Here is a 57,671-nt window from a genome sequence, read left to right as displayed (position 1 = left end):
ACACGGGCCCAACCAACATGTTGAACACGATCACATACACCGCGAACCACGGCGAGTGAGGCGTTTGCCAAAACAACAACGCACCCATCAACGGAATCGCCAGCAAGATGCTGATCTGGATCACCAGCCTCAGCATCAACGTGCCTTGGCTGAAGATCTCGCCGTGGATCTCTTTGTCATAAACCGGGTTGGCACCATCGGCCATCAGCGTTTCGCGACGAGGTGGCGCGAACAATCGGTCCGGGAATTGATCGGGCTGGATCACCAACCCAACCGCCTCGGCGGCCTCTTGTTCCAAGTCAACAACCTCTTTGCCTTCGCTGCCCACATCGGGCGGATACAACATTCGCGAAGCCGCCGCGGCGCACATCAGCGTGACCGCCGCCAGCGCGAACGCGGGCACAACCAACACCACCACTTTCAGACGGAGCAAACCGTCACCGGCCAACATTTGCCACATCAACACGCCACCGATCACCAACGGCAAGATCAACAAGTAACTGACAACGAGTGAGTTGCTGGTCCGCGAAAAATAGCTGCTGCAAAAAACACCGATCGCACCGAACAACACCACCGAGATGAACAGCCCGAGATACGCGGCCGCGACTTCGTAAACGCTGACTCCACCAAGCGGCAAGAACAAGACGATGATCGGCAACGATGCGACGATCAGCAGTGCCAAGTGAGTCAGCGCAGCGACCAGTTTCCCCAGCACAATCGCGCCGGGTTTCAACGGACTGGCGAGCAACATCTCATAGGTCTGCCGCTCCTTTTCGCCAGAGATTGTCCCGGCGGCGAAACTGGGAGCCATCAACGACGCGATCACGTATTGGCCGAGGAAAAACAAATCGACCAACCGACGTGCGGACGGCGGGTCTTGGCTCAAATCCAATCGCTCATCGCTTGGCCAAGCCACCAACGTGACCGCCGCCAACACCAATTGGTAGATCAGCAACAACAGGAACGATCGATTCGTTCGCAAGTTGACCAGCAATTCACGCTGCAGCACCGGGTTGTTGCGAAACGCCGCGATGGGATTGATTCGCAACGTGTTGACGACCGACGCCAGCATCGATCGCAACCACGTCGCAACCGGATTGTCGGCTGTTCCGGCAGAAGTCGCGAGTGACGAGATCGGCGGGTCAGCGATCGGCTTGTTCAATGCAATTCTCGTTGAGTGGCGATCGACCAAGAAACGCGAACTTGACGCAATGAAACTGCCGCCGCGGGCGCGACAAAATCAGAGGCGTGTCTTGGATGCTTGGCCCGCTTGTTCGCAAACAAATCGCGGAACGGCAAAACCGGGCAGACGCGATTCTAACTGACTGATCAGCGCGCGACCACGTTCCTGGTCGACTTCGAAGTGGGCCGCTCCGCGAACTCGATCCAATTGATGCAAGTAATACGGCATCACTCGCAGATCAATCAGCCGTCGGCACAACGATTCCAATACATCCACGTCGTCGTTGATTTCTCGCAACAAGACGGCTTGGTTCAGCACCGGGATTCCCGCATCGACCAACCGCATCAGCGCCGCACCGGTCTCGTCGTCCAGTTCCGCCGGATGATTGCAGTGCACGACCACCCACGACGTCAATCGAGACGCTCGCATGTTTTCGATCCATGAATCCGTCACGCGAGACGGAATGACGATCGGCATGCGCGTGTGCCATCGAAGACGACGCACATGAGGAATGGCCTCGATTTGTTGCATCAACTTTGCCACCGAATCATCTGTCAACGTCAGCGGATCACCACCACTGAGCAGCACTTCCTCGATCGAATCATTTTCTCGCAGATACTTCAGCGCCAAATCGAGGTGATTGCCTCGGCTGCTGTTTTCGCTGTAAGGAAATTCGCGACGGAAACAGTATCGACAATGAATCCCACACGCGCCCGTTGTGATCGCGAGCGCACGACCGTGGTATTTGTGAAGCAAACCGGGTGCGACCGCCGCGTTCAAATCGCCCACCGGATCGCTGCTGAATCCTTCGGGCGATTCCGCTTCCTCGGGCAATGGCAGTACTTGCCGAAGCAGCGGATCGTTCGGATCGCCCGGCTTCATCCGCGCGGCAAACTCCAGCGGCACGAAAACGGGAAAACCATGATCGTCGGCCAGCGAACCGCCGGAATCGCCTTCTAGAGAAGGCAAATTCAGGTGTCGACGCAGTACTCCCACCGAACGAATGGCCCGCTTCATCGAGCCCCGCCAATCCGCGGTTTCGGGTTGTGTTTTGGTTTGCAAGGACTCTTGTTTCAACTCATCGTGTTTCTGGACAAAAACATCGTCTGAACCTTCGTTTCTGAGCGGTTCCCCCACCGGGACAAACTCCGTTTTGGCCGTTAAACTGCCTCCTCGAACGTTTCCTTCCAGGACTCGGTTCACTGATTTCTTTCCGTTTGGCTTTTCCGATTGATAGTGGAGCCCACCGTGGCAACGTACAACACCAGCGATTTTCGCAAAGGACTGAAGGTTCAAATCGACGGCGAACCTTATTTGATAACCGAAATGAACTTCGTCAAACCCGGCAAGGGCAACGCGATGTACAAGTGCAAGATGAAAAACTTGATTCGCGGCACCACGCTGGACCGGACATACAAGGGCGGCGACTCATTGGAAGCCGCTGATGTGGAAACCACTTCGGTGCAATTCTTGTATCGCCAAGGGCAAGACTACGTGTTCATGGACGGCACCACGTTCGAGCAGTACGAAGTTCCCAACGAAGTCGCCGGCGAGATTTGGAAGTACCTCAAGGACGGCACCGAGTGCTCGATGACGCTTTACAACGGCGCCGCGATCATCGTCGAACCGCCACAACACGTTCAACTGGAAGTCACCGAGTGTGGCCCCGGCACCAAGGGCGACACAGCAACCAACGTTACCAAACCAGCGATGGTGGAAACCGGTGCCGAGTTCAACGTGCCTGGATTCATCAAGGAAGGCAACGTGATCAAGATCAACACGATCAACAACGAGTACGTCGAACGCGTCAACAACTGATCCCACAACCCTCGGCAACGTTGTTGCTCCACTGGAAAAGCTGGCGTTCCAACGTGAACCCGGTCACCTGAGGTCCCCATGGTCAACACGCTCTTCCTGCCCGAACTTCGCGAAATGCTGCAACTCGGTCAGGAGACTGACCTGCGGGAATTTTCCGTGACGTTGAATCCCGGTCGAACCGCGGAGTTCATGGAAGGGTTGGAAGACGCCGAAGTGTGGGCGGTGTTGCAATACGCTGAGCCCTACCGGCGAGCGGAGATTTTCGGCTACTTCGAAGAAGACCGAAAGCTGCACATGCTGACTCGGGAACCGGCGGAACAAGCCGCCGAGTTGATCGAGGAAATCCCGCCCGATGACCGGGTCGACTTGATCCAAGCTTTGTCTGCGGAAACGGTCGCGAAAATTTTGCCGCTGTTGCCGGCAATTGATCGTCGCGACATCGAGCGATTGCGTTCGTATGTTGAAGGCACCGCCGGGTCGTTGATGACGAGCGACGTCGCGAAGTTGGCCGAACGCTTCACCGCTCGGGAAGCACTCGAAGAACTGGGGCGCCGGGCCAGCGACTTGGAAACGATTTATTACCTGTACGTGGTCGACGACAACAACCTGTTGCGTGGCATCGTGTCGGCGCGGCAATTGGTCTCCGCCATCAGCAACACGACGAAGACGCTGGGCGACTTGATGGAAACCGATGTCGTCGTCGCGCTCGTCGGCGAAGACCAAGAGTCCGTCGCGGCAAAGGTCGAACGGTTCAACCTGCTTGCGATTCCCGTGGTCGATTCAGGCCGCCAGTTGCTGGGCATCATTACGCATGATGATGTCATCGACGTCGTCCGAGAAGAACTGACCGAAGACGCACAACGGATTGCCGCGGTTGCGCCGCTCGAAGACGACTTCTTGCGAATCGGCTTGTTCAAACTTTCGTACAAACGTGGCATTTGGCTGACGATTCTGTTCTTCGCCGCGTTGCTGACCGCGTTTGCGCTGCGTGCCTACGAAGATGAGCTGGAAACGTTCGCGTGGTTGGTTTGGTTCATTCCTTTGATCATCAGCGCCGGCGGCAACTCGGGCAGCCAATCGGCAACCCTGGTCATCACCGCAATGACGGGCGGCGAAGTCAAAAACAGCGATCTGCCGCGAGTTCTTTCGCGGGAATTCGTTGTCTCGTTGCTGCTGGGCGGTTTTTTATCGCTGATCGGTTTTTTGGTCGCCCTCGCGATCGCTCCGACGGCATGGGCCGCCTTGGTGATTCCGTGCACGTTGTTGTCCGTGATTTTCTGCGGCTGCATGTGCGGCGTGACCTTGCCCATCCTGTTTAAACGGATGGGTTTGGACCCGGCTTTGATGAGCAACCCCTTTGTGGCCGGAATTGTTGATATCTTAGGCATCGTGATTTACATCAACGTCGCCCGCGTCTTGCTCGGCTGATTCTGCCCCATCGGTCGAAACACCGGTTTGATGACCCGCGTGCCTCGTCGCTTGTCACCGTCTATCAACTCATCAAGCAACTCTTTCTAAGGACCGATTTATGTCGTCTTGGCCCATTGGTGTATTCGCTTCCATCGACGCGGGCCTGGGAGTTGCTTGGCCGGTCATTCGCGAACTCGGATTGCCCACGATTCAGTTACACGCACCGCATGCTAACAATCGCACTCCGGAAGCCGCTCAGAAGTTCAAGTCGCAACTTGATGAATACGGCATCCAGTGCACCGCCGTCTTTGGTGGCTTCGATGGCGAAAGCTATGCGGACATTCCAACCGTCGTCGAAACCGTGGGGCTGGTACCGCCAGCAACCCGGCAGGCTCGGCTGAAAGAGATGATGGAGATCAGCGACTTCGCACGCCTGTTAGGTGTTGACTGCGTGGCGCTGCACATCGGCTTTGTTCCGCACGATTCGGCGGACGCGGACTACGAGAGCATCGTGGAAGTCACCCAGCAATTGTGCGACCACTGCCGAGTCAACGAACAATTCCTGCATCTCGAAACCGGACAAGAAACCGCCGAAGGATTGCTGACGTTCATCGACTCGGTGCAACGAGACAATCTGAAGATCAACTTCGATCCCGCCAACATGATCCTGTACGGTTCAGGTGACCCGATCGAGGCGCTTCGCAAAGTAGGATCGCACGTTCGCAGCGTTCACTGCAAAGACGGCACCTGGAGCGATCAACCGGGCGTCACCTTCGGACGCGAAGTCCCACTCGGACAAGGCGACGTCGGCATGGAGACGTATCTGAAGACGCTACGTGAGATCGGCTACGCGGGAGCGCTGACCATCGAACGAGAAATCCCCGAAGACCCGGCACGTCAGAAAGCCGAGATCGGCGAAGCAATCGAACTGCTCACCAAGATACGGAGCAGTGTCCTCGCTTGAGCGGTCTTCGAAGGTCTACGGCTGGATAGCAAATGCTGGCGTTGCAAAGGCCAGCATTGCGTTCCTATAAGATTGCAACCAATCGAGTGATGCTTAGCAAGCGGGTGAAACTACACGACGACGTCGCCAGAAGACTCCTCCTAAACTTGCCGCGCTGAGGATGGCCAGCGAGGATGGCTCGGGAACAGCAGAAGCTTGTAGACTTGCTCCAGTCATCCCAACCAACACGTTGCCATCAATAGCGCCAACCGCAGGGACTCCCACGTTGTTCAGCTGCAAATTGATCGCGTTAGTTTCCAATGATGAACTTGAAATGCCGTCCCCGACTATATCTTGCTCATTCAAGGTCAAAGTCGCCCCACCCAAAAATGTTGACAAACCAAAGTCGAAATCTGCGGCAATGTCACCATTTAATAACGCACCAACCTGCGCACCATTAACAAAAACCCGAAAATTGGTGACGTTCATTGTTCCAACTGGACTGAGTGCTCCGAAGTCTCCATCAACCACCGAAGAAACCGTAATGGCGTCCGCCGTGATCGAGAGGACATCGGCCAACGCCGGAAGTTCACCAATCGAAAGGTCAAAGTCTACAATTTGCTGATTACCAGTCGCATTTCTGGATCCCAGACCACCATCGACCGTGGACGAGGCCAGGACGTCTACTGAACTGGATCCGACACCGATCGCCGTAATTAGAGGATTGATGCCAGCTGATGCTGAGACGTTTAGGACTTCTTGGTCAAATGAATACGCCGTGGGTGCGGTGCCTGCAACAGATGGACCGACGGTCAAATCGCCGTCGACTGCAGCGCCACCACCAAGCAAACTTACCTCAAGGTCAGCAGTCAAAAAGCTCGACGAGCTTGTGCCTCCTATCACCGCTGAATGTGCAACGTTGGGTAGTGTCATGAGCATGCCGACTACCACGAATATAAGTTTCTGTCTCATGGGCCAAACCTGAATGGTGGGGTGGGGAATGATAGCCGTCGCAGAATCAACAGCCTTCCCATTTTACGAGTGCCCAAAGCCTGAAAACCCATTCATATTGAATGTGAGGGGTATCCCCTTTGAGCAAAACTTCACTTGTAGGCATTTGAACATCGGTGATGTCGCGCAGAACGCAGTCAAATTGAACTCGTGCTTTTCAGCCTGACATCCCAACACCAACTCAAGTTGAGTTTTCTAATTGTCGCTAACAGCTGCCACCCCTCGGTTAGAAAGTGATGGTTCAACTAACGTAAATCACGGGATCTACAGTGCATCGATTGGATAAAAGCAATCGTCAATTCCACCTCGATAGAATCATTCTTTGATGTTTGCGTTCCAAGCGACCCCTCACAATGGTGCCACACTCCCGACCACACCACCCGCATAAGCGATGCGTCCCCCATCCCCATGAGATTTCAATGAGACACTTTTGCATTATCGGCATCGCCTTCGCTTTCTTGGCTGGTTCGGCGGTTGGTCAGGTCAACGCTCAACCGAAGCAACCCAATGTGTTGATGGTGGCGGTTGATGACCTCAATCATTGGTTGACGTTCATGGGGCGGAATCCTCAAGCTCAAACGCCTAACTTTGATCGCTTGGCTAAGATGGGTTTGGCGTTCACCAACGCCTACTGCGCGGTACCCGCTTGTGAACCATCTCGATGCGCGTTGATGGGTGGGCGTCGACCTTGGACCACCGGATGCTACAAGAACGGTGACCAGTGGAAGAAGTACCAACCGGCCGGTGATGGGTTGTCGGCTCAGTTCTTGAAAGCGGGATACAACGTCTTCGGTGCCGGCAAGATCTACCACTCGATGGACAACCATCCCTCCGAATGGACAGACTACATGTCCAAGAAGGGCTTTTCAGCCAACGGTCCGGGCGTGCAAAAGATGGATGGATTTCACAACGACAAAGTTCATCCCGACCTGAAGGACAAAGACCTGATCGATTGGCACACGACCGACTACTGCATCGAACGGATGAACGCGGATTCCGACCAACCGTTCTTCATCGCCTGTGGACTCTACAAACCGCACCTGCCATTCGTTGCACCAAGGAAATACTACGACGCCTTTCCGCTGGATTCGATTCAACTTCCGCCCCACCGCGAAAATGATTTGGATGACTTGCCACCGGCTGGTCTGCGGATGGCGGGTGCCGACAAAGACCACAAGAAGTTCTTGAAATCTGGTCGTTGGAAGGCGGCCATCCAGTCTTACTTGGCGACGTGTGCCTACACCGACATGAACCTGGGCCGGTTGCTGGACGCGTATGAAAGCAGCCCACAAAAGAACAACACGATCTTAGTTCTTTGGACCGACCACGGTTGGTCACTCGGCGAAAAGCAACACTGGCGCAAGTTCGCCTTGTGGGAAGAACCGACGAGAACGCCGATGATCTGGGTCGTGCCCGGCATGACCACGCCAGGAACACTTTGTGAACGGACCGTGGATTTGATGTCGGTCTATCCCACGCTTTGCAAATTGGCTGGGGTGCCGGTTCCTGAGCACGTGGAAGGTCACGAGATCACTTCGTTGCTCGAGGACGCAGATGCCGAGTGGAACATCCCCGCGATCACGACTCACGGTTACGAGAACCACGCCGTTCGTAGCGAACAGTATCGCTACATCCGGTACGCGAACGGCGATGAGGAGTTGTACGACAGCCGCAACGATCCGTATGAGTACGACAACTTGGCCGGCAAGCCGGAGTTGCAAATCGTCAAAGATGAGCTGGCAAAATGGTTGCCGAAAGATGCGGTGAAGCCTAAGCGATAACGGAACCGGCGTTCGTTCGGATGAAGTCGGTGGCTTGGCTGGGAAATCCTTGAGCAGCTTTCGCCTTTTGGAGGTCGTGCAGTTTTTAGATGCTGTATTGCCGGGCGTTTGTCATCACCCTCCCTCTGGGAGGGTCGAGCGAAGCGAGGGGAGGGCTGAGCATTGGATCCAGCGCGTAACCCTCCCCGGCCCGAAGCGGGCCGACCCTCCCAAAGGGAGGGTGAAATAAAACTGCACGACCTCTTTGCTCGAGGGGGGGCGACGGACTTGGAAGTCCATCGTACGGGGGTGGGTTCACGATGGGGACCATCGTGCTACAGGTTGTTGGATTTTGGGGGAAAGCACGAAAAAACCCAGTTGGGAGTTCCAACTGGGTTTCGTTTTTTTAATTGAGGCGACGTTGTATCAACCGTCGGTCTTTTCGGCTTTCTTTTTGAAGCCCTTGCTGAACGCTTTGTCGCTGAAGACCAATTCAGCTTGCTTCTTTTCCTCGGTGCCTTCGACCTTGCCCTTGCAATTGTTGCAGCAGAAAGCGACTTTCGCACCATCGACTGTGATCAACGTTTCGGGGTTCAGTTTGCCGCCAGTCAGTGGGCACGCTTTCTGTTCGTACTGTTTGGTTTGAACCAGTTGGCGGTTGGCCTGAGTCGCGAACTTCTCAGGTGCCTTGGTGAATTTGCCTTCGCAGCCGTTGCAGCAGAAGAACACCTTGCCTTCTTTGTATTCGGCTGACTTGCTCGCTTGAGCATCGCGTGGAGCGACGACGCACTTCACGTCTTTCAAGTCCACGGTTTTTTCCACGGCGTCCGCGGCAACCACGGTGGTGGTGGCGACCAACAGGACCGCCAGGGCTGAGATCCAACGTTTAGCCATCGTTTGACTCTTTCCAATGAAAGGAAGGGACCGCCGCAAAAAAGTGCAAAGCGGTGAATTGACGCAGTTTGACAGCGTTCAAGCTAATTCGTGGAGGGCTACGATGTCAAATCCGGATCACTCGGATTCCCCTTTGGATTTCGCATTTAGACGGGCTCGCGCTGCCTCCCAGGGACTCAGCGCAGCCGCGGGAGATGCTTCCGGCTGTGGAGCCTCCTCCGGTGATTCAGGTTCGGGCTCAGGCGTTTCGGCAACCGGCTCTGGTTCCGCAACCGGCTCTGGTTCTGCGACAGACTCGGGCTCCGAAATGGGCTCAGGATCGGCAACCACAGCTTCGACGACCGGCGATTCTGGCTCCGGTTCCACCGGGATTGGCTCGGCCGCAACGGGCTCTGGCTCGCTTTTGACCGGCTCCTCCACAGCTTCCGGCAGCGCAGCTTCCGCGGCTGGTTCGGCATTGGTTTCGCCCGCAGCTGAAGACTCAGCTTCGACTGTTTCTGGGACAGCGGCTTCGGATTCCGCCCCAGGCCACACTGATTCGGACGAGTCGTCTTCGCCCGCTTCGGACGCTAAACGCTCTAGTTTTGCTTGTTTTTTCGCCAACCGCCGCGCCACGTGCTGAGCCGCCAAGTCCTCCATCGAGAAGACCGTTTCAGGTTGTTCTCGCCCGGTTTGCTTCAGATACAGTTCCGCGATGAATTCTTTCAGCGGTTTTTTCCAGGGCTGGTCTTTGATATTTGCGTAACTGGGAAATCGCCGCGGCTCCAAACCCAATTCGCGGGCCATTTGGACTTCGGCGTGAGTCAGGTTGTATTGTTTTCGGATCGCGATCCAAGGCAGGAATTTGTGTGGGATTCTGGCTTTTTTGTTCTTCGCCATGTGGCTTTCGTGAAATTGTGGGGAGGATCTCGGGGTGCGTCTTCGCTGGTTCGGTCTTGACGTTTTAGTGTGACGCCTCGTATTGAAGCAGAAGTGTTTGAACGCGTCAGTGCGTCGACACCGTCGAAAATGGACTTTCGACTATCCCGCATTTATTTCACGGATGAGTCTCGCCATGACTGCTAGCAACCCCGGCGTCCCTCTATTGGATGTCAATCGCGATAACGCCCCGCACCGCGACGAATTCCTCGAAGCACTCACCGAAGTGCTCGACAGCGGCCGTTTTCTGTTTGGTCCCGACGTGACCGAATTGGAAAATGAAGTCGCCGCCTACACCCAAACGCCCAACGCCGTCGGTTGTGCCTCCGGAAGTGACGCATTGTTGCTGGCGTTGATGGCATTGGAAATCAAACCGGGCGACGAAGTCATCGTGCCGAGCTTCACGTTCTTCGCCTCCGTCAGCTGCATCACCCGGTTGGGTGCGACGCCAGTTTTCGCGGACATTCTGCCTGACACCTACAACATAGACCCTGAATCGATCGCGACGCTGATCACCGAGAAAACTGCCGCGATTATTCCGGTTCACTTGTTCGGTCAGTGCGCCCAAATCGATCGAATCTGCGAAATCGCTGCTGAACACGACATTCCTGTCGTCGAAGATGCTGCCCAAGCCATCGGTGCCGCTTACAAAGACCGCCCGGCTGGCAGCTGGGGAACAGCCGGTTGCTTTAGCTTCTATCCCACCAAGAACCTCGGTGGCATGGGCGACGGCGGAATCTTGACCGCGACCGACGCTGGCTTTGCCGATCGTTTGCGATTGTTCGCGGGACACGGAATGCGTCCGCGTTACTACCACCAAGTCGTCGGGATCAACAGCCGCTTGGACACGTTCCAGGCCGCCATTCTTCGCGTCAAACTGCGTCACCTCGATGCCGCCGTGGAAGCTCGCACAATCAATGCCAATCGATACACCCGACTGCTGACCGAAGCTGGTTTGGTGGGCGACGATCAACTGGGCACGCCATACCACGACGCCGACGCTCGTCATGTTTGGAATCAATACACGCTGCGAGTTCACGGTGGTCGCCGCGACGCATTGCGAGCCCACTTGGCCGAACGCAAGGTTGGATCGGAGATCTACTATCCGGTTCCGATGCACAAACAAGAATGCTTCGCAGACGTTCCCTTCCGTGACAACGGTTTGGAACACACCGAGACAGCCAGTGCGGAAGTGCTGAACCTGCCGATCTTCCCTTCGCTCACTGAAGCCGAACAGATCCAAGTTGTCGAATCGGTGGCTTCGTTCTTCCAACAAGCCAACCGCGTCGCGGCTTGATCCACTTCAAAATTTCGAACGGGCGAGTCTCCAAGGTCAACCGACTTTCGGGCACTCGCCCGCTCTGCATGATACACGGCTTTCTGAATCCCTTCTCTCGACTTTCTGATTCAGCCATGACTGTGACTCACACTCAGTCGAACACTTCGCTTCCACAACGAACGATCCAGTGGTTCCCCACTGGGTTGGCTTTGATCGTGTTCACGTTGTCGATGCCGACACTCGCCAAGGCGGACGAGTCCGACCTCGCTGCGGCGACGGGTCAGCTTCTGCAACAAACGCATGGTGCCCAATGGGACGATGCGATCGCGACGGCACGCACGATCGCCGCCAACGACAGCTCTTCCATTCGATCCATCGCAGCGTTGGTTCAATTGGCTCGCCGTTTGGACACGAGCGGCAACCAAACTGAAAACGCAGCCGATGTGCATGACATGGCGGCCTATGCGGTGATGCGATTGAGGGACAACGATCCTGATTCGCTGAACGCTGAGCAAACTGCCAATCTACTGCTCAGTGCCGCCAATGGATTGACACGATCGGGCCGGCACACGGACGCACATCGCTGGTTAAACGAAGTCAAACAGCTCGGAATAACTAGCCCCGAGTGGGCAGCCACTTGCATGACCGTTGCATCGGGATTGCTCGATGGCGGCCACCTCGAACTCGCGCAGTCGACCTACCAGATGGTGATCGCAAACGGCGACAGTCCTCAACTTGCGACCGCGAGATTGGGACTGGCTTGGTGCACCGCGATGTCCGGCAAGGACGATCAAGCCGCTCTGACTGCGATCGATCAATTCCTACAGCATCACTCGGATCACGCCGACGTTCCATCCGCGTTGTTGATGCGGATGTCATGCCAGTTTCGAACGGGACAATCGGATTCGGCCGACCAAACGCTTCAACAATTGCTGGAACAACACTCCGCTTCCGGTGCGTGTTTGCAAGCGATCGTGTCACATTGCGGCAACCATCCTTTGGAACCCTGCGATGGACCGCTGGCTGATCATTTGATTCAGCATGCCAAGAAGCTGACCGCCTCGCCACAGTTCACATCGACGTTGAAGCCATCTGCCATCGGTTTGTTGGTTTCCGCCCAACGAGGCGACGCGGGTGCTGAATCGATCTACGCAAATGCCATCGCCACCCGAGACAAAACCGGCGACACGACCGCGGCGATCCTGGAACAACTCACACGAAACGATCTCGACGCCGACGCACAACGAATCGCTCTGCGATGGATCTCACCCGTTGCCGCGGTTGATTCCAAGTCGGGCGAGGACACCGAAGCGATCATCACCGCGGGTGTTCGTGAATCGGCATGTCGCTGGGCAGGCCGAACGTCGAACTGGTCCATTTTGGCCATGGCAGCCAAAGACGAAGAAGCATTCTTCGACGGAAGCGACCAAACCGCTGAACGGCGTGGACGCAACCTGCATGTCGAACGCTTGTTCGCGGAAGCTTTGCTGCAAACGGGTGATGCCAACTCATCGCTCAAGTGGTGGCAACGCATCGTTGACGAAGGTGGCGCGGACGACTTCCCCACGTTGCTTCGTCTTGCCGAGACCGCTTCGTCATCCGGGTCGATCACGGAAGCTGCTCAGCGAATTGCCGCGGCACGTGCTGCGATCTCGACCACATCGCCTCAATCGGCATTGGTGAACTTGCTTGCCGCCGACGTCGAAATTCGCCAATTGAACTTTGATCGCGGACGGTCGCTGCTCGAGAGCGTTGTGCGACTCGGGTCGGCTGACGAAGACGCTCGAGGTCGAGCCCAATGGATGATCGGCGAAACCTACTACATGCAAGAACGATTCGGCGAAGCGATTGACGCCTACCGATTGGTCGAAGGCATCAGCGGCGAAGGCCAATGGACCGCCGCGGCATTGGTGCAAGCCGGCAAATCGTTTGAACAATTGGGGCGGACACGCGAAGCCGCCGTCTGCTATTCCACCTTGGTGCGTCGCTTTGCGAACAGCCAACATGCGACCGGAGCCCGCCGCCGATTGGCCGCGTTGTCACCGGACGCCTCCTCTGAATCCCCACTTCGACGATGAATTCACATCGAAACGAGACTCGTCCCAACGCCAACCGCTTGCGTCCAACGCTCGCGGTCGCGTCGCGATTTTTACCGGTCGTCGTGCTGACGGTCGGGTTGTCGATTTGGTCGAACTGGCACGCCTCCGCCATCGCTCAGAACTTCGGCAACCAAGGCTACAGCCAACCGCGTGCGAACAACGGCTTTGGCAACACCTACAACGATCCCTACAGCTCGGGCAACAATCAAAATTCCTTTGGTGGTGGTCAATACGGAGCCTCCGAACCTGTCGCCCAGATCGCGACTCGCAACACTGCCGGCAACGCCGGTGGAATGTCGATCCCGGAAGCCCCCGCGACCGATCAACTCGCGGGCGAAGGCGAAGCCACCGAAGCATCGGAAGCCTCTTGGGAACCGCCGGCATTCGTCACCAAGATTGCCGAAGGCGGAATGTTGATGATCCCGTTGGCGGTTTGCTCGTTGATCGTCTTGGGACTTTCGATGGAACGCATGATCGCGCTGCGTCGCAGTCGTGTGATCCCGAAACCGTTTGTCCGTCGATTCACCGAATGTGTCGAAGACGGCCAACTCAGCTACGAAGAAGCCACCTCGATCTGCGACGAATTTGATTGCCCGGTCGCGGAAGTCTTCCACGCCGCGGTTCGTCGCTGGGGCCGGCCGATGCTGGAAATCGAACAAGCCGTGATTGACGCGGGCGACCGTGTCGGTGATTCATTGCGACGATTCCTACGCGTCTTTCACGCGATCAGCAACGTGACACCGCTGATTGGATTGTTGGGCACCGTTCTGGGAATGATCCAAGCCTTTGAAACGATCGCTGATCCCAGCGCCGGCGAAAGCGACCTGCTCGCATCGGGAATCAGCACCGCTCTGATGACAACGGCCGGCGGACTCAGCGTCGCAATTCCGGCTTACCTGGCATACATGTACTTCGGTGCCAAATCAGACGGGTACCTCGGCGAGATCGACAAACTCTGCCAACGGGTGATCGATTGCATCTCCGCCGAAGGACTGGAAAACGCTGGCACAGCCAAGGCTCCTCGTAAACGACGGGCAGCCTGATGAAACGCAATCGCGGAACCGAAGACGCGACGATCAACTTGACGCCCATGATCGATGTGGTGTTCCTGCTGGTGATCTTTTTCATGGTCAGCAGCAAGATGGATTCCAGCGACAGCGGCGTGCAAGTCAATGTGGCTTCGGCCGACATGCAATCGATGGCCCGAACGCCCGATCAACGCATCGTCGAAGTTCGCAACGACGGATCGCTGTTGTTGGACGGCACACCGATGTCGTCCGAACAACTGACTAAAACACTCAAACAACAACGTTCGGTGTATCCCGGACTGCAAGTCTCCGTGCGTGGCGACAGCGACAGTTCGCTTCATCATGTCGTGAAAGTCATGCGCCAAATCGAACTCGCCGGTGTGCAAAAGATGGGCGTCAGCGAACGACGCTAACCCTTTTTCTTTCCGCTTATGACCACCGTTTCCAAACCGCCGATGATCCCGGTAGCAGGCGTCGCCGACGCACCGCCGATCGCTTCGTGGGACAACTTGGAAACTCTCTGGGCCGACCCCAACATCGTTCGCGGTGTCGCCTTTGTCGCGGTGACATTTTTGGTCATCACGATCGTTTTGTTTCGCCGTCGCAAAGCCAGCGGTCGCGGTGCAGCGATTGTGTGCTTGATCTTGTCGGTCGGTTTGCACGGCGTGTTGATTCTGTACGTGCCCAAGCTGTCCGTGTTCTGGTCCGGTGGCGGCCCAGTGTCCGATTCAGCCGCCGATGCCGGTGCAGCTGACATCGCGGTCTCGATGTTTGATCCGGAGATGCTAGAAACCCTGCAAGATTCCGCCGACGCGCCCGCGGAACCGTCGCCGCTAGCAGCACTTAAGCTGCCCGAACCGTTGATCCCCGAACGCGAAATGGAATCGGAAACGGCCGAGCAACTGGCGTCGGACGATACGACGCCCGAGCCGGAATCTGACCCAACGCCTCCGCCCGCGGAGATCCCATTGCCATCGATGCCAGCCGTGCTAGCTTCCTCCGCGATGCCGACACAGCCCGCTCTAACTGAGACGAACGATACCGAAGCCGTCGCGACGGACGCTCTCGATTCCAGCATCGACGATTGGTTGCAAACCGCGTTGACGGAACCCATCGCCGAGTCCGATCCGGAAACCATCGAACAATCTTCGCCGGAGATGACAACGCCGCCATCGAACGTTGGCCAATCAAATACAGTTCGCTCGACCGATGAAGCCGCGATCGCAAAAATCGCCTCGGTTCGTTCAGCAGCATCGCTTCCCAAGGAACCATCCGCAGGAACGATCGACGAGGACTTCGCATCACGAGCCGGAGCGGCCAAAGCACAGGCCTTGATTCAAAACGGCGGCGACGCGGACACAGAAGCCGCTGTCGAAGCAGCACTCCGATACCTGGCATCGCAACAACGCAGCGATGGAGCCTGGGATCCCAAAACCACCGGCGCGGGTCAAGAACGAGCTCCCTTGGGTCTGCATCGTGGTGGCGCCGGTCGCAATGCTGAAACCGCAATCACGGGGCTGGCGTTGCTATCGATGCTCGGTTCCGGACACACGCACCAAGAAGGCGAACACCGCGACACCGTTTACCGCGGTCTCGCGTTCCTGCTGTCGCGGCAACGAACCGACGGATCCCTCGCCAGCAACGCGTCAGTCTACGCGGCGCACTACAGCCACGCGATGGCGGGATTGGCTCTCGCCGAAACCGCCGCGATGACCTCCGACCCATCCGCGATGGAGGCCACCAAACGAGCGATCGCCTACACCCGTTCGATGCAACATCCCGTCACCGGCGGCTGGCGTTACAACCGTGGCGACACCGGTGACCTCAGCCAACTGGGATGGCAAGCCTTGCTGATCGACTCGGCCGATCGATCCGACGCGGTGCCCAAGAATCGACGCATGTCTGACGGAATCGCTCGCTTCCTAGATTCAGTCCGGCGAGGCCGTTCAGGCGGACAAGCTTGCTATCGTCCCGGTGAACCGACATCACCGACCATGACCGCCGAAGCGCTCGCGACACGATTGTTGATCGGTCAGAAGTTGCCCGACGCAACCATCCGCGAAGCCGAATCGGTATTGCTGGCCAACTTGCCCGGCCAAGGCAACGGGCCCGACAATTATTACTACTGGTACTACGCCACGATGGCCCTTCATCAGCTGCAGGACGACGCCTGGGATACCTGGAACGCGGCACTGAAACAACGGCTGCTCTCGACGCAGCAACCCGATGGTTCGTGGTCGGATCAATCGCTGTGGGGCGGCTATGGCGGGACGGTTTACACCACTTCGATGGCCACGCTGTGCTTGGAAAGCTACTACCGTCACTCAAGACGTCCTGAATAGCGACGACGTCGCGAGTGACATGCTCGACCAGTTTTCAATCCGCCGGTTCACTCCACCAAGTAGACATCCTGAGCCGCCGGAAATAGACTCTTCGGCGAAATTCGCGTCGTGCCCAATGTCACCACGCGAGCGGTCCCGGCCGCGATCTTCAAGTCGTATTCGGCGGTCGCACCCACCAATTGCACGTGGCCCCACTTAGCATAGATCGGTCGCCGCCAAATTGCACGACAACAAATTCGAGTCGCTCACCGATGCCGTTGGAATGACGGCCTGCTTCAACGCATACAAGACAGCGAAGTGTTCTGGTTGGATTTGATTGAGAACCAAGAAGACGAGACGTTCACCGGCGAACGGATCCACGGTGGTCTCACTTCCAGGCTCAAGTTCCACCAAACGTTCGGGTGGACAATCCAATCCGAGTTCACGAATTCTCTTGCGAAGAGAATTCGCCTTCTCGTTGCTCTCGTGAAGGATCCAGGTTTCCATGTTGTCACTATTCATCCAAGACGCGCTGAAGTCCCTTCAAACGCATCACTCGTGGGTAGGCGTAGTTGTCTTCAATTCCTTTTCGTGGGCTAACAACCCTAGAACCTTCCACCCTCAGATGTCGTGATTTGCGGCTCACTTTGACCATAGGGAAACCCCCTGGTAGATTCCCCTATGCGAATGAGCGGAGTCATTGAAAGCGTTTAGCGGGCGATTAGTCCCCGCTGCCTGACGTGCCGATCATGCGTCGTCTATCTCGATGCCATGCGACGACAAAACTTCTGCGGTTGCACGCGGAGTTCATCTGTCTCGCGCACATTACCCCGACTTCGCCGCACTCGGTGGCATGCGTTCAACGGAGATCGGCGGTCGCGTAGAAGACTTGGACGAGAGAGTCGATTGCACTTCGCAGCATGGCGCCTTTTCATCTGCCGATCTCAGCGCACATCACGCTCACCAGTTAGAGGCAACGATTGCCCGCAAGCAATTCCATCGCAAGACCAGAGGGAACGTAACACCCCCTGGTCAACGTCGTGATTTGCGGTGAATACATGCGAAACAACGCAGTCCAAGAATTTGTCGCTTCAATCGGAACCACCTCTCACATGCGAAATTTGAAGCACTTCAAGCGGTGTTTTTTCAATCAAGAATTAGTTTTTCCTCGCTTCTCCCCCGAGTGGTGACGATAGACCCAACGCTGCATCGTCGCTCTCAACGGACAACTCCGTTTTGAGCAACGTTTTCAAGTGACTGCCCCCACTGAAACAGCAAAGGCGTATTCAATCACTTCGGTGCGATTCCTTTGGTTCGCACTTCCATCGATGAGGGGCACTCACGTGAACGAATCCACGGTATTTCTGATTGAGGAATCATTTGCAGACGGAGAATCCGTTTCGCGATTCTTGCAGTCGTATGATTTGAGGGTCGAGCGTTTCGATCACCCGAGCCAATTCTATGAATCACACGATCCGGGAACTCCCGGGTGTCTCGTTCTGGACCTGAATGTCTCGTTGGTCGCCGGAATCACGCTCGCGGAACAAATTTCGCAACAGGGCTACTGCCCTCCCTACATCATCTTGGGCGGCGAGCCTCGGACTTGCGACCTTGCTCGCGCAATGCGGAGCGGTGCTCGGGACTTCTTCGAGAAACCGCTCGATGTTTCGTTGTTTGTCGAACGTGTGCGAGAGGCGATTGCACACGACGAACAGCAGCGACGACAGTGGGAAGCGGACCAAAGCGTCCAGAAACGCATCAATTCGCTGAGCCCACGCGAACGCCAGATTCTGACATTGGTGATGGACGGGAAGTTGTCGAAACAGATCGCTTCCAAACTCGACATTTCCATCAAAACGGTGGAGGCTCACCGTGCAAACATCTTGCGAAAGATGCACGTCGATTCGTTCATCCAAGTCGTTTGCCTGATCGCCAACAAACGGGAACTGCTGGATACGCAGGTTCGCTCAGTCGCGTAGCGACCATCCCACGCCAAACCAGGATCCATTCGTCGCGAGCGGACGCGAGCGAATGAGGATCTACACACCGGTACCACGGCTTTCCGTGCAAGTACTGCCCTTACACGGGATCATCTCTTTCTGGCAATCTTCCTTTGCCCCGCCCAAAACCCAATCGAATGACTGATTGATGCGAGTGGCGATTTCTTCTCGATTGCACGACTGGTTGGACGTTTTTGACGCGGGTGCTTCAATGGTGACGGCACGATTGTGAATTGCGGTGTCTCCCGCCGTGACAATGCCTTGCCTGACCACGATGATGCCCCGAGCGATTCCACTGGCAACAACGCGAAAAACCGTCTGTTTTCTCGGCCAATCCAGCTCCCGCCTTTCGATTCACCTTGTTTGACACGCATGGACTCATCCCAATTTGCTGACGCGGTTTCTCCGGATGACCAGTCGATTTTGCGAGCCCTGACTCGGATCGGGCAAAGCATTGGGCTGCCGATTGATCTGGCCGACGTGCTGTCCAACGAATCCATGCCCGAAGACGAAGACCCGTTGTGGGTGCTGCAAACGAGCGCGATGCAGGGTGGTATCGTGCTGGACGAAACGCGTTTGGATTCCGGTGCCGAGGCATTTGGCTTTCTCGCCGAGGGCAACCCGATCTTGCTGGCCTACAGCGACGGTTCGCTGAGAGTCCTCGAAAAAGCCAATTGGCGATCCGTCGAGATGTTCTCGACCAACGACCAAGTCAACTCGAAGGTGATCAGCCGCTACAAACTCGGCCAACTTTTCGCGACGTCACCTGCTCCACGGATGTTCATCGCTCGGAAAGAGTTCGAATGCGATTCGATCTCGGCCACCTCGCATGGTCACGGAGGCCATCACGAGCATCCCACGCCGATGCGTCGTTTCATCACGCTGCTGAATTTGGACCGCCGCGACATTTGGATGGTAGTCCTGTTTGCACTCGTCGCCGGGGTGCTGAGTTTGGCGACACCGCTCGCGGTCGAGTCGTTGGTCAACGTGGTTAGCTGGGGCACTCAGCTTCAGCCGCTGATCATCTTGGGGCTGATGCTGTTGACGTGTCTCACCATCGCCGGCGTGCTGAACGTATTGCAAACCGTCGTCGTCGAAATAATCCAGCGTCGGCAATTCGTCCGAATCGCCAGCGACCTCGCCCATCGATTTCCCCGAGCCAACCAAGAACACCTTCGCGGCGAGTGCCCGCGAGAACTCGCCAACCGTTTCTTTGACATCATGACGATCCAAAAAGCGACCGCGGTGCTGTTGCTCGATGGTGTCTCGATCGTCCTGACGACTGTCTTGGGGATGATCGTCTTGGCGTTCTACCATCCGTTCCTACTTGGGTTCGACATCGTGTTGGTCATCGCGATGGTTTCGATCATTTGGTTGCTCGGACGCAATGGCATCCGCTCGTCGATCGAAGAGTCCATTGCCAAGTACCGCGTCGCGCATTGGTTGCAGGACGTCATCGCCCAACCCTCCGTGTTCAAATCCAGCGGCGGCGAAGCTCTGGCCATCCAGCGAACCGACCGACTGACAGCGGATTACATTGCCGCGCGTCAAAGACAATTTCGTGTTGTCATCCGCCAGGTCAGTTTCGCGATCGCCGTGCAAACGCTCGCTTCAACCGCGGTCCTCGCACTCGGTGGTTGGTTGGTCATTGGCGGAGCGTTGACGCTGGGTCAGTTGGTCGCCAGCGAACTGATTGTGACCGTCGTCGTTGGGGCGTTCGCCAAAGGCGGCAAGTCGCTCGAGAAGTTTTATGACTTGATGGCTGCCATCGACAAAGTCGGTCACTTGGTCGACGTCCCCGCCGATCAAAAGATTGAAATTGGCCCCACCGAAGATGGCCCGGCCGAAGTGACTTGGTCCGCACTGACGTTTCGGGGCACGGCATGGTCATCCAAGATCCCCGCCGCGACCATTCAACCCGGCGAACGAGTCGCGATCACCGGCGATGACATCAGCGGCCGATCCTGCCTGGCTCGTTCGATCGCGGGATTGATGGACGTCCCCGAAGGTCTGATTCAAATCGCGGGCATCGAAGCCGCCCAGGCCGCCACGTCCGGAATGGGCAAATTGGTCAGCTACGCCGGTCCGCGTGACGTCTTCCACGGAACCGTTCGCGAAAACATTGACTTGGGTCGTCGCGGCATCGGGCAACACCGAGTCCGTGAAGTGACCGGGCAAGTCGGGCTGACTGCGACGATCGAGCAACTCTCTAACGGGCTGCAAACGTCACTGCAAACCGGTGGCTACCCGCTCTCGCAGGAACAAGTCATGCGGCTACTGATCGCGCGAGCGTTGGCCATTCGACCCAAATTGCTGGTCATCGATGGTTTGCTGGACGAACTGGATGCTTCCGTCCGAAATTCGCTGTGGCCACACATCGCACCGTCGAACCCCAGTTGGACATTGCTCGTCTTTACCAATCGAAAAGACATCGCCGAACACTGCGATCACACCTTGTACATCCGCCGCCCGTGACACTGATCGAATCCGCCACCATCGCGTTTCGAACCCATCGGAACCGCCCCGCACGAATTCCCCGACATCAACTGCCTTCCCGACATCAACTGCTAGCGGCCGGGCGCAAGCCCTCCAGTTCCACCGCACCGGACGCCCCGTGTTGCTCGGCTCAAACACAATGTGACTGCCAGACGACTCCGACGACGTTTTGAATCGCTAAACCATTCACCCCGCGCCAACTCATGATTCACGGCCTTCATTCATCCGACGACTTCGCATCGATGCAACTCGTCCGCACCGGGAATTGGATCCGGTTCGTCGGCAAAGTCACCTTTGTCGGCTTGGTGCTGTCGATCATTGCGATGCTGTTCGTCCCATGGCAACAAACCGCGAGAGGCGTCGGAACGGTGGTTGCGATCGATCCTCAAGAACGCCCGCAACCCGTCCGCAGCCCCTCCAAAGGCGTCGTGGATTTTGTGAAGGCGGGTCTGCGAGAAGGCAGCTACGTCGAACAAGACGAACTGCTGCTGCGATTGTCCCCGTTCGCGGTTGATGGCGTCTCGCAAATCGACACGCAAATCATCGCGATGGAATCCAAGGAAGCCGCGGCACTGTCTGGTCTGGAAGTCGCCAAGCAAGCCGTTTTGTTGCAAGAGAACGGCGGAAAGAGTTTGACTGAATCATTGAAACAAGACCTCGAGGCCTCCAAACAAAAATGGGAGCAGGCCAAAAACGAAGTGACATCCATGGAGGCGGAACTGCAAGACAAACGCAATCAATTGCGAATCGCGGAGGACGTCGCCGACAAAGGCTTGGTCTCTCGCGAGGAATTGTTCAGCAAACGACAAGCGGTTGAGTCGCAGAACGCCAAGGTGCAAAAGGCTCAAAACGCGGTTCACGAATTGTCGGCCTCGCTGATTTCGAAGGAAGAAGAGATCGAAGCGAAACTGCAAGACATTGCGATCAAGAACCGAGACGCCGAACAAAAGGTTCTCGACGCGATGCAGAAGATCAACACAATCGAAAAAGAGATCCTGGATCTGCGGAACAAACGTGGCGAACTCGACCGATTGGAAATTCGTGCCCCACGTTCGGGCCGCATCCAACAATGGTTCGGTGTCGAAGGCAGCGACACGATCAAGGAAGGTGACCAGCTATTTGTGATCGTTCCCGACACCGATGAATTGGCGGTCGAGATGAAAGTCAGCGGCAACGACATGCCTTTGGTCCAGGAAGGGGCCCAAGTTCGCTTGCAATTCGAAGGCTGGCCCGCGGTTCAGTTTGTCGGGTGGCCCTCCGTCGCCGTTGGCACCTTTGGCGGCAAAGTCAACCGAGTCTTCCCGACCGACGATGGAAGAGGATATTTTCGCGTGCTGGTGACCCCGGATAATCATTTTGATCGGGAGAATGGTTGGCCAGATGACCGATATCTCCGACAGGGTGTCCGCGCAAATGGCTGGGTGCTCTTGAACCGTGTTCCACTGGGCCGAGAGATATGGCGTCAATTGAATGGATTCCCGCCGGTGGTTGCCGACCAGGAACCCGAGAAGTCAAACGACAAAGCGTCAAAGGTCAAATTGCCCAAAGCGTAAAGTCAGCCTGCGCCGCAAACTCCACGGTTTCCCACCCCAACCGTCTCGGAAGTCGCGCCGCGCACCGCAGCGTGATGAAGGTCCTGGCTTCGCTCGCCTTGCTCACCTCATCGTTCGCGACGCCCCACTTCGCCCGCGCCGACGATCCGACCGCCGACGCGATGATCGAATCCGACTCGCTGTCGTTCAAGCAATTCCTCACGGTTGCGCAAGACGGTGTCGCTGAATCAGCAACACAGCCATCCGCACAGCCCGCTTCGGAACAAACGATGGAACCGTTGGCATTGGATGCCGACGCGGAATCCGGCGTCGCTGCTGAAGCAACCAACGAAGACGCACTCGTCTTGGCCGATGTCATCGCCAGCGTCTATCGGTCGTACCCTGAAATTCTTCAAGCTCGCCAGCAATCTGGATTGACGAATGGCGAACTGCTTTCCGCACACGGTGCCTACGACGTCAAATTCAATGCGTACTCTTTGGCCGAACCCACGGGCTACTACGAAAATTATCGCAACGGTTTGAAACTCGCTCGGCAAACTTGGTGGGGCGGCTATGTCGAAGCTGGCTACCGAATCGGACGCGGTTTCTACCAACCTTGGTACAAGGAACGGCAAACTGATGACGCGGGCGAATTCAAAGCCTCGATCATTCAGCCGCTGCTGCAAGGTCGCGCGATCGATCCGCAACGTGTCGCTGTCTTCCAAGCCTCGTTGGCACGCCAAGCGGTTGGACCGACCGTGCAGCAAGCTTTGTTGGAAGTCTCTCTGGATGCCACCACGAACTACTGGCAATGGGTCGCCGCCGGATCGGCTCTGCAAGCCCAACAGGAACTTCTGAAGTTGGCCGAGGAACGCGGCAAGCAATACGAAGCCGGCGTGGAAGCGGGCAAGTTCGCTGAGATTGATCTGATCCTCAATCAACAACTCATCGCCGAGCGTTCGACCAAGGTTTTGGAAACGGAACGCAAGTATCGCGAGACCGCGTTCAAGCTTGGCCTGTTCCTTCGCGACGATGCGGGTCGACCAATCGTTCCCGACGACGAATGGATCCCGCTAAGATTTCCCGCGATCCAGCCGCCACCGCCTGGTGACTTCCAATCGGATCTCGCCGCCGCCCTATCGAGACGCCCCGAACCGCAGATCCTGCAGTTTCAAATCCGAGGCATCCAACTCGATCGTCAACTCGCCTGCAACGAAATGCTCCCTCGACTGGACTTCATCGCCGAGGCGTCCCAGGACATGGGCGAACCAGCAACCAAGTCCGACGACAAAGGCGAATTCGAATTGCTGATCGGCTTCACCAGCGAAGTCCCGATCCAACGTCGCAAGGCTCGCGGAAAAGTTCAATCGACCACGGCCAAGATCGCACAAACGAACCAGAAACTTCGATTGGTTCGCGACAAGATCGGCGTCGAACTGCAAACCGCCTACAACGCGTTGACGCTGTCCGGCCAAATCGTTGAGCAAGCCGAAGCGTCCCTGCGAGCCAGTATCGACACGCTGGATCGATACCGATTCGCGTTTGAACGGGGCAAGATTGACCTGATCTATTTGAATCTGTTGGAAACGAAAGCCAACGAGACCGAAATCAAACTGATCGAGGCCCAGCAGAACTGGTTTGCCGCGCTCGCTCAGATGCAAATCGCACTTGGCTTGGATCCTCTCGAACAAGCCATGACGGTGTCCGAACTACCTCCCAGCGATTTGCCCACGTCGCTGGACCTGCATGACATCGAAGACGCTCAGTCCAAGGCTCGACTCAAGGATTGGGATCTGCACGAGTCGAACGCTCGTCAAAACGCCGAATGATCTTGATTGCGGTTCCCACCAGCGACCCCGGGTGTAAAACTGTTGGGCAAAGACGCATCTCAAGGGAAGATCATGTTGACTGAATTAGTATATTGCAGCGTGGCGACCCGCATCATGACGATGGAAGATCTCGATGGTCTTTTGAAATTGTCGCGGGAGAAGAATGCCCGACTGAACGTGACTGGCATCCTGCTACACAGCGCCCGAACACGAGAATTCATGCAACTTCTCGAAGGCGAAAAAAAAGACGTCGAAGACCTGATGCGCGTCATCGAGATGGATGAACGACACACATGTGTTGATGTGATGTACCAGGATGAAATCAAAACTAGAAGTTTTGAAGACTGGTCCATGGCGTTCCGTCCGTTGGACGAAATGGACTCAAAGCTGCTGGAAGGCTACACCACGTTCAACGCCGAGTCCTTGCCGCCCGCTCTGCTGAATGGCAGGACCAGCCGAGCTCGATCGATGATGACCACGCTCAGCAAAGATCTCTGAGACCGACGGTGTGGACCGCGTGAACCTCGGATGACTTGGTCGAACGCGTCGTTCATAGAGCTCAAACTATCAGCCGATGTGCCTTCGCACCGGTTTCTGCGAGCAACTGCGCCGTGCTGCCATCAGCGAATCGGTGCTGTTTGCTAGTGTGTTTTGCCCCGCACTCGGATGGGTGGACACAACCAAAACCCTTTGATATTTTGATAACCATGGAAATAAAAGAAGCCGTCGTGGCACTTTCCGCACTCGCTCAGGAATCTCGTTTGGCTGTCTTTCGCTTGCTCGTCAAAGCGGGCGACGATGGGTACGCGGCGGGCGAAATCGCCAAGAAATTGGACATCTCCTCGGCCACGTTGTCGTTTCACCTCAAAGAGCTCGCTCACGCGGGCTTGGTGAATTCGCGAAAAGACGGCCGTTCGATCATTTACTCGCTGAACTCGCAGGGCATCAACTGCCTGATGGGTTTCTTGATCGAGGATTGTTGCCAGGGCCGTCCGGAACTGTGCATCACGACGGAGTGCTGTGACAAACCACCGCCGGCCAAACAGCCACCCAAGTCCTCCAAGAAATAACGAAAGCAAATCGAATGACGATTCGTGTTGGTATCAATGGTTTTGGCCGCATGGGCCGACTCGGGATGCGTGCCGCGTGGGACTTCCCCGAATTCGAAATCGTCCACATCAATGAACTCAAAGGAGACGCGGAAACGTGTGCTCACTTGCTCGAGTTCGACTCCGTTCACGGACGCTGGCATCACGACATCGACTCGGATGCCAAGACAATCACGGTTGACGGCAAGTCCATCTCGGTCAGCTCCGAAGCCAGCCCAGATCAGGTGCCTTGGAAAGAACTCGGCGTCGACATCGTCGTCGAATCCTCTGGCAAGTTCCGCACGCCCGAGACACTGAATCCTTACTTCGAACATGGTGTCCGCAAAGTCGTCGTGGCGGCACCAGTCAAAGACGGGGCACTCAATGTCGTGATGGGATGCAACGATCATCTCTATGATCCGCAAACGAACCACATCGTCACGGCCGCTTCGTGCACAACAAACTGTTTGGCACCGGTCGTCAAAGTCATTCACGAAAACATCGGCATCCAGCACGGCGTGATCACAACGCTGCACGACGTTACCAACACGCAAGTCGTGGTCGACGCCCCGCACAAAGACCTCCGGCGGGCACGCTCTTGCCTGAACTCGTTGATCCCAACCACGACGGGATCCGCGAAAGCGATCACGATGATCTACCCGGAACTGCAAGGCAAACTGAATGGGCTCGCCGTGCGAATTCCGCTGCTCAATGCGTCGCTGACGGACTGCGTGTTTGAGGTCAAAAAGAAAACCAGCGTTGAAGAAGTCAACGAACTACTGAAGTCCGCCGCCGCGAGCTCCTTGAAAGGCATCCTCGGTTTTGAAGAGAAACCGCTCGTCTCAGCCGACTACGTCAACGACATCCGCTCGGGAATCGTCGACGGGCCATCGACCATGGTGGTCAACGACACGCAAGTCAAAATTCTCGCTTGGTATGACAACGAGGTGGGCTACGCGAACCGCATGATGGAATTGGTCAAAAAGGTTGCCACCACACTTCCTACCGCCTAAAGGGCTGTCAATTTCACTAGCCGTTTGGGCGTTAGCCCCGGTTCCACCACACCAGAACCGGGTCAGAGGAGCCAATGATCGAGTCGTCAATGACGTCTCAACGCATGTAGGACGGGCACTCTTGCCCGCCAGAGTTGTGAATGTCGGCCAAGATTGGCCAACCTACAACACAATCAACAAGCTACTGATTCGAGTTGGCGTGTCCAACGCATTTTTCGTGATCTGTCACCACCTTTCATCGCATCCAGAATGAGTTCGATGGACGTTCGCAATTACTCTCTCGTGACCGCCGCGTACTGGGGATTCACGCTCAGCGACGGTGCGCTCCGCATGCTCGTGCTGCTGTACTTTCACCAGCTCGGATACACGCCCGTCAGTCTCGCGTTCCTGTTTTTGCTGTACGAATTCTGCGGCATTCTCACGAACCTGTTCGGTGGCTGGATCGGTTCCCGCATGGGGCTTCGCATCACCCTGTACGCGGGACTGGCGATTCAGGTGATTGCACTGATCATGCTTTCCTTTGTCCAACCCACTTGGGCGACGGGGTTCTCGGTCGCCTACGTGATGGCCAGCCAGGCGTTGTCGGGAATCGCCAAGGACCTCACCAAAATGAGTTCCAAGAGCGCCGTCAAACTGTTGGTCAAAGGCGACAACGAAGCGGAAAACCAAACCGCACTTTTCAAATGGGTCGCGGTCCTGACCGGATCCAAGAACGCACTCAAAGGCCTGGGCTTCCTGCTTGGTGGAGTCTTGCTGAGCGGACTGGGATTCACTGCGTCGTTGTGGGCGATGGCCACGGTGTTGGCCATCATTCTGATCTGCGCCGTCTTCATGTTGGACGCTGACATGGGGCGAACCAAAGCGAAAACCAAATTCACTCAGCTTTTCGCGAAGAGCCGCGAAGTGAACGTGCTGTCGATCGCCCGGTTCTTCCTGTTCAGTTCCCGCGATGTCTGGTTCGTCGTCGGACTGCCGATCTTTCTCGCATCGCAACTGAACTGGGGATTCGCCGGCGTGGGTGCGTTCTTGGCGGCATGGGTGATCGGCTATGGGTTCGTCCAAGCGCTCGCACCTCGGCTGATTCGCAAGAGCGGCGGCGTCGAAACCAAAGCAAGAGCGGCACAAATCTGGGGATTCGCTCTGGCGGTTGTCTCCGCGGCGATGGCTGCCGCCATTCAAGTCGACTTCCATCCAACAGCCACCATCCTGATCGGACTGGCGATGTTCGGAGTCGTCTTCGCGGTCAACTCGTCAATCCATTCCTACCTGATTCTCGCCTACACCGATGCCGATCAAGTCGCTTTGAACGTCGGCTTCTATTACATGGCCAACGCCTGCGGACGACTGGTTGGGACACTGCTGTCGGGCGTCGTGTATTTGTACGCGGGACTGCCCGGCTGTCTGTGGACATCCACCGCGTTGGTCGTCGCCGCCCTCGTTTCCACGTTGTGGCTGCCAACCCAATTGGTCGAGCACGCGACAACCGGTGAAGCCAACGAAGAAGCCACGATCAACATCGCCAACGTCTGAGCGACGGAATTACCGGCTGTCCATCTATTAGCAGTCTTGGCGTTAGCCATGGTTCCACGACGGCTGAAACATCCGGGCTCCCTCGCCCCGCTTCGGGTGTGCAGTTTTCAGGTGCTGTATTGCCAGGCATTTGTCATCACCCTCCCCTTGGGAGGGTCGAGGGGAGGGCTCAGCATTGGATCCAGCGCGTAACCCTCCCCGGACCGAAGCGGTCCGACCCTCCCGAAGGGAGGGTGAAGTAAAACTACACGACCTCCGCGGTGGTGAGGGAAGACGTTTTGTTTTGCCGGCGCTACCCGAGAAATTCCATCACCAATGAACCGGGGCTAATGCCCAAACGGCTAACATGAAGAACTGAAAGTCGCCCCAATTCAACATCCCCTGACTACTCCGGTGCCGCGACCGAAAGCTGTTGCAATGCGGCGATGATGTCGTCGGGCTCGGCCCTCGTTCGGTAGTCGACGTTCACGTATTGCCAGACCACCACGCCATCATTCGACAGGACAAAGGTCGCTGGAATCGGCAGCACACTTCCGTTGCCGTTGTTGATTTTTGTCAGCTCAAGACCTCGGTCTTTGACCATGTGATCTAGCAACACGTCCGGGACTTGCCAGGCCACGCCATATTGCTCGGCAACACGAGCGTCTTGATCCGAAAGGACAACGAATTCGAGTTCGTCTCGTTCGGTTTGCGACAACGATTCATCCGGCACCTGCGGGCTGATGGCGACCAACTCCGCACCAAGGTTCTGAATCTCTGGCAGACGTTGCTGCATCGCTCGGAGCTGCAGATTGCAATACGGGCACCAACTGCCACGATAGAACGTCACCACGACTGGCCCGCGTTCCAGCAGGCTGGCGAGCGACACCGTTTCACCTTTCGCGTTGGGCAATTCGAACTCTGGGGCATCTTCGCCGACGGCCGTTGCTTTGCCACCTTCCTGAAACTCCTTCGCCTTCGCCAAGAGCTCATCGACCGACTGCATGAATTCTGGTTTCGCTTGCCGAGTCTTCTCGATCTGTGCCTCGGTTTGCTGTTTGAGACTGGTCATCAGATATCCTTCGTTTGCGATGGGTGATTGTCGATGCCTCTGTCCCATCAACATCGTCGTGGACGAGGCAACGAGTCTTGTCAAAAGCCCGAACGGGATTGATCGTCTGCCGCATTGATCCGTGCATCGTTCGGTAGCGTTGGATCGGCCGTTGCTTAGAAATGAACGAACAGCAGGTCACACCCGCCAATCTTGGCTTTGACGCAGCACCAGAGCGGGCCACATTCCAATCGCGGCTGAGCAGGAATGATTTGGTCAAATCTCGTTGATTGCCTTGGCACTCACCCCAGTTGTGCGAGGGAACCGTGGCTAGCGGGCTGTTGATTTAGTTGTAGACCAAATGACAACAATTAGCCGATGGGCGTTAGCTCCGGTTGGCATCTGGTTAACCGCCGCTAACGCGGTACGGCTCATTCAATCAACAGGCTGCTAGGCCAAGCCGGCTAATGAGCTGAAACTTCTGCCTACCCGTTTTGGTCAACGACGGCCATTGCGAGTGTTCTCTTCGATCGCCAAAAGAACGGCGATGACCTCCGCGACAGCCCAAAGCAAAACGCCGAACAACAACACGCTCACGGTGGTGACGCCCAACGGGATCAAAGTGGCGATGACGTCGCTGCCGCCGTTGGCCAATCCAAAAAGAAAGACTCCAATGCTGCTGATCAACCAAAGCGCCACGATCAATACCGCGGAGCACTTCAGTATAAAAGCACACGTCTCCAAGGCCCAAAACCTGGACTTCCCGTCTCGTGCAACGGTCGTCGGTCGCACGCGCGATTCGCCATTCATTGAAATCGCCGACTGATAGGCATTGAATGCTTCCGGCGTCGCGGGAGCGTTGGCGACTGACGATGCCAACTCCGCTTGAGCCACCGCGGGCTTCGGCGCCGGAGCCATTGGCTGGGGGACGACCGAAGCGGTCGAAGGATCGACGGGCTGGCCGGGCGACGGATCAAACCGCCGAATCCATTCCGCCGGGATGTCGTGGCCCTTTTCGCAGTTCGGGCAAATCACTCGGTTCCCGACCGCTTCACGACGGATCCGAAACCCGAATCCGCACGGGCATTTCACAGGAGCGGTCTTTTCCATGTCAGTGATTGCTTGCCGTGTTCAGCTCAATGAAGGTCGCGAAACCCAAATTCAAATGCATCGGCCACCACCACGGCGGCTCATCCCCACACAGGGTAATCCAAACGCACCACCTAGTGACCACCGAGCACCAAGTCAGCCCAAAACTATCGCAGGCCGTATCCAGGATCGAAGCGACGCGGAGACGGCAACCAATCAACGCAGCCTCCACAACCAAACCCCACGTGAAAGAGCCCCGTTCCCCTTCGTGTACTTCGTGCCTTTCGTGGTTCAATCCACCCACCCACCTACCCACCGAACGCAATTCACTTGCTCTAAGTCACACCACTGCACCAAACCTGCCTCATAAGCCGACGTCCGTTAGGCCCGGTTGCGATCCAGAAACCGACACCAACGCACTTCGGCTCACAATCTCAAACCCAACAACCTATCCGTCCCGCCACCTCCCCAAAAAACTGCTACCAATCGAACCATTCACCTCGCGTCAATGAGCGCGGTAGCCCGTATCCAGGAACAAAGCGACGCAGCAACGGCAACCACCATCATCCTCCGAGGTCGTACCGCTTGTCACGGCCGCGTTTGAGTTGATTTCGGATGACGAATCTCTCCCGACGAAAGGGTTAAATATGGATGGGTAGAAAATGGCCAGAGCTCGTGTCCACCCCCAGTCGACATGCCCCATTTTCCAACCTCAAATTCTCTAATCACCCCACCTCCGATGACTCCCTGCCTGTCCATCAGAACGGCGAGCGGCCTGGACAACGTTGTGCGGTCGCTGATGATGAAACTGGGACCAACGTGAGTTGATCGCACTGCGAGACGTTGACTTCGGCAAGTTCAGCTTCGACGACCGCAAAGCGATCTTGCGACAAGTCGGAAGGCTGATGCCAATCGAACCGTTCACCTTGAGGTGACGAGCCACCGATGCGGCACTCGAAGACAACCTAGAGCAGGCAACTTCACTGCTTCCCTTCTCGAAGACTCACGCCAATCGCTACGTTGCTGAATCCCATTGTTCGCTGTCATTCCTTGATGACTTTGAACCGTAGTTTCGGCATGCTGGGCGGAACTTCTGTCGTCTTGTCCTTTGGTTCTCCTCCGTGGAGAAGGAAGTACGTGTCCATTCCATTGTCAAGAATGAAATCCGCCTTCTGCCATTCGCTCCAGGCGGAAGGAGATGGCTTCGCTGGATGATTGATTGAAAACACAAGCGTTTCGCCTTTCTCGTTTTCAACAGTCACATATCGATGCTGGTTTGCATAAATCAGAGCATTGTGTTCGTAAAGGACGTGCTTGCCCTGTGTCTGCAGTTTGTTCTCGGCAATGCGTACTGAGCTCATTCCTTGATCCGTGATGACTTCAAGAGAACGGTATTGATTTGCAGACTCCTTGTTGAACTGGATCTGAAATACCAATGTATGACTTAGAGCTTCTCTCTCCACCGCCCACTGCTTGTCTCTCTCCTTGCGGGCTTTCTTCTCTTCTTCTGTCGGTGGGCCGTAGATGGCGTCGAGTTCACTGTCCAACCACCAACCAATGTCTCTGAGTGCAGGGTACTCTTTCGAGGGTTTGTATTTCTCCGGGATGCCCTTCATCTGCCCTTTTGCGTTCAGGTACGCCTCAATGTATTTGAGGGTGTAGTTTGAAAGGCAGTCCTTGATGTCGTCTCGCGAAACCTTCTCCATCATCCTACGCAGACAACTGTTCGAGCGAAGCTGCGTTGACTGGGAACCCAGGCCACACATGTGTGTGGTCAAGAAAACGCAATAGGCGATCTTCTTGTTCTTGGGCACGGCGTGGCCATCACGGTGCATCACGCCGAGATTGACAAATGCGTCAGGATTCTGCTTATCAAACGCCTTCAGCCACCAATCCATGGCTTTCGTGTGATCCTGTTCGACTCCAGTTCCTTCGTAGTAGTAAACGCCGAGTTGCACCATGGCCTTGTCATCGCCGTCCGCGGCAAGGTCTTCGAGAATGTCGACCGCTTCCTCCGTCTTGCCTTCAGCCATCAGGTTGACAGCGTCCATTCCGGTCTCATCGGCACCCAGGCTGGTTGCCGCGATACAGGAAAGAATCAGCATGATGAGGGGAAGGGATAGAAGGCGTTTCATGGGCACCCTTTTCAGCGGACGGTATCAATCACCTGGTTGCGGCGGTCAACCATCAAGACTGCGCCGTTCTTGATGCATCGCTCTGTTCTGGCTCTCTTGGTCTGCGAGCAACAGCGAATTACGACGCGATACGAAAGGTTAGCAGCCTGGGAATTTCAATGCAAATTCGCTGTCTGAATAGAACATCCACCTATCCGCATGACCGAAAGAAGGTCACCAGAAGTTGCGAGTGAGCAGCAAGACACAAGCGAGTATTGGCTGCACACATCAATGATCCAAGCAAAGCAGGCGTGATCAAGGATCCGAAGGAACACCGCTCCGGCAACCACCATCACCCTCCGAGGTCGTGCCGTCTATCACGGCCGCGTTTGAGCCGATTCCAAAAGACGGCGGTGTTTCGCCACTGCCGGATGAATCGATCGGGGATGCGTTCAACGAGAATCGACTGGTCCATTGCTGTTTGCCTGCGTTGCATGCTCGAACCAACGAGGGACTGAGCGGAAAACAAGTGGAGTAGGCTTCCAGCCTGTGTTCCGCGCAATCACAGGCTGGAAGCCTATGCCACCATTTCATACCGAAACCTATTCTTGGCTCGTTGCATAGGTATCGCCGGGCATCGGGCATCGACGGGGCGCGACAAAACGTTTGAGGTGTGGCTCCGGGTTTCGGCAGGGCTACTCTTTTTTCGTCACGGTCGCGTGTGGCGGAAGCAACCTCAGCAACGCGATTCGGGCGTTGAGTGTGTCTGCACGTGCGGCCAATAAGACTTGCCTCTCGCAAGTCCCTTGCGCGAAACTGGCGACCCGGTATTGCTCCATGCGAAGTCGATTCTTGATGAGCTGCCTGAGCGTCGCGATTCGCTTCGATTTGGTCGCGGAGCTTTCCAGCCGTGCATTCAGCAGGTCGTGTTCGGCATTCAACATGTCATCCAGCGATGCTTTGCCGTTTTCGTAGCTGGCCGTGAGTTGTTCGAACCGCTCTTGCAGAATCTCGTCCCTTTCGGATTCAAGTTCGCGTATTCGATCCTCAACCGTTTTCTTTTGAGTCGGTTTGGCTGTGTCGTCAGCGATCAAAGCGGATGCGAACGAGGTCGCGCAGAACGCGAGCAAAGCTGCAAACAGAAATTTTCGCGATGTCATTTGGCGTTCCATTGGGCTGGACCAATCAGTGAGAGAATCGGTGGGGATCATCGGATGGCGACGAGAGAATTGTCCATTGGACAAACCGCTTGAGCCTGGCGTGATTGGTTCCCGCGCGATCACGAGTCACTTGCGAACAGCGTTCAAATTCATCCTACCAAGGCAAACAGTTCGCCGGTGATTGTACGCAGCACCAAGAGACATCGCCGATAAAGGACGTTGAGACATGGTGCTCGAGCGAACGTGCGGACGTTAATTGCCGGTCGCCCCCGCGCGGATGCCCCGCGTCTAGCGTGCCGAAGGCGATTCACCGGGCCGCGCATGCAAGCCAATTGCCTCAGCGCTCACGAGCAACCCAGCCACCACCCACAACATTTTCGAACCTCACATTTTCTGACCCAAACTTTCGCTGGTTGCCGGTGCCGAAAGATCGCTTGGTCACGTGCTGTTTCGCTCGGTGAGAAGCACCGTTCGTGAATTTCCGATTCGTGTCACGACACGATTAACGATTGCGTCGGTCCATCTCGGCGAGAGTGCGCCCCATCCAGCTTGCGTCATGGTCCTTTTCGATTGGCGTTTCTACCAGCGCGCGACAACGACGGGCAATGAACTCAAGACCAATCGAACGTGCATTCAGTGATTGCCGGTCACCCTCGCGCGGACGCCGGACTTCCACTCGTTGCGGTCCGGACGACTTCGAACCAGAGCCAATTACGTCGGCGCATAAAAAAAGCCCGGGCCAGTTGGTCCGGGCGATGTTCGAAGAAGTACCGAAGGAGGGACTCGAACCCTCACTGGATTGCTCCAACTGGATTTTGAATCCAGCGCGTCTGCCAATTCCGCCACTTCGGCTTCTTCTGAAAATATTGACGGGTCCGTTGGCGACCACGCGAAGATAGTTTCGCGGGGGAAATGTCTTCGCAAGGAAGACGTGCCTGGCCCATCAAGACGGGGATTATGTCGGAGCCACCTCGATCCCGCAAGACGGGTTTGGCCGAACTTCGAGGGCGAAACCCTTCGAAAATGATTCAGCTAGAATGGGCTCAGAAATTCTCCCGCCCCATGCCTCGCAGAAACAAACACCATGCTCCGACTCCGACTCCTTCCCGCCGTTGCCCTTTCGCTGGCAACCCTGTCGCTCCCAACCTTTTGCCCCTCCAGTTTCGGTGAGGAATACCTCAACGGAATCACCTGGCAGGCGCCTCCGATCGTCACTCCAGGAGCCACCGCCGCCGACCCGCCCGCCGATGCGACGGTCCTATTCAAAAGTGCCGACGACGTTGAAAACTGGAAGAACATCTCCGGTTGGTCGACCGACGGCGAAAATTTGGTTGCCGGAAAGGGAGCTATCACCACCAAGGCAGAATTTGGCGACTGCCAGGTTCACGTGGAATGGTCGGCTCCGCTGCCGGTCAAAGGCAACGGACAGGGTCGCGGCAACAGCGGGATCTTCCTGATGGGTCGCTACGAGATTCAAGTACTCGATTCCTACGACAACGAAACGTATCACGACGGCCAAGCGGGCGCGATCTACAAGCAAACTCCGCCGGCGGCCAACGCGATGCGTCCGCCAGGTGAATGGAACACCTACGACATCTTCTGGACCGCACCTCGATTCACCGAATCCGGCGAACTGGAAAGCCCCGCTGCGATCACCGCGGTCCACAACGGTGTGCTGATTTTGAACCACTTCGAACTGAAAGGTGACACGCCTTACAACCGTCCACCGGAATACAAAGCTCACGCCCCCAAGGGTCCGATCACGATCCAGGATCACGGCAACCCGGTCCGGTTCCGCAACATTTGGGTGCGTGAGTTCCAACCCGCTTCCGGTGAACAAACCCGCGAACCTTTCCTTCGCGACGGCAAGAAAGAAACGCCGATCAGCGAAGCCGAATGAGCTGAGATTGAGTGACCGAACAAAACGGCGCATCGCCGTTCCGGCCAACTTGAAAGACTGTCGCCGATCGACTCCGCTCGATCGATCAGCAGGCCAAGCCAACGCTTCAGAAAAAAGCGTTCCTGCCCCGCGACAACTTCTTAGACCGCCCGACCTCATCGGGCGTACGCGGAAAGTTCATCAAAGTCAAACATGACTGGTCACTGATGAACCAACTTGATCGATCGCAAGCGGAACCCCATCGACCAAGTTGAACGTTGCGAAACCAGGGGAGTTCAGGACCGCTCCGGTCGGCCTGAACGAAGGTTTCACCACACGCTTCCGTGGTTTGCTATCCGTCCGAGACACTTAGGCGTTGAAGCGGTTTTTCGACACCCCAGAAATTCTTCCCAGCGGACCCCGACGCTCATTTAGCAACCATTCATTGGTGTCGCCGACGCCCTTAGAGGATTCTAAGAGAAATTCCCGGGAATGCTCTTTACTCGGACCGGGCGAAAATAATAATTCTCGCCACACCCAAGAGCCAGATAGGAGATCGCTGACTCCGGTTCTTGGCCTTTTCTTCAGCATCGGATGACACTCCCCAATCTTCAGGGAACCCAGCAGGCAATCCACGCCTTGCCAGTTTAGACGTTAACGCACTGACTTTTCTGATGGTCGATTCCGGCCTGAGTTCGATTGCGTCCCATCCCCAACTCCATTCGAAAGATCCGTTCGTGAACGGCACGCTTGCATTGGTGGCTTTTGCCGCCTCCGTGTGCGCTGCGGCTATGGTCGAAGCGTACTGGTACCGTCGTCAACTTCTCAAAATCCCTTTTCGAATCCACGTCAACGGCACCCGGGGCAAGTCCTCGGTGACACGATTGATCGCCGCGGGTTTGCGTTCCGGTGGCATCCGGACGTGTGCAAAAACCACAGGCACGTTGGCTCGGATGATCCTTCCCGATGGGAAAGAACTTCCGATCTTTCGCCCCGACCGTGCCAACGTCATCGAGCAAAAACGAATCGTTCAAACTGCGGTCGGGCACAACGCCGATGCGCTCGTGATCGAGTGCATGGCTTTGCAGCCGCTGCTTCAATCCGTTTGCGAATTGAAGTTGGTTCGCTCGACTCACGGAGTCATCACCAACGCTCGCGCCGACCACTTGGACGTGATGGGACCAACCCGCCTCGACGTTGCTCGAGCCTTGTCAGCGACCACGCCGATCAGCGGCAATATGTTCACGGCGGAAGACCGAGCGGACAGTTTGTCGGTGATGCAAGAAGCGTGCGACGACCGCGCCAGCCAACTCATGGTGACCACGGCGGACGACGCCAATGCAATCACGCAAGACGAGCTGGCTCGGTTCAGTTACCTCGAGCATGCCGAGAACGTTGCGCTCGCGTTGAAGGTTTGCCAGTCCATGGGCGTCGCTCGCGAAGTCGCCTTGCAGGGGATGTGGGATGCTCAACCTGACCCGGGTGCGATGCGTGTTCACGCCCAAGAAGTTCACGGCGATACGTGGCACTTCGTCAACGCGTTTGCTGCCAACGACCCGGAATCAACCACACGAATTTGGGATGCGGCGTACGACTATTTCCCCGGCGTCTCTCAACGAGTGCTGGTGATGAATTGTCGTGTCGACCGCGCCGATCGCTCGACCACGATGGCCGAAGCTGTTGCAACTTGGGCCCCCGCGGATCGCTATGTGATCATCGGATCAGGCACCGACATTTTCCTTCGTCGATTGCTGAAACGCGGGATCCATCCCGACAAAGTTCTCTGCTTAGGAAATTCGTCCGGTCCCGAATTGGTCGAGTCGGTGTTGGAATCGTTCCGCCGCGAACAACGCGTAACAACCGCACCACGACCACACTTCCAAAGTGGCACCGCGGTCGCCGAGCGAACGGAAGAAATGGAATCGTCGGCCATGATGCTGATGGGAATCGGCAACGTCGCCGGCCCCGGCATGGCATTGGCGGATCACTTCGGACAGGACCAGGGGTGGGAACGTTTCCGCACGCCTGTGACACGTCCGGCACGAGTCTTGGAGATGGTTTGAGATGGAATGGCTCGCTTTGTCGATCGGCATTGGTCTGGTCGTCAGTTTGATTTTCACCGAAGCGTTTGGCCTGAGCGTCGGCGGGATGATCGTCCCGGGTTACTTGGCACTGGCATTCGATCAACCGGCGACGATCATCGCCACGATCGCTGCCGCTTTGGTGACGGCGTGGGTCGTCTACCAAATCGATCGTTGGGCGATCTTGTTTGGTCGACGACGAGTCGTGTTGACGATGGTGGTCGGTTTCGCGATCGCGGCCATGCTGCGTTCCATGGTGGAACTCGCCTTTCCCGCGATGCCCGTTGGCGTTGTCGTGGAAGGCAGCACCTCCGCCGCATCGATGATGATGGCCGGAACAACGGTCATCGGTTTTGTCATTCCAGGGTTGGTCGCTCTCTGGATTGCTCGCAGCGGCGTGGTGCAAACCTTGTCGCCGCTTGTGATTGCGACGTCTTTGGTTTACTTGGTCTTGGTGACCGCAGGTGTTGAAACGCTGGTATGAAAAAACTGTATTACCGTCCGCAGAAAATCTCTTCGGGTTCACTGCTGTTCCTTGCCGCCCTCTCGGTGGTCACGGTTCTCGCCCTACGCGCCATGCCCCATCAAATGAGTGGATGGAGCACGATGGTGGCGGGCCTGTACGGCATTCCTGATCTGAAGGAACGCATGCTGGAAGCATCCGAACGTGCCAACACCGCGTTCGATGCGATTCACACCAAGCGATTGGAACTCGGCCATCCACTGTTGGATGCGCAAGACCCAGCCGACACCGGTATGGTCGGACCATCGATGTCGACCGTGACGACGCTGCCTGGTCACTTACCCGCCAAGCAAACCTCCATCAATCCGAATTTTGCCGCCGTGGCGATGCGATTGTTGGTCGACGCGGGCGTTCGGCCTGGCGATCGCATTGCCATTGGTTGCACCGGATCGTTCCCAGCCCTCAACATCGCGGTCTATAGCGCCGCCGAATCGCTGGGGGCTCGTCCGACCATCATCAGCAGCGCGGCTTCGAGCCAATTCGGGGCGAATTCACCGGACATGATGTGGCCGGACATGGAGAAACTGTTGGCCGACAAGTCCATTTTGGCCTATCGCAGTCTCGAAATTTCGCGTGGCGGTTTCCGTGACCGTGCCGCCGGAATGAGCGATGACACACGAGCGATCTTGGACGCCGCGATCCAGCGAAGCGGTGTGCCATTGATGGACAGCGTCGACGACACCGATGCAATCGAGCGACGCATGGTTGCCTATTCAAAAGCCGCCGAAGACGAAACGTACGCCGTGTACATCAACGTTGGCGGTGGAGACGCATCGGTCGGCGGTACCGAAGGCAACAACAGCATCGGCGAAGGCTTGATCACGCCCAAGCAACTGGCGACGATTCAGAAGAAGGCCAGCACACCCGAAGCGGTCGACTGTGTCGCGACTCGGTTTTTGGCATCAGGCGTTCCGGTGATCAACATGATCAACGTGGTCGCATTGGCGAACCAATATGGGTTGCCGATCGCATCGACCACCAAGATCGAAGTCGGCCAAGGAACCGTGTTCACCATCATCGACCCTCGCCGAGTGCTGGCACTCATCGGGATCTTTTTCATCACCGCGGCGACCGCGATTGTTGTCAAACCACCGCACCGATTGACCGAGTGGCTGCAAGGCAAAGGCTGGTTCGGCGAACAACCCAAAGATCAACCGCAGTACATGGTTTGATTGGTGATTGTTCCATTGACTGGAACCGATGGGTGGCCGTTCGAAGGACGCGTTTCTACAAAGGGAACGCGTCTTCTTCTTCCTGATCGGCATACAACGGCATGTGCCGGTAATACACTTCCAAGATCATCGTTGCAAAGGACGTAGCGGCCAATCGCCCGCCTTCTTTGGGGCCGGTGTGCATCCCGGCTTGTGGGAAGTACCAGCTGCCTTTGCTGCCACCGGATTGAGACTGGGTCTCGACCAACCAATCTCGAAGCTCGGCGTTGAACTTATCCCACTCGGGGCCACCAACGTGACGAAGCACCTGAGCGGCATAGTAGTCGTAGTAGATGTTGTCCTTGCGAACGCCGATGTCGAGCAAGGCTTCGACACCCTTTTGCAATCCCGGATGATTCTTGTCCCAACCCAAGTACATGCGGCATAGCAACCCAGCCGCCGTGCAGGCCGGTCGGACTCGCGTGGAAGGCGATTGATAACCGTACATCGCACCGCCATTGGATTGAACCTTGTCCAAGAACAATGTCGAACCATTGATGGTTTGTGGCGGCACAATCAGGTGGCCCATGTAGGCACTCTTCAACGCCATGACTTGCCAGCCCACCACCGACGTGTCACCGCCGGAAGCATCGCGTGGCCGGTATCGCCAACCGCCGTCGGCACACTGAGCCGTGACGATGTAGTTGATCGCTTGCTGCGTGGGTACGGCGAGAGCGGGGTCTTCCGTCATCGCATAGGCTTCGCTCAACACGATGGCGGCTAAACCGTGCGAGTACATTCCATTGCCGGATGATTCCGACAAATCCAACACGGGCAAACCGCGGACTGTGCCTTGTTTTCCATTCGCGATTAAAAACAGCAATCCGCCACGAACGACGTTTTTGAACTCACCGGCGTAGTGCGTCTGCCCAGCACCAAGGAATGGCAACAACGCCATCGCGGTCGCGGCGTTGACGGCTCCGACTCGCTTGGGTTCACCTGGATCACCGCACTGGCCGTTGCAGACCAAGTTGTGTTGGAACGTCCACCCGCCGTTGGGAGCTTGATGCAGAGCCAACCATTTCAACGCCTCCGTGACCGCCGCTTCGCTGGCAGCCGACCCGCCATATTCACGAAGCAGTTTCTTTTTCATGTCCATCGATCGGCTGTCCATCGCCGTCATCGACATGGACGACAGCGTTTGCAACGTCTGAGCGACGGGGGCCATGTCAGATGCCAAATCGGTCATCTCCATCGGCATCGAAGGCATCTCCATCGCCACATCGACCTGCAACGTTTCGGTCGTGTCGAGAGCTTCGGACAGCTCCACCGGTTCGGAGAACTCATCCATTTCGACCATCTCACCGGGATCGATTTGTTCAATCTGGAACTCCTCGATCTCGGGACCTTCTTCGCCCGTGGCCGCCGCCGACAACACGTTCACAATTTTGACTGGGTCGGCAAACGTGACCAATCCAAGAATCAGGATCACGCCGATGTGGAACAGAGTGCTGATCAACCAAGCGGGAGCGGCTTTCAGAAAACCCATGCGACGGCGAGGTGCGGTGTCCGCTGCACCCAACGTTTCATCAGCCAAGGTTGCGTCGGCGAGGTCGTGATCAGGCAAGGACGTTTCCGAAACCGTGGCCATCAATCATCCCATCTGAAGAGGAGTCAAATCTTTGTCCCGACAAGCGGAGAGAACGGAGCAGCGTCCGCGAGCAACAAGGCCTGTCGTTCCGGCTAACTTGGCACAGCGTGCAAGGAACAATCCAAGACTGTTTCCGAACGCGAAAAGGTGCCGATTTAGCAATCTCTCATTGTAGCTGAAACCGTCGAAATCGCCGCCAAACGATCGCTGGGTGAAAATAGAACGCCACAATCGGCCAAATGTACCCGTCGCAATCGATGCGTCCGGCCCCCCGTGTGGTCCCAACGGCCAATCAAGCCATCCCCTAACGGAGCGATTTCAGCTTCGGAAAACGATTCGCGATTTGATCGAAGCGAGTCTCTCCGATCGATTCAATGTGCTCTCGCCAAGTCATCGTGGGATCCGGCGCGACGTAACCTAGACCACCCGCCATGGCGTGATCGATCGTCTTCTCAGAAGCCACACCCGCCTCCGAAATCGCGTCAGCCTCCCGACACATCGCCGTGGCAAACATGTCCGCGATCAGTTGCGTATCCCCCTGGATCTCAGCCGCACCAAAATCGTCGCGGGAGTACCGTTCCATCAGAGTACTCGCTTCATCCGATAGATCATCGCCTTTGCGAGAACCGTCGTCGGCATAGTCATAGAAGCCCTTCTTCCCGGCAACGCCAAGCAGCGATCGCTTGACCATCGCGGGCAACAACGGCGACGGATCCATTCGGTGCGGGAACGATTGCCAAACCACTCGACCGCCGTCAAACGCCGTCCGCGGTCCGATCAAGTCAATCAATTCGAACGGCGACATCGGCATGCCATACCGCAGGGCCGCCTCACAAATGGTGGAGGCCGACACGCCAGCACACAGCAACTGCATCGCGAGATTCAGATAGGGAGCCAGCATGCGATTGACGACAAAGCCAGGCGAATCCAAGACTCGCAATGGAGCCTTCTTCAAATGTCGAACATGCTCTTCGCAAGCCGCGATGACCGAATCGCTGGTCCCCGGATGAACGATGATCTCCGCCGCGTGTCGCCCGACCACCGGCATGAAAAAATGCATCCCACAAAAACGCGACGCATGAGTGTGCATTGCACCAGCGATCTCGGTGATCGGCAGCGTCGACGTGTTGGTGGTCAGAATTGGCGACCGAGAAAACCAGGTTTCAACATCGGCGAAGAAGGCTTGCTTGATCGGCAACTTCTCTGCAATGGACTCAATCACCATCCAAGTCGGCGACGCATCCGATTCGACGATGTCTTCGCTGGGAATGTGGGGCATCAAATGCACCACGGGAATCGGAATCAACGCTCCCCATGGTGAAGCTGAATCGGCCATGCCATCGGTTCGCTGCAAGACCGCGTCGCAAGCTTCTGACAAAACCGCTTCGTCTCGATCCGCCATCCAAACTTCGCATCCCGCCAACAAATGATCCGTGGCGATCGCGCGGCCGACGACTCCTGCGCCAACCAACAAAACTCGAATCGACTCCGCCACAATCAGCGATTTCCCGTCGCGTTTTGGCTGGACTCTGATTCGCTGGATTTGGATGCCGCCTTCGCATCGTCTGTCTTCTCCGCGGGCTTCTTTTTGTCTTTGCTTGGCAGCGGCAAAATCGATTCATCGGGCGGCGTGGTCGCCGTTGGATCATTTTCGAACTGAGGCACCAAAACCAGTCGAACGGACGTCGCTTGTTCAGGAATGTGCTCGGTGAAAGCCAAGAACAACAAGTTGCCGGCTTGGGCACTGCTGGAAAACGGCACGTCCAACATCGCACTGCTGAAGTTGGACACGCAAATCATGTCGCCCGAATCCGCCGAGTAGTGAGTGACCTTGTCGACCGGATCCGTCCAAAGTTGACTGCCCGCGAAAACCCATTGTTCGGCCAACGACTTCTTGGTTTCATTGTTCTGGACCCACGACCTCGCGTCGGCCACTTTGAACTTGCCAGCCTCGTCGCGCCAAGTCACCCAAACGGCAACCGGTTGGCCCGTCGGCGGTTTGAATTCAGGATCGTAGGAGACCGGCGTTCCCGACTTGGTTCCCAAAGCCAACAAACCCGCGTGAACTTCTTTGCTTTTCGCGAACGCGGCGACGACCGATTCATGTTCTTTTGTTCCGACCGGGCAAGCGAACATTTCCAAGCCACCTTTTCGCATCGTCACGTAGCCATCGATGTAGATGCGTTTGGCTTTCGTATCGATCCACAAATCAGGAAGCTTCGTGATCTGCTTGGCTCCCGGAGGCGCCGCGTACTTGTCCGCCATCGCTCGCATTTGCCGGTCCCACTCTTCCAATTCGGCTTGGATGGCAGCGTCGTCATAGGGATCGGGATCATCGGGTGCGGCCACGCCCAGCGAACGTTGATCCTCGGCATCGGAGGCCTGCTCCGTCCCCGCGTTGTTCTGACCCGAATCGTCTTGAGCCCTGACGTTGGTCGGACAAGTGCTTCCGATCAACGTGAACAGCATCACAGCCAATACGGTCAGACTCAATCGGCCACTCCTGATGACTTCCACGCCCGCTACCGGGGGCCAAGTCCATGGATTGGATCGCAAATCAGATTGTCGCAGGCCGGAAACAGATTTCATGGACATGAATTTCTCAATCACTCAAGTGCGGGGAGTCTACAACCAGCGCCGCCCGGTTAGACTGCGTAGCCAGTCGAATCGTCGGTCAATGAACGGCGAAAGAACGCTCAATCAATCTGCGAAGGTATCAACCTTCGATTGGCGTTCTCACTGGGAGGAGACCGCCTCAGAATCACGGATGGATTCACCGTTCATTCCATCGATTATTCCCTGCGTTGCACCTCGGGTCCATGACACTGACCAAACCGCCATCGAAATCAAACTCGTCCAAGAAAAAGGCCGCCGCGACCAATCCCGCGCCAGCCGAGGGAATCACGAGTGTCACCCCCATGCCCGATGCGGCCGCTTGGCAGGCATTGCGCAAAAAGATCGAAACCCGAAGGCAACGCCATCCCGCCACCAAACTGTTTGGCGACGATGCGATCGACGGCCAAGTCTACTTGTGGGGCCTCGCGTCGTTGCTCAAGGGGCCTGTCGATGAACTCAGCCAACAACTGGCGTTTCTCGCGACGGCCAACGCGGACCAAGTCGCGACGACCGACACGGATTTGATTCCTGCCGCGGAAATGTTTTTGGAAGCGTCCCGCGACGGACGCTCGGACTTGGCCGGTGATGTCGGCTGCATCCTGTGGGCGTCGTCTCTTCCCGCACTGACATCGATTTTGCCGCTGCAACTTTGGTGGAACCTGCTCGCCGAATTGCAACGCCGAGTCGCATCCACGCTCGCACACGACGCCCCCCAGTCGCCGCATCATTTGTTGCTGGCCGGCGAACTCGGGCTGACTCTTGCGCACCGCTTGGCCGACATTCCAAGCTGCATCGCTCGCGGAAAGCCATCCGCTTCGGCGGTCCAAGCCTACCTGGATCACGAAGACTCGATTGACGAAGCCTTGCGAACGCCGCGTGCGTCGCGAACCGTGATGGCATCGATCATTCGCTGCGAAGAATTGATGCGAGTCGTCGCGAAACGCAAATTCAAAAAGTCTCACCAAGCCACCGCCGAAGAATTGGCCGGCTGGATCGCCGCAACCAGCCGCGTCGACGGATCACCGGTCCTATCGGAATCCACTTCACGCGATGTCGCTCTCGATCACGTCGGATTGGTCTCGCGAGCCAAGAAGTCCGTCAAGAAGAAAAAGAAGTCGACGACAAAGACGAGCAAGCCCGCTCGTCCGATCGCTCCCGCCGGATTGATGGGCCGGGCGATGAAGTACGACACCGACTCTTTGCTGCCCGCATTCTCCGCTTCCTTGGGTCAAAGCCAAAGCGGCGGCCGGTTGGCTTGGGAAATTTCGTTGCCCGAATCAATGTGGCACAGCGACGTGGCCGGTTTGGTCGCGATGCTGCCGGAATGGGATGTTCGCCGCGGTCGCACCTTCATTGACTACAGCGATGAAGTGATGCAAATCGAAATCATGGGCGGACGCCGCACCATTTTTCGCGGGCCTCTGCAAACAACCATCGAACTGGACGGAGTCTGCCAGCACCCGAAAGGAGCTTGGCAGGCCACGTGCGAATACACCGACGATGACGTTCACTACTTGGAATTGGAACAGTCCTACACCGGCGGTGTCGTCTTGCAGCGACAGTTCATGGTCATTCGCGATGACCGATGTGTGATGGTGTCCGATACTGTCTTGCCCGCCCAGTTCGAACCGAACCCCAACCCATCGTTGACTAACTCAGTCGACGATGAATCGAACGCGGCGTCCGCTGCAGAAAGCCCCTTCGGTTCGCTGTCCGATGTTCAGATTCGATGCGTGACGCGATATCCCGTTTCAGAAGATGTCTCCGCGAATCCGGATCAACAAACTCGCGAAGTTTATTTCCACGACAACAAACGTCGCGCGATGATGTTACCGTTGCCCGCGGCTGAATGGCGAACCGGTGCCACCGACTGCACCGCCGAACCCAGCGAGACTGAAAACGAGTCGCACTCGGTCGTCGTCACGACCAACGGAATCGGCGCCGTCTACAGCCCTGTGTGGATCGATTTTCAATCGCGACGTTTCCACCGCAAGCGGACCTGGCGAACACTGACCGTCGCCGATGATTTGCAGTTGATTCCCCGCAACATCGCCACCGGATTCCGAATTCAAATCGGCAGCGAGCAATGGATGGTTTATCGTTCGCTAATTGGCCGACGACCTCGATCCGTTCTCGGCAAACACTTGGTTGCCGACTTCTTCGCCGGTCGTTTTCACCCGGGCGATGGAGGCGTGGAAGAACTCGTCACAGTCGACGACGCACCTCAAGACTGATTCACTCGATCGAATCAGTTCAATTCCATCAATCGTTCGGCGACGGATCGAAGTGCCGAATTGATTTGCCACTTGGAGTGATCACGGTCGCCGGCCACATTGCTGATCCCGCGAACGACCATGCACGGTGTAGATGTCATCTGGCAAGCCATGGCGACACCGAATGCCTCCATGTCTTCCGCGATCACAGAGTCGCGATCGGTCTCGCCGGCGAGGTTTCGGCGACGAGACGCCATCGAGTCCTCCGACGACGCGGCGCAGACGCTTACCAATGTGTTCTTTGGTGTTTTCTTTCCCGTCGCGTTGCCGGGACGAGCCAACTCAATTTGGTCACCGATGGATTCTTGCGATTCGTCATCGCCGCTCGCCCATTGTTTCCAACCGAGTGTATCGGCGGAAACAAATTCGTCGCCCTCGCCGACGCCGATGCCGTCACAAATCGCTTCGTCAAACCAATGAGCTGATCCGACGGAGGCCGCATCCGACAATCCGCCCGCGATTCCCGCCAAAATGACTCGTGTCGGTTGATGCGTTCGGATCGCTCGCATGGTCGCGGCGGCGGCAGCCACCAACCCGAACCCGCAAAGCTCGCAGTGCCAACCTTTCATCGACACTGCTCGCAGATCCAAATGGTTCAACAACTCGGCCCGTTCACCCGAAGTTGGAATCAACAACAGCGTCGAATCAGCGCCCGCCACGACGAATTTCCGATCCCAAGAACCGAATTTGGAAGCGGTAGATCTTCTTCGTCACGCAAGTGATCTTGCCGGTTTCCAAATCAAAGTGATCGGGAGTCTCGGCCAAGTTGATGTTTGCGACCGCGCGGAACCCACGCTCCGCGAACACATCGATCACCATTGCCAAAGTCATTGGGTCTTCGAAGATCGCGTCTTCACTGTTCACGACCGCCAAACCAGCGATCGCGTGACGACGCACAATCGGCATGAATCGACTTTGGATGATCTCAATCACATGATGGAACAACTCACGATGTTCCAGTTCATAACCGTCCAGTCGACGAACCAATTCTTGGCGGGCATGCACGCCAAGTTCCGACGCCAGCGGCAGGTGCCTAACCGCGTCGTAGGTTTCTGGATCCAATTCCAGCGAAGACTGATACTCGAGCTCGCTGCGAATGTTCCGTTCCACTTCCGCGATGTCGCCACCGGCGTCGATGAAGTGGTAGTGATAAATCTTCTTCAGCGACTGCAGCGCATCCCAAGTCTTTTCCTTGAACACGCGATAACGTCGTTTTGCGGCCGTCGGATCCAAGTCCGTCAAACGCAGCTCGAGTGGCTCGCCGTCGTTTTCGGTTTCGACACGTTCGTTGTGCTCGGCAATCTTGCGACCACGAAGCAATTGACGTTCGATGCTGGTCTTTTCGTCAATGAACAACACGACCGCGTGAACGGTTGGCTTGCGAAAGTTGATCGCTAACGGCGTCGAATGATACTCGCGATAAAGTTGATTCATTTTCTGAACCAACTGGTGCAAACATTCCACCTGAACACGAGTTCGCGGGAATCCATCGAGGATGCATCCGTCGCGATACTCTTCTTCCAAGAGCTTGCGGAACAAGATCCCGACAACTTCGGTGTCGCCGACCATCCCGCCGGCTTCTTTGATGCGTTTTGCTTCGGGGGTGTCGAGCAGACTGCTGACCACGATCGGATCGCAGGTCAAACCACGAGCCTTCGAGATAAAACCGCTGTTGGTTCCCTTGCCCGATCCCGGTGCTCCGCCCAACAGAATCAATTCTTTGGTGAACCGCAAATTTTCGCGGCCGTACTCTTCCTCCAAGTCGTTCCAAACGTTGGTGAAGATCACATGGGCGTCTTTGACTTCCAAATCTTCCACAGAATGTGCCGCCGCAGCGGCGACCGCTTCGTCGGTCACCAATTGGGATGCTTGATCTTCAGCCATGTCCGCGACCGAGTCCGGCACATCCGGATTGGCGATTTCGGGGGTTTCGTCCAGTGAGTCCATGGCAGCAACAGGATTCATACAACGCGGGAAAATTGAAAGGAGACACCCCGCATCGTAACCAAGGTTGGATGCAACGCGAAGCGTCATTCACTCCGGCGACGCCAGATGGACGATGGGATAGGGCGTAAAATCCGTTGCAACCCGCAAAGCGATTGGTCGGGCGGGATCCGCCCCCGAAGCGGACTCATTTTTCAGCGTGATCCAGACCTTGTCTTTGCCCAGAATCTGGTTCCTCAGGACGCGAGCAAAGCCGGGCTCGATCCCATCGCTGCGTGTCCCCATAACTTCATCGCCAATCTCGCGAATCACGGGTTCCAACCTTTCACCCGCCGCACGCAACTTTTCGCGAGCCTCGGGTGAGGTCCATACATTCACCCAAACCTGTCGCAATCGTTCGTTGTCGACGATGGCTTCCATCACGATCGTCCGCAGCAAATCGCGAGCTTCGTCGTCGTTGACGATTTGCAGTGCGACGTCGCCAAGGCGTTCTCGCAACACATCGTTGGCCGCTAAATCACGCAGGATCGCTTCCACCGCCTCGGCGATTTCGTCGAGATGATTCTCCACGATTGGAACGACTTCTTCCTCCACAAATCGTGACCACTCCTCGCGAACCAATTCCCGTTCGGGCAGCGGTGCACTGTCGTAGAGTGCCCGCCAACCAAATCGCCACAGCGAAGCCTTCCCCCAAATTTCGCGACCGATTTCTTCCGCGGGTCCTCGTCCGTGAAGGCGCAGCACCGGCAACACTTCCGTCCGGACGAGCGGAACCATCTGACCCTGAATGATGTCCTCACGAAAACGAGCGGAGATGGTTTCAATCTCGGCATCATGACGTCTCAGCGACGCGGCCAATTCTGATTCGATGACCGGCAAACTCTGACGAACCGTTTCAAACACCAGCGGCAGCATCGCTTCGCTGATCTCTTCACCGTGCTCGCGCATGGCAGCCGAAATCTTCTGAGCCAACTGTTCTCGCTTGGGTCGCGGCAACAACGTCGCGATCACATCATCGACTTTGCCCGATGACCGATGCAGCGTCGCCTCAATCGGCTGACGACGGTCCCAAAACGACGTTTCGCGGTCCTGATCCAACGGTTCATACAAAGACAGCGTGGCGGTTTTGGTATCCGGGTCGACTCGCAAAACGTGCCCGACCTGATGCCACTCATCCGCACTCACATCTTTCGCGAATGCGGCGTCGCCAACACTCAGCGCGGCTGTCGGATCCGACAGTTCGACGGAATCCGTTGGCGTCCAAACGGCCGACACCAAAGGCTGGGCGCCACCGCGAGACGATGCGACGAGCCAACCGCCGACGACGACAAGACACCCAATCCAAAACACTGCACCGAGTGAACGAATGGTTCGAGTTGTCATACAGAATCTTTCTTGAGTGCTCGCAGTCGATCGACGTAAACCGCCGCGACAATGATCACACCCAGCAGAATGTTTTCAATGTGGTTTTCCAGCCCCAACGAGGTGCAACCATGAGCAATCACGCTCATGATCAAGACACCACACAGCGTTCCAACCACGCTGCCACGACCACCCAGCAATGATCCGCCACCGATCACCACCGCGGCGATGATCTCCAGTTCCAATCCCATCCCCGCGGATGCATCACCCTTTCCGAGTCGCGCGATGTCGACACATCCGGCCAAACCAAACAAAGCTCCCGCGATGACGTAAACCAAGATCTTTGTTTTCCGAACTTTCACGCCGCAAAGTCGCGCAGTCGCTTCGCTGGATCCGATCGCGAATACATGTCGTCCGAACAGCGTTTGATGCAGCAACAACGCGGTTCCAATCGCGAGCACGATCGTCAACCAAACGCCCCAACCAAAATTAGGCAGTAACGGGTAGGCAATCCATTCCGGGTTGGGAAACGGCGTGACCGATGCCCAAAGCCATTCAGGAATTCTTTCGGCCTTCGGTGTGATCGTGCCACCTTGCTCGGACAGGCTCTTGCCCAACCCCATGAAGATCGTCATCGATCCCAACGAGATAATGAAGGGCGTCAATCGCAATCCCGCGATCAAGATGCCATTGAACAACCCACACAACGCCCCGGCACCGATGGCCATCGCGAGAGCCGGAAAAATCGACCATTCACTTTTGAGCGTCAGCGCCGCGACACATCCACACAGAGCCGCCGCCGTGCCCGCGGACAAATCGATTCCGCCGCTAATGATGATCAACGTCATTCCCAGCGAAGCGATGCCGATCTTGACGCTCTGAATGCCAACCAATCGCACCGACGACATGGACGTGAAATTTCCGTCGCTGCCGGTTGCCCATTCGGCAACGGCAAAGAACAGAATCACGATGACCAATGCCAACATCGGTCCGGCGGTATTCAACCCTCGCTTCAACAACGCAGTGACTTCCTTCTGAGTGATGACCGATCGCGAAGGGGCTGGCTTTTGCCGAACATTGCCGCTTCGCAAACACAAGCTGAGCAGTGTACCAGCGCAAACGCTCCGGTTCAGTCGGGTTGTGCGGCTTGCGCAGTCGTCTTGGCAAACATGGGAAACCTTACCGGCAATTCGTCTCAGTGAAACGGCAACGGCGGGCCGATCGATTCGTGTAGGCGGCAATTGGCAAGGATGTCAAGCCATTGTTGACTTCCCTCCCTTGTCATTCACCCAGTACCTGCTGTGTCCAGAAACCCATCCAACTTTCTGCGTGTCCACCGTGGCGACCATGCATCAGATTCTGCCAAGCTTTCCTCCAAGCAAAAGCAGATGAAGTCGCATGGCAAACGTGCATTGGTGACTTCCGGTGACGCTCATCGTTTGGCATCCCAAGCCAGCGATCTGGCGGATCAATTGCAGGCACAGCAATCGATCCTGCGTCAGCAGCAAGTCGAATTGGCGATCCAAGCCACCATGGCTGCCGGTCACTCCTCCCGTCGCGATCCAGCCGAGAGCATCGATCGATTGCTCGGCGACGCAACGTTGGCGACCGGCACCACAGCGGCCGCGGTTTACTTGCTCGACGACGACACCGAGTTTCTCGCAACTCGATTCGTCTTCGGTTTGTCACCCGCAGAACGCTTGGGTTCACAGCGTCCCCTTCGTGGTGCTCGCGGTGACTTGGAAGCGATGGTCAAGGGATTGGTAGCGATTGACGACATGGATCTCGGCCCCATAAACACATGGCGTTCACCCGAACCCTTCCCATCGGGAATCTGCGTGTGTTTGGGCGAAACTGAGATGCCAATTGGCACGATGTGGTTGTATGCCGCCGCGGTAACGGCATTCAACGACGTGCACACCGCCGCGGCCCGTTTGGCCGCATCCAACTTGCAGCAAACGTTGCTCCGCTTGGCAGAGAAAGAAGCCGCACCGGATTCCTCCATCCGGTTGATTCTGCCCAGCGACGTGATCCTGGATTCACCCCATGATGTCTCGCCCCCACTTCACGAGACTTTTGACGACATGGAACGGATCTCGGATAACGATCCCACGAGCAACTCGACTGCCCTCGTCGAGGAAAACTCCGATGGTGTTGTCCCTCCCGACACCATCGCGCCCCCCGCGGATGTCATCGGCCGCCCTCCCGCCGATGCTTCCGCCTCCGTGATTGCCCCGATCGCGGAAGACTCCTCCGATCCAGCTCCAGCGACATCCCTGCTCGAGGATCACCTGGACTTGATCGACGACGACACCTTGTTGGATGCGGCCTTGGAATCCGCCATCGAAGCTCAGTTGGTCAAAAGTGACGAGCTGATTGCCGACCTGCAGAGAGATTCGGACTCCCATGCAGACACAAGCTTCGGATTGCACACCGAAGACGATGCCAGCGATGACGCGGCTGATCGTGATCCGTCGCAGGTCCAGGATGACGAGCCAGAGCAATGGCCTCTGTTATCGGGTTACGACGAAGAAACGATGCGATTGGCAGCCAAGCTGGATATCCAAGACGCACAGTTCCTATCGGGTGAATACGATCCGGCGGAAATCGACCAGTTCGACGCCGATGCGTTGGAGTTCCATCATGGCTGGGACAACGAAGACCTGGACCGCGACGTGGAAGACGATGAATCGTTTTGCAGCGACTTCGCGGACACCAGCGATCTGGATGCGTCCGATGACGACTATAACAACATCGTTTCGTTTGACCTAACTCCGGACACGATCTCGACGCCCGAGTCGGACACCATCGACGCGATCGACGACATCATCGCACTGATCGATGACTTTGACGCGGAGTTTCCATCACGTGCACCGGAGCCGGGCAAAGACGATCATTCCATCCTCACCAATCAAGCCGTGCAGCTTGAACCGGAGTCAGAGGACGATGACTTGGCCCATCAAGTTTCGATCTGGCAGCACCAAACGCTACCAATGGGCACCAGTATCTGTCCGTCTTGGTACGCGGACGGAATGATTGAATCGCCGTTGGACGTGGCACAAAGCTGGCACCACTGGGAGATCTTGCCCGATGGTCAAATCGCGATTGCCATTTGCCAACCCAACGGCGGAGCAACCGCGAAGATCGACCTCAGCAACGTGATGGACGTGACCGTCGTGCGAGCGGCGTTGCAGGCCCACTTGGGATACCGGCACCTTCCCGCCGACGCGGTCCGCAGAGCATACGACACGCTGTTCCAAATTCGCGATCAATCGTTCGCAGGCGAAGGGCACGGCAATGTTTCCCTGCTGTACGCCCACATCGATCCTGAATCAGGGGAAACGAGGATGGCGTCGACCGGGGACTGGTCGACGCTGGCGATCTCGAAGTTTGGCTACCGCCCCGTCGGTTGGCTGGACCGCGAATCCGATCGGAACCATCGAGATCTGGGTACCAGTGACTTGGAAACAACCTGTCTGGGCAACGTCGATATCACCAGCAGCCATTTGTATTTACAACAAGGCGAAGTGTTCTTGGTCGCGGGATGCCAGTGGATGGGATTGCAGCCGACGACTGGAGTCCCCGGCTACCCACAACACCAAATCGGCACAGCGATCACGCAAGCCATGCGAGAAGGCAAGCTCACTCCGCTAGCCGCCCTGAGGAACTGGATGGCCGAAACGACGCTCAACGGCGAACGTTCCGCGATGGCTCTTCACCGAATGGGTTGAGCAGAAGTCGTCTGCAAACGAACCGCTTGGCGTTTGCCAAATGGCGATTTCATCAGTGCAAACCCTCCGTCCCAGCTTCGATCAAATATCGATTACGCTGGCGACAGGCAGCACAAAGATCTTGCCGTCGCCGATCTGGCCTTCGGTTCCGGTTCGTGATGCATCGCGAATGATCTCCACGACAGGCTCCAAGTCGTCGTCGTCGATCACCATTTCGAACGTGACCTTCCGCAGCAAATCGATCTTGTATTCGTTGCCACGAAACAAGGCCGTTTGCCCGCGCTGACGACCGTACCCGAGAGCATCGCCAACAATCGTGTCGCTGAAGCCCGCTTCATCGAGAGCCGATTGCACGTTGGACAGTTTGGTTGGTTGAATGATGGCTTGAATCAAAATCATAGCGTCACCGTTTGGCCGGTCGTCATCGAAGTTTCGATCGCCTCCAACATCCGCTGGGTCTCCAACGCCTGCTGATGATACGCTTCCCAAGGAGGCGATGGCGAATCCCAAAGTTGTTCGTCTTGTTCGGTCGCGTTGATCCAACCAACCAATCGCGAAATCATGTTGTGCTCTTGGTGGCACTCGCAACTGAACGGATGCACTTTGCCTGACGCCTCGTGCACCCATCCCCGCGCAGGCTTGTCCGGCCAAGGCCGCGTGAAGTCATCGCAAACGATGGACGCTTCTTCGCCCGCGATCTCAAACCATTTTCGCGTTGATGTGTCAAAGCCGCATGACATCGTTGCGGAAACCTCGTTCGGAAAATCCATCATCGCGGTCACGCGGTAGGGCACGCCACCACGCATCACCGATTGAGCATTCACCGTGGTCGGCAACCCATCATTGGCAAGCCGCAAGATCCCCGCCGCGTACCAACCCAAATCCAGAAGGCAGCCGCCACCCAACGAAGCGTCTTGGCGATGATCGCCGGATTGAAACGGGTTGTAGAACGAGACCGCCGAACTGACGTGCCGCAAAGCACCGAGCCGAAACTCCGCTTCGCCTTGAGGAACTTTCGCGTCTTTCACCCAAGTTCGAAACATGTCTGTTCGATCGTGATGCAACCACGCCGTCGCATCGAGCCAATGCACGCGAGCCTTTGTACAGGCGTCCGCCATCTGCTGAGTTACCGAGGACGTTGTCGCCAGTGGTTTTTCGCAGAGCACGTGTTTGCCCGCCGCGGCTGACGCGATCATCCATTCCGCGTGCAACGATGGCGGCAACGCCACGTAAACCGCGTCCACGTCGTCACGAGCGATCAACTCCGCATAACCGGACACGGCGTTGGCAATGCCGTATGAGTCGGCGTACCAACGTGCCCGCTCGGAAGTCCGACTGGCAATCGCGGTCACGCTTGCACCGGGTGTGGATTGCAAGTCCGCGACCAACCGGCGAGTGATTCGGCCGGTGCCCAAAATGCCAAACCGGACCGGTCGGCGTTCGTCTTCCGTGCGTGTGGGTTCTGGCTGCAAAATTTCAGTCGTGGTGCGTGAGGGAAGCGGATGTCATGGCGAAAGCCTAGCCGATCCCCCGGGCAATCGGCACCACCGGTCTGATCGCTCATCTCAGCGGAAGGAAACTGGTCGAATTCCGTTTTCGATCTTGCCAATCCGTCCACCGTCCCCCCTGCGTGCTAACTTTCCTACGGACGGAATTCTTTCTCGACGTATGACCGATGGATCGATGAAAACGCAACCGATCATGAACGATCAAAGCCCCCGCAATGGCCTGCACGCCATTGCCGGTCGCTTGCGTTTTCTATCGCTGGCATGCGTCCTTTTTTCGGCACTGCTTTCCTCCGGCTGTGCCAACCTTCGCCTGCCCGCGATCAATCCCACGGGCGAAACTCTCTTCGCTCCGCTTCCAACCACGACCAGCCTTGCTCTGCCGGGTTGCCTCGATGACGGAAGCTGTGGTTGCTTGGGTTGTATTAAAAACTTGGGCACCTGCTTGAAATCACCGTGCTTGGGAATCCCCAACTCGGCGTTTCCCGAACCCGAAGATCCACCGAAGTGCGTCGATCCCAATGCCACCATCGGCAGCGGCGTCGCGGACACCGGACCATGTGTTCCCGGCCCCGGTTGCTCGGGCGATTGCTTGACCGGACCGCCCGCTGTTCTCTACGGCACCGAAATCACCGCCCAAAAAGCCTGCCAGTTGCCGCCTCGCGGTGATCGCGGTTGCATCCTGCTGACGCCACAAAAGATCGTGGCTCCGGTCGGCGGTGAAGTCATGTTGTTGTCTGGTATTTGTGGCACCGATGGATACCTGCTGACTGCGGAACCGCTCGAATGGATGATGACGCAAGACAGCGTCGGACACATCATCGAAGTCGGCGACGACGATCCCGGTTTGGTGCATCGCCTGACCAATGTCCCCGTGGCAAAGAAGGAAACCCCCGGTTTCGCTCGCGGCGTGACCAGCACCAAAGAAATGGTGATCACTCGCGGAAACAACAACGCCGCCGACGACATCAAACTCGAAAAGGGCCAAACCTACATCACCGTCAGCAGCCCCAGCGAAGGAACCAGCCACGTCACCGTGTTGGCTCCCGAAAGCGATTGCTGGGATCAACGAAAAGCGACCGCGACGATCTACTGGGTCGACGCTCGTTGGCAATTCCCATCGCCGCAACGCGTTCAGGCTGGCACGGTCGTGGACTTGGTCACCCGAGTCACTCGTGCTCAGGGCAGCCTGCCCGCCCGCGGTTGGAAAGTCCGCTACGAAATCATGAACCCCGAACTGGCAACCTTTGCCGGTACCGGTGGATCATCCGTCGTGGAAGTCAACGTGGACGATTCCGGCGACGCCCTTGCAACTCTGGAACCAGTCCCCGGAACCAGCGGCAACGCCATCGTCGACGTTCGCGTGATTCGCCCCGGTGGCACGTCAGACAACATGCCTGACCTCACGCTCGGACGCGGCCAGGCCTACGTGACCTGGAGCAGTCCCCAATTGGACCTGCGAGCCGGCGGACCCGAAGTCGCGTCGTACCAAATCCCCTTCGACATTTTCGCGAACCTGCGAAACCCCGGCGACCAAGACGCGACCGGCGTCAAAGTTGAACTTGGTTTTCCCGCAGGTGTGCGAATCATCACGACCGATGCGTTTGCGAAAGTCTTCACGAACACGATCGTGTGGGACATCGGCACGATGCCAGCTCAGCAACAACTGGATTTGGCTGTCAATCTCACCTCACCTTCCGCGTTGAATTTGACGTTCCGAGCCTCGGGTGAATCCGGTTTGATCGCCGAGGACACCGTTCGCGTTGACATCTTCCGTCCCGCGTTGGCTGTGCGAGTCTCGCCCCAGACCGACCGCGTCACGGCGGGTGATCCGGTGACCTTCGACCTCGAAGTCGAAAACACTGGCGACCGGCCACTGCAAGAAGTCGAACTGGAAGTGACCGGCGACAACGCGATGATTCACCGGGAAAAGAACAGCCGCGAAGTTGGCAATAAGAAAACGGACGGCCCGTTGGAACCAGGCGAGATCTGGCAAACTAACGTCACATTCGTGCCAACCGATTCGGGGCAACGCTGCATCGATGTGGTTGCCTTGGCCGCAGGAGGCCAGCGAGCACAGGCTCAGTCATGCGTGATCGCGATCAACCCTGCTCCGCCCACACCAGCCATCACCGCAAACCTGCAAGTCCGCGACCGAATGGCGGTCGGCGACTTGATCCTCGCGACCGGACGAGTCACCAACTCTGGCGAAGTCACATTGACCAACGTGCGAGCCACGATGGCTTACGACGTGCAATTGATCCCGCGTCAAGCGACGACAGACTACCCCTACGTGATCGACACGCCATACGTCATCGCTTGGACTGTGCCTGAAATCGCACCCGGCCAAACGGTGATCTTGGAAACCGAGTTTGAAGCTCAAACGACAGCACAAAGCAGCCGCATCGTGTTTGCCACTTCCAGCAATGAAGGTGCGACCAACAATGTCTCTGACAGCATTCAAATCTTCCCCGGCACACCCAGCAACGCTCCTTTGACACCCGGTCCGGCACTTCCACCCGTCAGCCCATCGCCGAACATTCCCGGCGGCCCTGGCACAGCCCCCGCGAATCCCAACGCGGGCCGAAGCACGCCGATCCCTGGCAACAACACGCCTGCTCGAGCGGGTGTGCTGCGACTGCAAGTCTTGCAACGCGACATTTCACCTCGCGTGGGAGATCCGATCCGCTACGCCGTCGCAATCACCAACGACACCGACCTGCTCGACTCGCAAGTCCAGATCCACTTCGATATCCCACCGGGAGTCATCGTGGAAAACTTGGTGCAAACCAAGAGCCCTGAACTTTCAGGTTTGGACCGGAGCGGCAACACGATGTACTTCACCGAGATCAAAACCATGAAACCGGGCGAGACCATCGACTACGAATTGGTCCTGCGAAGCAACCAAGCCCAGGACTTCAACCTGATCCTCGAAGCCGAAAGCCGCAACGTCCCCCAAGGCATCGCCATCCGAGAACCAACCACGGTCTCGCCGTAGCAGGCTGTTGATTGAGTCGCCAATGACGTTTCAACGCATTTAGGATGGGCACTCTTGCCTTTTTGTACCCCACATCTTTTGAGAGCCGCTTGCGTTGGGAATACAAGCGGTTTAAGACCAAACATCCCTTGCCGAGGAATCATTAGTGTTTGATTAGCGGCGATTAGTGTTCCCTTGACCGCTCTGGTGGAACACTAATCCACTCTGATCGGACACTAATCTTTGGTGTTTCGAGATGTGGGGTATAAAAAGGCACTCTTGCTCGTCAGAGTTGTGGATGTCGGCCTAAAATGGCCAACCTACAACAAAATCAACAAGCTGCTAGTGCCTCCGGAACGATTTTGTGCCGCTTGATGACCTCATTTTCACCAGATCCTCAAGCAGCCAGAAGCGTGCCCTGATAGGTCCACTT

General features: G+C 56.7%; 45 protein-coding genes and 1 tRNA gene (1 of these 46 running past the window's edge). 25 read left to right on the top strand and 21 right to left on the bottom strand.

Features of this window, described 5'->3' with window-relative positions:
• Nucleotides 1–1,162, bottom strand: partial view of an ABC transporter permease gene (locus CEE69_RS28860; RefSeq protein ID WP_099263998.1) — the 5' portion only. It extends 587 nt beyond the left edge of the window; the window shows 1,162 of its 1,749 coding nt (coding positions 1–1,162); the start codon lies at nt 1,160–1,162; its stop codon lies beyond the left edge, outside the window.
• A gap of 78 nt (nt 1,163–1,240) precedes the next feature.
• A complete protein-coding gene (epmB, locus tag CEE69_RS28855) occupies nt 1,241–2,386 on the bottom strand; it encodes an EF-P beta-lysylation protein EpmB (RefSeq protein WP_099263997.1) in 1,146 nt (381 codons plus the stop codon).
• Between the two features lie 45 nt (nt 2,387–2,431).
• Between epmB and efp the strand changes: the two genes are divergently transcribed.
• The 3 genes from efp to CEE69_RS28840 all read left to right on the top strand — a co-directional run bounded on the left by efp (nt 2,432) and on the right by CEE69_RS28840 (nt 5,375).
• On the top strand, nt 2,432–3,001 hold the full coding sequence (gene efp, locus CEE69_RS28850; protein WP_233215756.1) for an elongation factor P: 570 nt from the start codon (nt 2,432–2,434) through the stop codon (nt 2,999–3,001).
• Nucleotides 3,002–3,079: 78 nt separating this feature from the next.
• The gene (mgtE, locus tag CEE69_RS28845) at nt 3,080–4,429 is read left to right on the top strand and encodes a magnesium transporter (protein WP_099263995.1); all 1,350 of its coding nucleotides are present in this window, start codon (nt 3,080–3,082) and stop codon (nt 4,427–4,429) included.
• A 100-nt stretch (nt 4,430–4,529) separates the two neighbouring features.
• Nucleotides 4,530–5,375: a sugar phosphate isomerase/epimerase family protein gene (locus tag CEE69_RS28840; RefSeq protein ID WP_099263994.1), complete on the top strand. Its 846-nt coding sequence runs from the start codon at nt 4,530–4,532 to the stop codon at nt 5,373–5,375.
• A 93-nt stretch (nt 5,376–5,468) separates the two neighbouring features.
• Here CEE69_RS28840 and CEE69_RS28835 read toward each other — a convergent pair whose 3' ends face one another.
• Entirely contained in the window at nt 5,469–6,326 is an 858-nt protein-coding gene (locus tag CEE69_RS28835) for a PEP-CTERM sorting domain-containing protein (RefSeq protein WP_099263993.1), read from the bottom strand.
• A 458-nt stretch (nt 6,327–6,784) separates the two neighbouring features.
• Here CEE69_RS28835 and CEE69_RS28830 point away from each other — a divergent pair, with 458 nt between their 5' ends.
• Complete coding sequence (locus CEE69_RS28830) at nt 6,785–8,146, top strand: sulfatase (protein ID WP_099263992.1); 1,362 nt, start codon at nt 6,785–6,787, stop codon at nt 8,144–8,146.
• Nucleotides 8,147–8,551: 405 nt separating this feature from the next.
• On the opposite strand, the gene CEE69_RS28825 is transcribed toward CEE69_RS28830, so the two are convergent.
• Both CEE69_RS28825 and CEE69_RS28820 read right to left on the bottom strand, forming a co-directional pair.
• Entirely contained in the window at nt 8,552–9,019 is a 468-nt protein-coding gene (locus tag CEE69_RS28825) for an eL24 family ribosomal protein (protein ID WP_099263991.1), read from the bottom strand.
• A gap of 117 nt (nt 9,020–9,136) precedes the next feature.
• Complete coding sequence (locus CEE69_RS28820; RefSeq protein ID WP_233215755.1) at nt 9,137–9,898, bottom strand: hypothetical protein; 762 nt, start codon at nt 9,896–9,898, stop codon at nt 9,137–9,139.
• 163 nt (nt 9,899–10,061) lie between these two features.
• Between CEE69_RS28820 and CEE69_RS28815 the strand changes: the two genes are divergently transcribed.
• The 5 genes from CEE69_RS28815 (at nt 10,062) to CEE69_RS28795 (ending at nt 16,685) form a co-directional block, all read left to right on the top strand.
• Nucleotides 10,062–11,234: a DegT/DnrJ/EryC1/StrS family aminotransferase gene (locus CEE69_RS28815; RefSeq protein WP_099263990.1), complete on the top strand. Its 1,173-nt coding sequence runs from the start codon at nt 10,062–10,064 to the stop codon at nt 11,232–11,234.
• A gap of 116 nt (nt 11,235–11,350) precedes the next feature.
• A complete protein-coding gene (locus CEE69_RS28810) occupies nt 11,351–13,294 on the top strand; it encodes a tetratricopeptide repeat protein (RefSeq protein WP_099263989.1) in 1,944 nt (647 codons plus the stop codon).
• Nucleotides 13,291–14,358 (top strand): MotA/TolQ/ExbB proton channel family protein, encoded by a 1,068-nt coding sequence (locus CEE69_RS28805; RefSeq protein WP_099263988.1) that lies wholly within the window; start codon nt 13,291–13,293, stop codon nt 14,356–14,358. Before CEE69_RS28810 ends, CEE69_RS28805 begins: the two co-directional genes overlap by 4 nt.
• Complete coding sequence (locus CEE69_RS28800; protein ID WP_099263987.1) at nt 14,358–14,756, top strand: ExbD/TolR family protein; 399 nt, start codon at nt 14,358–14,360, stop codon at nt 14,754–14,756. The genes CEE69_RS28805 and CEE69_RS28800 overlap by 1 nt, the downstream gene beginning before the upstream one ends.
• Nucleotides 14,757–14,774: 18 nt before the next feature.
• Complete coding sequence (locus CEE69_RS28795; RefSeq protein WP_099263986.1) at nt 14,775–16,685, top strand: prenyltransferase/squalene oxidase repeat-containing protein; 1,911 nt, start codon at nt 14,775–14,777, stop codon at nt 16,683–16,685.
• A gap of 47 nt (nt 16,686–16,732) precedes the next feature.
• On the opposite strand, the gene CEE69_RS32630 is transcribed toward CEE69_RS28795, so the two are convergent.
• Nucleotides 16,733–16,870 carry a hypothetical protein gene (locus tag CEE69_RS32630; protein ID WP_158231092.1) on the bottom strand — a complete coding sequence of 46 codons (138 nt, stop codon included), beginning with the start codon at nt 16,868–16,870 and terminating at the stop codon, nt 16,733–16,735.
• Between the two features lie 10 nt (nt 16,871–16,880).
• Nucleotides 16,881–17,186 (bottom strand): hypothetical protein, encoded by a 306-nt coding sequence (locus tag CEE69_RS28790; protein ID WP_233215753.1) that lies wholly within the window; start codon nt 17,184–17,186, stop codon nt 16,881–16,883.
• A gap of 821 nt (nt 17,187–18,007) precedes the next feature.
• On the opposite strand from CEE69_RS28790, the gene CEE69_RS28780 reads away from it, so the two are divergent.
• The 8 genes from CEE69_RS28780 (at nt 18,008) to arsJ (ending at nt 28,152) form a co-directional block, all read left to right on the top strand.
• Nucleotides 18,008–18,643, top strand: coding sequence for a response regulator transcription factor (locus CEE69_RS28780; protein ID WP_099264005.1), 636 nt, complete (start codon nt 18,008–18,010; stop codon nt 18,641–18,643).
• 393 nt (nt 18,644–19,036) lie between these two features.
• Nucleotides 19,037–21,139 (top strand): ATP-binding cassette domain-containing protein, encoded by a 2,103-nt coding sequence (locus CEE69_RS28775; RefSeq protein WP_099264004.1) that lies wholly within the window; start codon nt 19,037–19,039, stop codon nt 21,137–21,139.
• A gap of 224 nt (nt 21,140–21,363) precedes the next feature.
• On the top strand, nt 21,364–22,713 hold the full coding sequence (locus CEE69_RS28770; protein ID WP_099263984.1) for an HlyD family secretion protein: 1,350 nt from the start codon (nt 21,364–21,366) through the stop codon (nt 22,711–22,713).
• 74 nt (nt 22,714–22,787) lie between these two features.
• Nucleotides 22,788–24,521: a TolC family protein gene (locus CEE69_RS28765; protein WP_099263983.1), complete on the top strand. Its 1,734-nt coding sequence runs from the start codon at nt 22,788–22,790 to the stop codon at nt 24,519–24,521.
• Nucleotides 24,522–24,593: 72 nt separating this feature from the next.
• Nucleotides 24,594–25,019 (top strand): BLUF domain-containing protein, encoded by a 426-nt coding sequence (locus CEE69_RS28760; RefSeq protein WP_099264003.1) that lies wholly within the window; start codon nt 24,594–24,596, stop codon nt 25,017–25,019.
• A 209-nt stretch (nt 25,020–25,228) separates the two neighbouring features.
• Nucleotides 25,229–25,591, top strand: a complete 363-nt coding sequence (locus CEE69_RS28755; protein ID WP_099263982.1) for an ArsR/SmtB family transcription factor — start codon at nt 25,229–25,231, stop codon at nt 25,589–25,591.
• Between the two features lie 14 nt (nt 25,592–25,605).
• A complete protein-coding gene (locus CEE69_RS28750) occupies nt 25,606–26,622 on the top strand; it encodes an ArsJ-associated glyceraldehyde-3-phosphate dehydrogenase (protein ID WP_099263981.1) in 1,017 nt (338 codons plus the stop codon).
• 249 nt (nt 26,623–26,871) lie between these two features.
• Complete coding sequence (gene arsJ, locus CEE69_RS28745; protein ID WP_099264002.1) at nt 26,872–28,152, top strand: organoarsenical effux MFS transporter ArsJ; 1,281 nt, start codon at nt 26,872–26,874, stop codon at nt 28,150–28,152.
• A gap of 385 nt (nt 28,153–28,537) precedes the next feature.
• On the opposite strand, the gene CEE69_RS28740 is transcribed toward arsJ, so the two are convergent.
• From CEE69_RS28740 to CEE69_RS28720, 3 genes are all read right to left on the bottom strand, one after another.
• Nucleotides 28,538–29,203: a peroxiredoxin-like family protein gene (locus tag CEE69_RS28740; protein WP_099264001.1), complete on the bottom strand. Its 666-nt coding sequence runs from the start codon at nt 29,201–29,203 to the stop codon at nt 28,538–28,540.
• A 477-nt stretch (nt 29,204–29,680) separates the two neighbouring features.
• Nucleotides 29,681–30,292, bottom strand: coding sequence for a hypothetical protein (locus CEE69_RS28730; protein WP_099263979.1), 612 nt, complete (start codon nt 30,290–30,292; stop codon nt 29,681–29,683).
• Nucleotides 30,293–31,314: 1,022 nt separating this feature from the next.
• On the bottom strand, nt 31,315–32,406 hold the full coding sequence (locus CEE69_RS28720) for a tetratricopeptide repeat protein (RefSeq protein ID WP_143549360.1): 1,092 nt from the start codon (nt 32,404–32,406) through the stop codon (nt 31,315–31,317).
• Nucleotides 32,407–32,752: 346 nt separating this feature from the next.
• On the opposite strand from CEE69_RS28720, the gene CEE69_RS32625 reads away from it, so the two are divergent.
• On the top strand, nt 32,753–32,923 hold the full coding sequence (locus CEE69_RS32625) for a hypothetical protein (RefSeq protein WP_158231091.1): 171 nt from the start codon (nt 32,753–32,755) through the stop codon (nt 32,921–32,923).
• Nucleotides 32,924–33,080: 157 nt separating this feature from the next.
• On the opposite strand, the gene CEE69_RS28715 is transcribed toward CEE69_RS32625, so the two are convergent.
• The gene (locus CEE69_RS28715) at nt 33,081–33,545 is read right to left on the bottom strand and encodes a hypothetical protein (protein WP_143549359.1); all 465 of its coding nucleotides are present in this window, start codon (nt 33,543–33,545) and stop codon (nt 33,081–33,083) included.
• Between the two features lie 768 nt (nt 33,546–34,313).
• Nucleotides 34,314–34,397 (bottom strand) — tRNA-Leu (locus tag CEE69_RS28705).
• Nucleotides 34,398–34,629: 232 nt separating this feature from the next.
• On the opposite strand from CEE69_RS28705, the gene CEE69_RS28700 reads away from it, so the two are divergent.
• From CEE69_RS28700 to pgsW, 4 genes are all read left to right on the top strand, one after another.
• Entirely contained in the window at nt 34,630–35,445 is an 816-nt protein-coding gene (locus CEE69_RS28700; RefSeq protein ID WP_099263974.1) for a 3-keto-disaccharide hydrolase, read from the top strand.
• Nucleotides 35,446–36,161: 716 nt separating this feature from the next.
• Nucleotides 36,162–37,487 (top strand): poly-gamma-glutamate synthase PgsB, encoded by a 1,326-nt coding sequence (pgsB, locus tag CEE69_RS28695; protein WP_099263973.1) that lies wholly within the window; start codon nt 36,162–36,164, stop codon nt 37,485–37,487.
• 1 nt (nt 37,488) lies between these two features.
• On the top strand, nt 37,489–37,989 hold the full coding sequence (gene pgsC / locus CEE69_RS28690) for a poly-gamma-glutamate biosynthesis protein PgsC (RefSeq protein WP_099263972.1): 501 nt from the start codon (nt 37,489–37,491) through the stop codon (nt 37,987–37,989).
• Nucleotides 37,986–39,200, top strand: a complete 1,215-nt coding sequence (pgsW, locus tag CEE69_RS28685; protein WP_099263971.1) for a poly-gamma-glutamate system protein — start codon at nt 37,986–37,988, stop codon at nt 39,198–39,200. The genes pgsC and pgsW overlap by 4 nt, the downstream gene beginning before the upstream one ends.
• A gap of 55 nt (nt 39,201–39,255) precedes the next feature.
• On the opposite strand, the gene CEE69_RS28680 is transcribed toward pgsW, so the two are convergent.
• The 3 genes from CEE69_RS28680 to CEE69_RS28670 form a co-directional block, all read right to left on the bottom strand.
• On the bottom strand, nt 39,256–40,830 hold the full coding sequence (locus CEE69_RS28680) for a prenyltransferase/squalene oxidase repeat-containing protein (RefSeq protein WP_099263970.1): 1,575 nt from the start codon (nt 40,828–40,830) through the stop codon (nt 39,256–39,258).
• 304 nt (nt 40,831–41,134) lie between these two features.
• Entirely contained in the window at nt 41,135–42,304 is a 1,170-nt protein-coding gene (locus tag CEE69_RS28675) for a 3-hydroxyacyl-CoA dehydrogenase family protein (RefSeq protein ID WP_233215752.1), read from the bottom strand.
• Between the two features lie 23 nt (nt 42,305–42,327).
• Nucleotides 42,328–43,425, bottom strand: a complete 1,098-nt coding sequence (locus tag CEE69_RS28670; RefSeq protein ID WP_233215751.1) for a YdjY domain-containing protein — start codon at nt 43,423–43,425, stop codon at nt 42,328–42,330.
• A gap of 224 nt (nt 43,426–43,649) precedes the next feature.
• Between CEE69_RS28670 and CEE69_RS28665 the strand changes: the two genes are divergently transcribed.
• Complete coding sequence (locus tag CEE69_RS28665; protein ID WP_099263967.1) at nt 43,650–45,680, top strand: hypothetical protein; 2,031 nt, start codon at nt 43,650–43,652, stop codon at nt 45,678–45,680.
• Between the two features lie 14 nt (nt 45,681–45,694).
• Here the strand turns inward: CEE69_RS28665 and mqnB are convergent, their stop codons facing one another.
• From mqnB to CEE69_RS28645, 4 genes are all read right to left on the bottom strand, one after another.
• Nucleotides 45,695–46,378 carry a futalosine hydrolase gene (gene mqnB / locus CEE69_RS28660; RefSeq protein WP_099263966.1) on the bottom strand — a complete coding sequence of 228 codons (684 nt, stop codon included), beginning with the start codon at nt 46,376–46,378 and terminating at the stop codon, nt 45,695–45,697.
• Nucleotides 46,365–47,666 (bottom strand): nucleoside monophosphate kinase, encoded by a 1,302-nt coding sequence (locus CEE69_RS28655; RefSeq protein WP_099263965.1) that lies wholly within the window; start codon nt 47,664–47,666, stop codon nt 46,365–46,367. The genes mqnB and CEE69_RS28655 overlap by 14 nt, the downstream gene beginning before the upstream one ends.
• 87 nt (nt 47,667–47,753) lie before the next feature.
• Nucleotides 47,754–49,046: a hypothetical protein gene (locus CEE69_RS28650; RefSeq protein ID WP_099263964.1), complete on the bottom strand. Its 1,293-nt coding sequence runs from the start codon at nt 49,044–49,046 to the stop codon at nt 47,754–47,756.
• A complete protein-coding gene (locus tag CEE69_RS28645) occupies nt 49,043–50,029 on the bottom strand; it encodes an ABC transporter permease (RefSeq protein ID WP_233215749.1) in 987 nt (328 codons plus the stop codon). The genes CEE69_RS28650 and CEE69_RS28645 overlap by 4 nt, the downstream gene beginning before the upstream one ends.
• Nucleotides 50,030–50,326: 297 nt before the next feature.
• On the opposite strand from CEE69_RS28645, the gene CEE69_RS28640 reads away from it, so the two are divergent.
• On the top strand, nt 50,327–52,756 hold the full coding sequence (locus CEE69_RS28640) for a hypothetical protein (RefSeq protein WP_099263963.1): 2,430 nt from the start codon (nt 50,327–50,329) through the stop codon (nt 52,754–52,756).
• 81 nt (nt 52,757–52,837) lie between these two features.
• Here CEE69_RS28640 and CEE69_RS28635 read toward each other — a convergent pair whose 3' ends face one another.
• Together CEE69_RS28635 and CEE69_RS28630 are read right to left on the bottom strand one after the other, a co-directional pair.
• Nucleotides 52,838–53,155: a P-II family nitrogen regulator gene (locus CEE69_RS28635; protein WP_099263962.1), complete on the bottom strand. Its 318-nt coding sequence runs from the start codon at nt 53,153–53,155 to the stop codon at nt 52,838–52,840.
• Complete coding sequence (locus CEE69_RS28630) at nt 53,152–54,228, bottom strand: Gfo/Idh/MocA family protein (RefSeq protein WP_233215748.1); 1,077 nt, start codon at nt 54,226–54,228, stop codon at nt 53,152–53,154. Before CEE69_RS28630 ends, CEE69_RS28635 begins: the two co-directional genes overlap by 4 nt.
• A gap of 196 nt (nt 54,229–54,424) precedes the next feature.
• On the opposite strand from CEE69_RS28630, the gene CEE69_RS28625 reads away from it, so the two are divergent.
• Nucleotides 54,425–57,259, top strand: a complete 2,835-nt coding sequence (locus tag CEE69_RS28625) for a COG1361 family protein (protein WP_099263960.1) — start codon at nt 54,425–54,427, stop codon at nt 57,257–57,259.
• The last annotated feature ends 412 nt before the right edge of the window (nt 57,260–57,671 follow it).

The organism is Rhodopirellula bahusiensis (assembly GCF_002727185.1).
GTDB lineage: Bacteria > Planctomycetota > Planctomycetia > Pirellulales > Pirellulaceae > Rhodopirellula > Rhodopirellula bahusiensis.
Note: the sequence above shows the minus strand (reverse complement) of the source record. Positions and strands in the feature narration are given on the sequence as shown.

Excerpts from the sequence above, each read along its gene's own strand:
- mgtE (WP_099263995.1), top strand. The coding sequence starts at position 3,080 with ATGGTCAACACGCTCTTCCTGCCCGAACTTCGCGAAATGCTGCAACTC.
- CEE69_RS28700 (WP_099263974.1), top strand. The coding sequence starts at position 34,630 with ATGCTCCGACTCCGACTCCTTCCCGCCGTTGCCCTTTCGCTGGCAACC.
- CEE69_RS28750 (WP_099263981.1), top strand. The coding sequence starts at position 25,606 with ATGACGATTCGTGTTGGTATCAATGGTTTTGGCCGCATGGGCCGACTC.
- CEE69_RS28765 (WP_099263983.1), top strand. The coding sequence starts at position 22,788 with ATGAAGGTCCTGGCTTCGCTCGCCTTGCTCACCTCATCGTTCGCGACG.
- CEE69_RS28815 (WP_099263990.1), top strand. The coding sequence starts at position 10,062 with ATGAGTCTCGCCATGACTGCTAGCAACCCCGGCGTCCCTCTATTGGAT.
- CEE69_RS28740 (WP_099264001.1), bottom strand. The coding sequence starts at position 29,203 with ATGACCAGTCTCAAACAGCAAACCGAGGCACAGATCGAGAAGACTCGG.
- CEE69_RS28840 (WP_099263994.1), top strand. The coding sequence starts at position 4,530 with ATGTCGTCTTGGCCCATTGGTGTATTCGCTTCCATCGACGCGGGCCTG.
- pgsW (WP_099263971.1), top strand. The coding sequence starts at position 37,986 with ATGAAAAAACTGTATTACCGTCCGCAGAAAATCTCTTCGGGTTCACTG.
- CEE69_RS28665 (WP_099263967.1), top strand. The coding sequence starts at position 43,650 with ATGACACTGACCAAACCGCCATCGAAATCAAACTCGTCCAAGAAAAAG.
- CEE69_RS28830 (WP_099263992.1), top strand. The coding sequence starts at position 6,785 with ATGAGACACTTTTGCATTATCGGCATCGCCTTCGCTTTCTTGGCTGGT.
- CEE69_RS28655 (WP_099263965.1), bottom strand. The coding sequence starts at position 47,666 with ATGGACTCACTGGACGAAACCCCCGAAATCGCCAATCCGGATGTGCCG.
- CEE69_RS28635 (WP_099263962.1), bottom strand. The coding sequence starts at position 53,155 with ATGATTTTGATTCAAGCCATCATTCAACCAACCAAACTGTCCAACGTG.
- CEE69_RS28810 (WP_099263989.1), top strand. The coding sequence starts at position 11,351 with ATGACTGTGACTCACACTCAGTCGAACACTTCGCTTCCACAACGAACG.
- CEE69_RS28755 (WP_099263982.1), top strand. The coding sequence starts at position 25,229 with ATGGAAATAAAAGAAGCCGTCGTGGCACTTTCCGCACTCGCTCAGGAA.
- CEE69_RS28715 (WP_143549359.1), bottom strand. The coding sequence starts at position 33,545 with ATGACATCGCGAAAATTTCTGTTTGCAGCTTTGCTCGCGTTCTGCGCG.
- CEE69_RS28835 (WP_099263993.1), bottom strand. The coding sequence starts at position 6,326 with ATGAGACAGAAACTTATATTCGTGGTAGTCGGCATGCTCATGACACTA.
- CEE69_RS28730 (WP_099263979.1), bottom strand. The coding sequence starts at position 30,292 with ATGGAAAAGACCGCTCCTGTGAAATGCCCGTGCGGATTCGGGTTTCGG.
- CEE69_RS28775 (WP_099264004.1), top strand. The coding sequence starts at position 19,037 with ATGGACTCATCCCAATTTGCTGACGCGGTTTCTCCGGATGACCAGTCG.
- CEE69_RS28770 (WP_099263984.1), top strand. The coding sequence starts at position 21,364 with ATGATTCACGGCCTTCATTCATCCGACGACTTCGCATCGATGCAACTC.
- CEE69_RS28825 (WP_099263991.1), bottom strand. The coding sequence starts at position 9,019 with ATGGCTAAACGTTGGATCTCAGCCCTGGCGGTCCTGTTGGTCGCCACC.
- CEE69_RS28790 (WP_233215753.1), bottom strand. The coding sequence starts at position 17,186 with ATGAATAGTGACAACATGGAAACCTGGATCCTTCACGAGAGCAACGAG.
- CEE69_RS28680 (WP_099263970.1), bottom strand. The coding sequence starts at position 40,830 with ATGGCCACGGTTTCGGAAACGTCCTTGCCTGATCACGACCTCGCCGAC.
- CEE69_RS28805 (WP_099263988.1), top strand. The coding sequence starts at position 13,291 with ATGAATTCACATCGAAACGAGACTCGTCCCAACGCCAACCGCTTGCGT.
- CEE69_RS28760 (WP_099264003.1), top strand. The coding sequence starts at position 24,594 with ATGTTGACTGAATTAGTATATTGCAGCGTGGCGACCCGCATCATGACG.
- arsJ (WP_099264002.1), top strand. The coding sequence starts at position 26,872 with ATGAGTTCGATGGACGTTCGCAATTACTCTCTCGTGACCGCCGCGTAC.
- CEE69_RS28820 (WP_233215755.1), bottom strand. The coding sequence starts at position 9,898 with ATGGCGAAGAACAAAAAAGCCAGAATCCCACACAAATTCCTGCCTTGG.
- CEE69_RS28795 (WP_099263986.1), top strand. The coding sequence starts at position 14,775 with ATGACCACCGTTTCCAAACCGCCGATGATCCCGGTAGCAGGCGTCGCC.
- CEE69_RS28720 (WP_143549360.1), bottom strand. The coding sequence starts at position 32,406 with ATGAAACGCCTTCTATCCCTTCCCCTCATCATGCTGATTCTTTCCTGT.
- CEE69_RS28670 (WP_233215751.1), bottom strand. The coding sequence starts at position 43,425 with ATGTCCATGAAATCTGTTTCCGGCCTGCGACAATCTGATTTGCGATCC.
- CEE69_RS28650 (WP_099263964.1), bottom strand. The coding sequence starts at position 49,046 with ATGACAACTCGAACCATTCGTTCACTCGGTGCAGTGTTTTGGATTGGG.
- CEE69_RS28625 (WP_099263960.1), top strand. The coding sequence starts at position 54,425 with ATGACCGATGGATCGATGAAAACGCAACCGATCATGAACGATCAAAGC.
- CEE69_RS28800 (WP_099263987.1), top strand. The coding sequence starts at position 14,358 with ATGAAACGCAATCGCGGAACCGAAGACGCGACGATCAACTTGACGCCC.
- pgsC (WP_099263972.1), top strand. The coding sequence starts at position 37,489 with ATGGAATGGCTCGCTTTGTCGATCGGCATTGGTCTGGTCGTCAGTTTG.